Source organism: Adhaeribacter sp. (assembly GCF_057359045.1).
This window is the reverse complement of record NZ_JBMQUD010000153.1, coordinates 1-57,671: the sequence shown is the minus strand read 5'-3', so window position 1 is coordinate 57,671 and position 57,671 is coordinate 1. Positions and strand designations below refer to the sequence as shown.

Below are 57,671 nucleotides of genomic sequence, written 5' to 3'. Positions count from 1 at the left end.
CTTTGCAAAAGACTGCGAGGGCTGGGCTTCGCCTTTCCGGAGTTTCATAATTTCTTCCAGTTCTTGGCGGCGGTAGTCGGTGCTGATTAATAACCTTTCGATTTCGGTTACGCTATGCGGCTTAAAGCTGGCCTCCTGTTGCGTAATACTCCGGTTTTTTACACTCACATCGGTGTAAATGCCGTAAACCATTTGCTTGTAAATACCATCCAGGTAATAATCTACGAGCTGGTTAATTTTTTCTTTAGAGAAAGCATATTGGGTGTTGGCCACGTAATAAGACCAGTCGCCGAATTCATTCGCGTATTTGCCGTAACCGTACGAGGTGGTGTTATTTACCCGGTCTTCGCGGTGATGAAAACTGTAGTCGCTTTGCATGCCCCGCTTACCGGTATTAAATTTTATTTCGCCTTCAATTATTTTAATTACTTCGTCGAACCCGGCTTTATCGCCCACAAAAAGCATGTTTTTCGCTAGTATGCCGGCAATCACAATGCGGTCGCCGCTGGGGCGGGCGCCCGAGGCATTCATGTTGGCCCGGCGAATAATGGGATGGGCTTTAGCCACTAAATCTTTGGGTAACTCATCTCCGATAACCAGCATCAAATCACCCAGGTGGGTAGGTGTTGTAATCTGGCTATCGTGCCAGTTGTCGCCCACAAAATCATTAGCTACCCAATATTTTAGAGAAGTGGTAATTCGTTCTTTTAAGCTGTTGCTTTTATAATATTCCGATGTTTTGTTTTTATAAGCCTGGGCCAGGTACAGGAGGTCGGCAGTATGAAATCGATGCGGAAAACCGGCGGTTCGGCTCAGGTCGGCGTAATTGATGTTTTTAAAACTGCCATCCGGCTGCATGCGGTTTAGTATTGCGGCAACCCTACTGGCATCTATTGGGGTTTCCATGAGTTCTGCCACCACTCTTCCTTTTATAATCTCAAAATCAGTAGGGCGGGCCTGGGCCGCCAAAGTTAAAAAAGTAGTAATAAAAATGGTGATTACTAGTTTGGTGGTGGAAAACATAGGTTTGTAGATTATGGCGGAAAGAGAAAAGTAGCAGGTTTAAAAGCGAATTTTAGCCCTGAAACGTAGTAAGGTACAGAAAATATTAATTAAATATACACCAGAATTGCAGACAAATTTTCGCTTTTAGGGCGATAGATTTTTGTTTAGTTCGATGTTGGGTTAAGCCAATTCGCTTCCGGATATTTATTCCCGGAGCAGCAGAGCAACTTTACCGGAATATTAGTAATTTGCCTAAGCTGGGTAATAGTGCCTAATTTACGGTTGACCAATGCTAACTTATTCTAACATGCACATGCGCTTTAAAAAAAACCTCTTACTATTTCTGCTTTTGAGTAGCTTTTCGGTTGTAGCCCAGGACTGGAATAAAAAACAATGTGCGGTGGTTCTGACATACGACGATGCCCTGAATGTGCACCTGGACAAGGTTGTTCCGGCTTTGGACGCAGTAGGTTTAAAAGGAACCTTTTATTTAACGGCAGCTTCGGCGGCTTTTACCAAGCGCTTAAACGAATGGAAAAAAGTAGCCGCGAATAAACACGAATTAGCCAACCACACCATGTTTCATCCCTGCGATGGCACCAAGCCCGGCCGTGGTTTTGTTACCGCCGATTACAACCTGGCTACCTACTCTATGCGCCGCTTAACCGACGAAATTAAAATGACGAATACAATACTGCAGACCTTAGATGGCAAGAAAGAGCGCACTTTTGCTTACCCCTGCGGCGACACCCAAATTGGCGGTACATCTTATGTAGATGCTATCAGAAACGATTTTGTAGCGGCCCGGGGAACAAAAACCGAAATGCTGCCGAACAAAGCGACCGACGTGTTTACTATTGGCTGCTACGGCATTAATGGCCAGACCGGCGACGAATTGATTGCTCTCGTGAAAAAGGCCATGCAAACCAACAGCTTACTGGTATTTCTTTTTCATGGGGTAGGCGGCGAGCATGCTTTAAACGTATCGCTGGAGGCGCATAACCAGTTGCTGCAATATTTAAAAGATAATCAAAAGCAAATCTGGGTGCCTACTTTTATTGAAGCCGCTAATTACCTGAAAACCGCCCATCCTGCCAAAAAAGCTAATTAGCCCGGTACTTTGGCTTGGCTTTAGGCTATGATTATTTTCTAAAATATTCTTAAAGTGGAATGGTCTACGGAATTAAATATTGCTGAAAAATTAACGCCTGCTGTTCTTTACCCAGATAATTTAATGGGTAAAGAACAGCAGGCGTTTTAAATTATACCGTAAAATTATTCCGGCTGAACCAATCATTCCGATTTCTGCGCTTTTAAACGATAGGCTGCACCCATCGCTGATGTATTCCGCCCCTTCGGGGCTGGTACAATTAATCTACCCGCTGTCGTTTAATAAATTCCTGGCCGGCCGAATCTTCTTTGCGCACAAAGGCCCGGATAATCAGGCGCGTGCCCCGCTCGTAGGTAAAGAAATGGTAAACCCAGTTACTCAGGGTTACTATCTTGTTTCGGAAGCCAATTAAATAATAAATATGCACAAAGAGCCAGGCCACCCAGGCCAGAAAGCCGCTCAGTCGCATATTGCCGGGTAAATCGGCTACAGCGCGGTTGCGGCCAATAATGGCCAAAGAACCTTTATCGAAATATTTAAACGGCAAATAAGGCTCGCCTTTTAGTAAGCGGCGCAGGTTTTTGGCTAAATGCTGCCCTTGTTGTATCGCGGGTTGCGCCACGCCGGGGTGTCCGTTCGGGAATAAATCAGAAGTCATTTTGGCAATATCGCCAATGGCAAAAATATCGGTGTAGCCTTTTACCAGGTTAAACTCGTTTACTACGTATTTGCCCCGCTCTACTATTTCGGGGGGTAAACCTTCTATAATAGCGCCGGTTACACCGGCCGCCCATACTACGGTTTGCGTCTTTATTTGCTCGCCGCCTTTAAACGTTACTATTTCGCCATCGTACGATTCTACCAAGGTTTTAAGCCGGAGAATAATACCCATCTTTTCTAAATATTTCTGCGTTTTCGCGCTCGATTCCGGCGACATGGGCGGTAATACGCGGTCCAAGCCTTCTACCAGGTAAATATTCATTTTGGTAAAATCCATGCCGGGGTAATCGCCGGGCAGCACGTGCTTGCGCATTTCGGCCAGGGAGCCGGCCAACTCTACGCCGGTGGGGCCGCCCCCCACAATTACAATATTAAGCAAGCTTTGCCGAACTTCGGGGTCGCGGGTCATGTTGGCGAGCTCAAACGATTGCAGCAACTGGCTGCGCAGGTTTAAGGCATCGGGCACTTGTTTTAACGGGAAAGAGTATTTCTTAATTTGGTCGTTGCCAAAGTAGTTAGATTTGGTGCCGGTGGCAATTACCAGGTAATCGTAGTGCAAATCGCCGATAAGCGTAGAAATGGTTTTTACCTCGGGGTTGATGCGGGTAACCCGGATGGGCCGGAAATGAAAATCTTCGTAATCTTCGTCGAACATTTTACGCAGCGGCTCGGCAATAGAATCGGGCTCGAGGCCGGCGGTGGCTACTTGGTAGAGTAGCGGCCAGAAACCGTGGTAGTTTTGTTTGTTAAACATAACCACCTGGAAATCTTTGCCGGGCAGTTTGCGGGCCAGGTTAATGCCGCCAAATCCGCCGCCAATTATTACTACCCGGGGTTTTATAGTATCGGGTATATTCAGGGTAAGTTCATCCAATCTGACCATAAGTATTGCAATATGGGTTAGGAAATGTGCTTTGTTTGTATGCCGTTAAAGTTGGTTTTATTAATGCCGGTTGGTTAAAGCGGGTAATATTTTTTAGGTTACTACCAGCCGGTGTTTACCGGTAAAACCTTTATATTTTTATATATAAATGCTGGCTACCTCAGATTACCCCGGAAAAAAAATAAAGTTTCAAGAAATAACCCGCCTAAGGCTGCTTGCCCAAACTATTTTAAACCGATAAAATATTTAAGGAGCTAAATCTTTTGGTTGTACGGCCAGCTTAAATAAAACGCCCCGGTTTAAGGTTAAATATTTGATTGATTTTTGGCGGTAGCAGGCAGTACAACGAATAATTTACGGAACCAGCCGGAAACAATTAAATAGTTTGCAACTGCCACCAAATAATTACCAAAGTTTAAGCCGTGAGCGGTACTTTAAAAATATTAAACTCTAAACCTGAAATATCGCCTTCGGCTTCGTGGATGCGCGAAGTGGTAAAATAAAGATTATCCTGCTGGTCGATGGCAAAGGTATCGGGCCATTTAATTTCAGGGGCCTGCACCAAGGTATTAAGTTCGCCGTCGGGCGTATGACACATAATGGCATTTTGCTCCAGGTCGCCTAAATACAAGTTGCCAAACCGGTCGAAGATCATGCCATCGGGTGCGGTTGTTTGGCCTAAATTTTCTACCTGCTCAGCCAGATCTGTTTCATTTAAAGTTTCGTCTTCTAAGGCGGTCGTAGCAATGCGGTAAAGGGTATAGCCGGTAAGGGCGTGGTAGTACAGGTACTGATTGTCGTTGGCCAGGGCAATGCCGTCGGCGTGCATCTGGGGCTTTTTGCCGTTTTTTACCCATCTTTCGCCTTCTACGGTCAGCCACACATCTTCAGACTGGGTAGAGGGGTGCTGGTGCAGTAGCCGGCGGGGTTTACCGGTGGTTAAATCCAATACAATTAAAGCGCCCGTACCCGACTCTGTTATGTAAATTTTATTTGTGGTCTCGTTTACCCGCAGGTCGTTCAGGTAAGATTTTTCCGGCGCAATGGTTTTATCAAAAGTCCATTTCTGTTTTAATTCATCCGTATCCAGGTCAAACTCGTAAAGGGCCGCTTGGCCTACTACACCGGCCATCATAGGGCTGGCGGGGTCTAACACAAATAAAGAGTTGCCGTGTGCTACCCCCGACTACACACAGGTAAACGTGTTTTCGCGGGGCTTGCCGTGCCAGGTATTCCAATCGGGGTTGGGGTAAGGCTGGTACTTGCCGTTAAGCGAAACTTCTACCACCGAAAAAGGCAGGTTTTCGTGCCAGCGCGGAAAATTAGCAAACAAGCGGCCGCTGGCGCTAATGGTTACGCCGGTTACTTGTACGCCTTTAAAGGTAGTTACTTTGGTTATGGGGAGCTGGGGCATAGGTTTAAATAGTTGTAGTTATGCCTACTGTTTTACCATTGCTAACCAGATTAAGTTGCCGCGGTTAGGAAGGGTTAAGTTGCAGTAATGATTTTAGCTAATTGTTTATCAGTAAAATATTGATGGAGGTCTGCTTAACTGGCTTTCTTTTTTAAACCTTTCACCCAATCTTTCATTTTTTCCATCCATTGGGGTTCGTCTACGTCATTTTCGAGTAAAAAAGCAAACGGGTTCAGGGCCGGAATATGGTCGCAAATAATCCGCGCCACGGCAAATAACGGAATAAATAAGACCATGCCGGCAATGCCCCAGGTAAGCTCGCCCAGTACAATAGCAATAATGGTAAAAATGGGGCTCAGGTTAAGGGTATTGCCTTCTACCAGTGGCTCTATAATATTATTGTCGATTATCTGGGCCAGTACAATTATAATAACAACCGGTATAAATACGCCGGTAGAGCCGGTAATTAAAGCCATTATCAACGGAAAGAAAGCTCCCACAAACGACCCGATGTAGGGCACAATGGTAGGAATAACCGCTACCAGCGCAATCAGAATACCATTTTTAAGCCCAATTATTGAAAACCCGATGCCGTAAAAAACCGCTAAAAATACCATCGATAATAACCGGGCAATTAAATACTGCGAGGCAACATTGGTTATTTGGTGCAGTTCCTTTTTTACTTCGGTTTCGTTTTCGGGTGCCGTGAGTTGCAGAAAAAAATCTTTGTACTTTTCGCGTTTCCACATCAGGAAAAAGAAGTACAACAGGGTAAGCGCAAACCCGCTGAGCAAACCCAAACCGCCCGAAACTATACCGGTGGCAAACTTATTAAACGATTGCGACACCTTGGAAATCTGTGATTTCAAAAACTGAATTTGCTCTTGCGGCGCTACGCCAAACTGCTGCTGCACCCATTGCTGCCCCATATCTATAAATTGTTGTAGCTTTTTCTGGATTTGGGGTAAATCGTTCGACATGCTGGCCGCCTGTGCCCCCACTATAAACAGTAAACCGGCAATAAAGAGCAAAATTAAAAGTATGCTTACGAGTATAGCGGGTATGCGGCCCAGGCCCCAGCTTTCCAGTTTGCGGCATACCGGCAGCATGAGCATGGCAAATAATACGGCAAATAAAAATGGAATCAGGAAAGTGCGGCCATAGTACAAAATAACAAAGGTTAGTATGCCAAATAATTGCACGGCCACCAGCCGGTAAATAGATATACTTTTCATAAGTTGTTTCTCGGCATTATTACTAAAGCTATATATAGAACCTTTTTATATTAATTAAAGGTTATACTCTAATTTTAAAGAATGGTGCTGGTTATTGGCGTACTATTTTTATGAAGCCATACCGGCAGATTAAGTCTTACCAGATAAACTAAGCTGGACCTGTATTTTACTGCAACTACGCCCGCCAGGTAATATAATGATATTTAAGGCTTTCGTGAAAGCCGCCCTGGCTATGGTGTTTTCACCAGTCGGTTTTCTGCGTAATTCCGGCAAAGGCCAAAATGAAATAAGTAGTAATCCGTTGTGCGCAAGGGCTGGGATAGATAATTACTACATAAATTTATAGGCCTGCGGTTTAATATTTACTCTAATTATATGGCTTAAATATTTAGGGTGTTTCGGCTTAATTATAACTGAATTTGAAATTAATACCTTATGGTTGCAGGTGAAATAAATTAAAAGGTATAATAATCTACGTTAATAACTTAAATTTACGAGCGGGTATTCTATTTTCTTCAGTGAATGTTTTAGGAAAGAGAATATTTAGGTTTGGTATCGGGTTTTATTCCAGTTATGTTTTAGAATAAAGAATGCGGCATTTTATTACCATATCAATCCTGGGTAAGTTATTTTATTTTTATGCGTAATCTGCCTGATTCTCATATTAGCCAAAAAATTACCCGTCTGTATTTGCTAGCCCTTACTGCCGTGGCTTTGCTCTTGTTAGCGGGGCAATGGTTGGTGCAACAATCCTTGGCTCGCCAGGCCAACGATTCCCGGGTGGTAAATATTGCGGGCCGGCAGCGCATGCTGAGCCAGAAAATCTCTAAAACGGTGTTGTTACTTTGTCATCCGGCGCTACCGGTAAATACGCAAGTGTACCTATCCGATTTAAAAGACGCTTTGGCGATATGGCAAAAATCGCATAATAACTTAAAAAATGGGTACCGCGCGAATAACCAAACACCGGTAAAGAACAGCCAGGCGGTGCAGGCCATGTTTATTCAAATTGAACCTGTTTTCCGGGCCATTTACCAGAATGCAGCGGCTATTCAACGTAATTATTCAGTCGGGATAGCGGCGCTGCAACCAAACGTAAAAATCATTCTGGAAAACGAACGCGCTTTTCTGCAGGGCATGGATAAGATTGTATTTCAGTACGATGTCGAAGCTGCCCAACGGGTAAATGCATCCCGGCGCACCGAGCGAATATTGCTGGGTTGTGCGTTGCTGGTATTGCTGCTGGAAGGTTTGTTTATTTTCCGGCCGGCAGTAAAGCAAATTAAGCACACCATTGGCTTACTGGTAAACTCCGAAAAACAAACCCAGCGCATTAATGCCGATTTGTTGCAGGCCAACAAATCTTTAGCAGAAACCCGCGAGGCCTTGCTGCTGGCCACAAAGCAAAAACATCGGCAGGAACTGAATGAGCAAAAACTCCGGGCAACCTATGTAATAGAAGGACAGGAAGAAGAACGCAAACGCGTGGCCCGTGAGCTGCATGATGGGCTAGGCCAGATGCTTACAGCGCTAAAATTTGGCCTCGAAAAATGCAACGATGTGGTAACCGGCAACGAACCGGCGCAACACCATTTAACCCAGCTCCGCGAGCTGGTTAGCCAAACCATTACCGAAACCCGCACCATTTCTTACAATTTAATGCCGGCCGTACTGCACGATTTTGGTATTTCTTCGGCCCTGAAACTCCTGGTAAGCCAGGTAACTACCAGTGCCGGTATACAGATTAGTTATACCAGCAATTACAACGGCAATCGTTTGCCCCAAAATCTGGAAATTGGTTTGTACCGCGTAGCGCAGGAGGGTTTGCACAATGCCGTAAAATACGCCCGTGCCCAGGAAATAAAGATTGAACTTACCCAAAAAAAGAAATATATTCACCTCATTATTGCCGATAATGGCCGCGGTTTTACTTATACGCCGGCCGGTGAGCCTGGTTTGGCGCAAGGCCTGAGTAACATGCAAGCCCGGGTGTTTATGTTAGATGGTAATATAAATATTATTTCGAGCCCCGGACAAGGTACCCGGATTAGTGTAAAAATACCCCTGGGCACCACAAAAGCAGAATATGCAAAAAATTAGAGTATTATTAGCCGACGACCACACCTTGGTCCGCAATGGTATCCGGTCATTGCTGGAAGGTTTACCCGATTTAGAAATAGTGGGAGAGGCCCGAGATGGCGCTGACGCCCTGAACCAGGTAAAAGAATTAGCGCCCGAAGTAGTAATGATTGATATTGCCATGCCCATTATGAATGGCATAGAGGCCACCGCTCAGATTACCAGGCTAACCAAAAATACCAAATGCCTCATGCTCTCGATGCACCACAACGAAGATTATATTCTGAAGGCAGTTGAAGCGGGCGCTTACGGCTATTTATTAAAAGATACCACCCGCGACGAAATGCTCCGGGCCTTACGTACGGTAGCTTCCGGCGAGAAATATTTTAGTCCGCCGGTAGCTAATATTATTGTAAACTCATACCTGCAAAAAGTAAAAGAAACTCCTGCCGAAGTTGTTCCCAAGCCCAAACTATCAAAACAGGAAAAGGTAATTCTGAAATTTATTGTAGAAGGCTCTAACAGCCGCGAAATTGCCGAAATCATGAATTTGAGTGTGCGCACCATCGATAACCACCGGGCCAGCATGATGAAGCGTTTAGGCGTAAAGAATGCCGTAGAACTGGTAAGAAAAGCCCTCGACGAAAACTTGTTGTAATTATCGGGCAATTGGCAACCCAAGCCGCCTTAGATTATAGGTAAAAGAATATTTTAGCTATTCTTAACCAAAAGTATTTTAAATATAAGAAGCTTTCTCCCAAAATTGCCTTAGCTGTTTAGGGTATTAATAACGAAAGATCCCGGTTGCAACCAATATTATTTTAAATTAACTGAATTTTAATATTTCTAAACAAATGCATTTTTTTTGATATTTAAAGATGTATTTTAACGATTTTAAGAATTAATTTTTAAGATATGTAAATATTGATTATAATATTTGCAATGTTAATTTTATGTTATTATTTTAAAGCATGGAATTAACAGACAACATAGCTCTAACCGATTACAAGTATTTTATTGTACAGGATAATTGCCCTACAGCGGTAGGTATTCTTTCGGACAACGACGACCAGGTTTATTTCTGTAACCTTACTTTACAACCTACCACGAATAACTTAGGGCAAACCGAACTTCGCTTAAAAGTTAAGCCCGAAACCACTGTACGGGCTTGTGCCAACCCAGCGTATAAAGATAACGTGCAGCAAGGTTTGTTCCGGTCAATGATTGATTTGATCAAAGATCCGCAGGAAGTAGAGCGTCATCTATTGGCTTTTCAATATCGGAATTTAACTATGGCCCAGTAAAGAGGGTTGTACCGTTTTAAAAATAGGCCAAGCGCGGAACGATAAAATTCAACGGCAGTACAGCCTGCTTCAGGAGTTCGCATTGAAATCTATTTATTAGTAGCTATCGGTGTATGCTTAAAGCAGTTCTAAAGGCTTGCGGTACTTTGTTTGGTAAAACTCATATTATATGGTCGGGTATAATTTTGCCGGATAGTTTAAGTAATGCTTCGGCTATTAGGAGCGCAAGTAAGAATTTAGGTAGATATTTTTTAAAATTACTGCAGCAAAATTTGATTTTAAGTTATAATAGTTTAAATTTATCACAAATAATAACCAAGCGTTGTTATTGAATCTCCCCCCGGATTACCTGAGATAATCATTCAGATATAGATTTTAAGAATAAGCGTACCCAAAAAAATATTTTTTTACTCAATTTCGGGCACGTGCCCGTTAATTAGGTTAAAAATTTAAATTACCTGCCTGCATTTTGTAGGAAGTAATTATTGCTTTAAAATTTATTCAAGATCAAAACTAAATATTCAGTATTGTTTTAAGCTTATTATAAGATATAGTTTTTATCTGTATTAACGGGTACGTGCCCGTTAAATATTATTCTAAATTAGATTTTACTTTATAGTACCAGTAAGGCAAAGCAATATTTTTATAAGTCTGCAAAAACAGGCTTAGCCATTTAAGTTTTTTACTTAACCACCTGAATACTGATGAAAAAAAACTACCACAATTGGGCCAATTTGTTGCCTTTAGGGTGGGTAATAAACCTTCCTGTAATGCGGCATAAGCTATTCGTCGGGCAAATGGTTTGCCTAAGTATCTTGTCTTTAAGTTTATTCCTACCCATCAGAGCCGGAGCGCAACAGGCGGGCTTAGCAGTGAGCGGCAAAGTAACCGATGCGGGTACCGGCGAAGCTTTGCCGGGGGTAAGTATTGTGGTACGGGGTACTACCACCGGTACTACTACAGATGCTACTGGTAATTATCAGCTAGACGTAAGCTCTGCGGACGCCGTATTGGTGTTTACCTTTATTGGCTACACCAAAAAAGAAATACCGGTTAAAAACCAATCGGCCCTGAACGTGAGTTTAGCCCCGGATTTGGCGCAGTTAAACGAAGTAGTGGTAATTGGTTACGGTACGGTAAAGAAAAGCTCAGTAACGGCGGCCATCTCCAAAGTAGAAAACAAGAATTTAGACCAGATACCCGCTGGTAGACCGGAGACAGCATTGGTGGGCCGCATGGCGGGGGTAAATATATCAACGGCACGGAGTCGGCCGGGGGAAGCACCGGTTATTCGGATAAGAGGAGCTGGCACAATAAGCGCCAGCAACGACCCCTTGGTGGTGATAGATGGATTTCCGGGCGGGAGTTTAGATAACGTAAACATGAACGATGTCGAGTCGATAGAAGTGCTGAAAGATGCTTCTGCGGCGGCTATTTACGGTTCCCGGGGTTCGGGTGGGGTTATTATTATCACCACTAAAAAAGGAAAATCCGGTAAACCGCAATTAAATTTTAATTCTTATACCGGCGTATCTAAAGCCCGCGGGCACGACGACTGGATTAGCGGGGAAGAATATTATGATTACGTGGTTAAATACCAGAACCGTGAATTTGTTTGGGTGGGCGGCGATCCTTCTATTCCGGTATGGGGCGATGTTCGCCGGCCGGCCGCTTACCAGGTAAACCCAATTATTAAAGAAGGCAACGTAAACTGGCAAGATGCGGTACTGCAAACGGCCCCCATTCAGAACTACAACCTGTCGGTTTCGGGCGGTACCGACAATGCCAAATATTACGTGTCGGGTACTATCCGCGACGAGAAAGGCACGGTTAAAAATACCTCTTACACCAATTACGGTGTGCGGGCCAACCTCGACCTCAAAATTAACCCGGTGGTGAGTGCCGGTTTTATGCTTAACCCCAACTACACCAAGCGCCGGCATTTAGGTTTAGGCATTGAAGCCATGGCCAAATACCCGCCGTTTGTAGCCATCCAGAATCCGGATGGTACTTACCCCAAAGCCCGCGATTATTGGGGCGTAGTGGTTACGGGCGGCCTTAATCCGCTCGGTATTTTAAATGCTACCCAAAATTATTCGTACTTCATGAATAATATTGGCGAGGTTTACCTGGGGCTTAATTTGCTCAAAGGCTTAACTTTCCGGTCGTCGTTCGGGAGCAATATTACCTATACCACCAACGAAAATTACGTAGCCGCTTACGGTACTTCTAACAATGCGGCCAGTGGTTCGGCCTCCGACCTCCGGAACATTAACCTGGTAAACGAAAACGTATTTAGCTACAACAAAACTTTTAACGAAATCCATACTTTAAATGCCATTGCCGGAGCCTCTTACCAAAAAGCTACTTCGCGCCAGGCTTCTATGGGTATTGTTACCGGCAGTTTTGGCAACGAAAACATCCAAACCCTGAACAATGCCGTAATCTCGCCCACCACTACGTTTACCCGCAAATCTAAATGGGGTTTAGTTTCTTATTACAGCCGGGTTAATTATAGCTTTAAAGACAAATATTTGCTTTCGGCCTCCATCCGGACCGATGGCAGCTCGCGTTTTGGACCAGATAACAAATGGGGTTACTTTCCGTCGGCTTCGGCCGCCTGGCGCGTAACCCAGGAAAAATTTATGCCTGCTACGCCTATCCTGAGCGATTTAAAATTACGGGCCAGCTACGGGGTAACTGGTAATTTTAACCTGCCCGATTTTCCATACTTAGGAGTAATTGGCGATGCTTATTATTCACCGAACGGCACGGTTACCAAAGGTAAGGCTCAAACTTCTTTTGCTAACCCCAGCTTACAATGGGAACGCACCAAGAGCTACGATTTGGCCGTTGACCTGAGTTTGTTTAACAGCCGTTTGAACCTGACCTTAGATTATTACGATAAACGCACCACCGATTTATTGTACCAGGAAGCCATGCCGGCGCTTACCGGTTTCCCTAATTTTTATACCAATACCGGCGAAATTAGTAACCGGGGTCTGGAACTGGAAATTAACAGCCGTAACCTGACCGGCGATTTAAAATGGGAAACCTCTTTTAACGTAACCCGCAACCGCAATAAAGTAGTTAGTTTGGGCGAAGGCGCTACCGAAATAATTAATCCGGATGTGTACGGCATGAACTGGATTTTACGGAAAGGAGAGCCTATGTTCTCTTATTACGGCTACAAAGCCATTGGTGTACTGCAAAACGCCGACGAAGTAGCTGCTTCGCCGGTTCTGGCCGGCTCATTGCCCGGCAACACCAAATACCAGGATACCAACAAAGACGGCAATATTACCCCCGCCGATATGGTAGTGCTGGGTAGCTTTCAGCCTAAATTTACTTTGGGCATGATTAATAATTTTAGCTACAAAAACTTTGATTTAAGCGTGGTGATGCAAGCTTCGGTAGGAGCTAAAATGTATAACTTCGAAAACGAATATTACCAGGGTGCTCTGGCCGGTGCCATGCGGCGGTCGTTGGTAGAAACGCAGTGGTGGTCGCCGGAAGCACCCGGCGATGGCCGTATGCCCGGCGCGGCTTTAAGTAAGCTTACCTGGCAGTCTAATAGCGATATTTACCTCGAAGATGCCTCTTTCCTGTCCGTCCGGAACCTGAACCTGGGTTATACCTTGCCGGGCGCTTTTGCCCAGAAACTACGCCTGAATAATTTACGGGTGTATACCTCAATGGGCAATATGTTGGTGTTTATGAAAAAAGAGTTCCACGGCTATAACCCCGAAGGCTATACCCGCGGCGAAATTTCGGGCCTGACTAGTATGCCGGGCTACAATGCCGGCTCCGAACCCATTAACCGCACGGTAACCTTTGGTGTGAATCTAAATTTTTAATTTACAGAAAATGAAAAAGAATATTTCCTTAAAAATATACCTGTTGGTGCTGTTGCTGGGCTTGGGCGCATGTAACGACGAACTGGTAAACATGACACCTGATTCGGACCTGACCAACGCTGATTTTTTTAAAACGGCTCAGGATATGGATTTAGCCGTAATTGGGGTTTACAGTAGTTTGCAAAACCGCAAACCAAACGATTATTTACTTCTGGAACTCCCCGCCGATAACTTGTACCGGTCTACGTATACTTCGGCGGCTGGTGCCAACGAAGTAGATAATATGTCGATAACGCCCGAGAACCCGCTTTTTGCCACTTTCTGGGAAAGCACGTATTATGGCATTGTCCGGGCCAACACCGTTCTGGCCAACATAGCGGTACCCACCGATTATAAAGCCAAACAAAAAGAACAATTAACCGGCGAAGCTAAATTTATGCGGGCGCTCTTTTATTTTGATTTAGTACGCATGTTTGGCGGCGTGCCCCTGGTAACTACCCCCATGAGCGTAGCCGAAGCCAAAAACGCCGAACGCGTTTCGGAAGACGAAATATATACTTTAATTATCTCGGATTTAAAAGATGCTGTTGAAAACTTACCGCCTAAAGCCGAGATAGCCAAAGGCCGGGCTACTAAAGGAGCTGCCGTGGCTTTACTGAGCAAAGTTTACGTGTACCGTAAAGATTGGAACAACGCCAAAACTAATTTCGACCTGCTGGCTACCCTGGGGTACCAGTTATTGCCCGATTTTGCCTCGCTTTGGAAGCTGGAAAACGAAGACAACAATGAGATTGTATTTGCCATGAAATATACCGATGGCACCAACGGACACAAACTCACCAGCGATTTTCTGCCGTTTGGCGGCAAAACCGGTATTTCGTCGGCTGGTTTAGAAGGCGTTTTTCCGTCGTGGGATTTGCATAAATTATACGAGCCCGGCGATACCCGGAAAGCCGCCACCATAAACGAATATTACAAAGCGCCTACGCCGGCCAACGCGCCCACTATTTGGTTTCCGCACGTAGCTAAATATGAAGTTAAACAAACCGCCCAGGCCTCCGGCATCGATTTACCGGTAATCCGCTACGCCGATATGGTTTTACTCCGGGCCGAAACGTATTATGGCCTGAACCAACCCGACCAGGCGCTAATAGAACTAAATAAAATTCGATCCCGGGCTTTTGGCAACACTTCTAAAAATTACACCTTAGCCGATATTGCCACCCCCGAAGCTTTTACCGATAAATTATTGCTGGAGCGCCGCTTAGAATTAGCTTTTGAAAACGAGCGCTGGTTTGATTTGGTAAGAACTGGCCGGATAGTAACCGAATTGTCGCAGGAAGAAAGAGGGTATAATTATGATACCCAAACCCCGTTGCGGGTTACCTTACAACCCAAAGCGCATTACAAATATTTTCCGATCCCGCTGCGCCAGATTCAAAGAGCAACAGTAGGGGCTTTAAGCCAGAACGAGGGCTATAATTAATACCTTTATTATAATTTAAATAGTATAAAAGCGAAATAACGTATCGGAAATCAATTTAAAAACAACCACTCCTGGCCCCTCCTAAACTTAGGCGGGGAACTAAGTTGCCTTTTTCAGTAATAGTTAATTCCGATAGGTTGGGTTATCGTCTATATAGAAACCAAATAGCAGTAATAAAAACTACAGTTAAGCTTACTTTTAATCGGGTAAGCATAACTGTATAATTTAAATGCTAAACCAGCATTGTACTCTTTATTTAGAGCGGTGGAACTGCAATCGGGTAGGTTATAAAATTTTAAGATCGCCGTTTTTATAAGGTGCTAAATGGTGGCTATCGGACGGCAGTTCAGTAATTAAATAGCTAATCTGGTTAACCGGGCAAATCCGGATGCGCTGGGCGGTGTTCAGTTTTTCTGCAATGAGCAATAAAGCTACATTTTTAGCCGAACGGATAATGGCTTTCTTTACCTGCACTATTTCCCAATCCAGGTCAGTTAAGCCGTCGGCCATGGAAAAAGCGTTGGCACCTAGTAAACACAAATCTACCTGTAGGTCCGCTAGTTGGTTTATAACACTGGCGCCTACGTGTAGGTTTGCGTTTTTATTCAGCTTACCGCCAATGGTAATTACATTCAGGTTACTGTGCTCCGATAACGTAATAGCTACCTGCGGACTAATGGTGAAAAAAGTAACCCGTAAATTTTCCGGAATTATTTTGGCTAGTTCCAGAATAGTGGTGCCGCCTTCGGTCAGAATAATCATGTCGTTCCGGAAAAGCTTCAGGGTTTTTAAAGCAATTTCCCTTTTGGCCTCTACGGCATATACCTCATTCTGGGCATTAAACGGTGCTACAAAAGATTTACTAACGGCTCCGCCGTGCACTTTTAATATTTTACCTTCTTCTACCAGTTCTTTTAAATCACGCCGCACCGTATCATCCGACACATTTAACAAAGCACTCAAATCGGTCGATAGTACCTTATTATGCAGATTTACTTCCCGCATAATTAATTTAAGTCGCTCTTCCTTCTGCATAATTATTTAAATATTAAAATCCGGTATATATAGTTAGGGTTGTCAAAATTAAAAGAATAAAAATAGTTCTCAAATATTTGCATTTCGTTATTACTGCGTTTATATTTACAGAATAAACGCATTAAAAACGCAAGGTGGTTTCCGGGTGTTTTATTTGCCGAAAGGTAAATATCTGAATTTATTTCTGATTGGTTTGCCATTGTAACTCTTTATCAGCCTAAATAGCTTTCCCCATATTTTTAGGCTTGTTTTCATATACTGATTTCGCCTGGTGCCGAACTATAAAATATTGCGGTTTTCATTTGCCGGAACACGCAGTGTTTTCTGTTTCCTAAAACGCGGTTAAAGCAACCGGGTGGGTATGTAATTTAAAAAAGTAACCTTTTAAATTTAAACAAGCATTCCTATGAACCAAAAATTTACTTCTTACCGAAGGAGAGCCCGCTCGCTGTTAACCGGTTCTTCCTGTTTATTGCTCCTGTTATTATGGGTAGGGGTGGGGTGGCAAGCCAATGCTCAAAGTAAAGCTCAAATTTCCGGAAAGGTAGTTAGCGAAGAAGGGGAGGCCCTGCCGGGCGTATCGGTCGTCGTTAAAAACGAATCGACGGGCACAGTAACCGACCAGGACGGGAAATTTTCTTTGGCGGTGCCCAATAATGCCGCTACCCTAGTGTTTAGTTTTATTGGCTTCGAAACCCAGGAAGTGCCCATTGCTAACCGTACGCAGCTAAATGTAACCCTAAAAGTAAATGCCAAATCGCTGGAAGAAGTGGTGGTGGTGGGCTACGGTACCCAGAAAAAAGTTAACCTTACGGGTTCGGTGGCAGCCATTTCCAGCGAAGATTTAACGGTGGTGCCGGTGGCCAATACCACTACCGCTTTAGCCGGTAAATTACCGGGGCTGATTGCCGTACAACCCAGCGGCGAACCCGGCCGCGACGATGCCAACCTTTCTATCCGGGGGTTTGGTAATGCCTTGGTAGTGGTTGATGGCATTGTGGGCCGCGATTTTGCCCGCTTAAACCCTAACGAAATCGAGAGCATTACCATCTTAAAAGATGCTGCTTCTACCGCGGTTTACGGGGTAAGCGGCGGCAACGGGGTAATTCTGGTTACTACCAAAAAAGGTACCTTAGGCAAACCTGAACTGGGCTATTCGTTTAATTACGGGGTACAAACCGTTACCAAATATCCGCGCTTTGTCAATTCGGCCGAGTACGCCGAATTAAAAAATGAAGCTTCTACGAACCTGGGTGGTCCTTTAGTTTACACGCCCGAAGAAATCGAAAAATTCCGGCAGGGTACCGACCCCAGTTACCCGAACTTTGATTACTACGATTATTTTGTGCGGGATTACGCGCCGCAAATGCAGCAAAATTTAACTGTACGGGGCGGTACCGAAAATATTAATTATTTTTTCCTGCTGGGGCAAACCAAACAAGAATCTATGTGGAAAGGCGGCAACCAGGATTTCAATAATTATAATTTCCGCTCTAACATAGACGCCAAAATAACCAAAAACTTAGATATCTCGGTGGTATTTGGGGCCCGCAAAGAAGACCGCAATAACCTGGTGCAAGACTCTTACCTGATGGCCTCCTGGTTGCAATATTCCTGGCCCATTTTTACGCCCAAAACTCCCGATGGCAAAATAGCCTCTACCAATTATGGTTTAACCGCCTACCTGGATCCCGAATTAACCGGTTATATTCAGGACCGGCGCAATGTTTTCCAGGGAAATTTATCGGTTAACTACAAAATTCCTTTTGTTGAAGGCTTAAGTGCCCGCCTAACGGCCGCCTACGATATGGCTTTCCAGGACGAAAAGCAGTGGCGCAAGAAATACCTGACCTATGCTTATGATGCCGCTACCAAAACTTCCAGCGTAGTGGGGTCGCGCGAAACCAACCGCATCTTGTTAACCAACTGGAAATCTTCGGCGGCGCGTATTCAGGCTTCGCTTAATTACAACCGCAGTTTTCTGGAGCGCCACAATGTAGCGGCCCTTTTATTGTACGAAGAAAACGAAGACCGGGCCACCAACTTCTCGGCCAGCCGCCAGGATTACGTAGTTCCCATCGACCAGCTTTTTGCCGGGCCCGATTTAAACAAAAGCAACAGCGGTGGCGCTTCTGATAACGGCCGGCAAAGTGTGGTGGGACGGGTAAATTACGACTACGAAGGCCGGTATTTATTTGAATACAGCTTCCGGTACGATGGTTCGGCCAAGTTTCCGGTCGATAAACGCTGGGGCTTTTTCTCGGGGGTATCGGCGGGCTGGCGTATTTCCGAAGAAAAATTTCTGCGCAATAAAATTGCCGCTCTGAATGACTTAAAACTACGGGCTTCATGGGGCCAATCGGGCAGCGACAATACCGGTAATTTCCAGTTCCTGACCGGTTATACGTACCCTTCCCGCAATTATATTATGGGTGATAATGTGGTTTCGAACGGCATGATGCCCACCGGGGTGCCCAACCCGGATATTACCTGGGAAAAAACCACCATGTTTAACGTAGGTTTAGACGTGAGTTTGTGGAGCCGGCTGCTGGAGTTAGAGGCCGATGTGTTTTACCGGGAACGTGGCGGGCTGTTAACCCAAAGAAATTTGCAGTTGCCCAGCACGTTTGGCGCGGCGCTGCCTTTCGAGAATTTAAATTCAGATAATACCCGCGGTTTCGAAATTACCTTGCGGCATAACCACCAGATTGGCGATGTTAGATATAGTATTTCGCCAAACGTATCTTTTACCCGCTCTAAGTGGGACCACGTGGAACAAAGATTATTTACCTCGCAATACGATAATTGGCGCAATAACACCGAAGGCCGCTGGAAAAATATTTACTGGGGACTTAAATCAGTGGGCCAGTTTCAGTCGCAGGAAGATATCATGAATTCGCCTATCCAGGACCAGCAAGCCAATTCTACTTTGCGGCCCGGCGATATTAAATACGACGACTATAACCACGACGGCGTTATTAATGCGAACGACCAGCAAGTAATTGGCCGCGGCCAAACCCCCGAACTTTTTTACGGCTTGGGCCTGGATGTAAGCTGGAAAAAGTTCTCGGTAAACATGACCTGGCAAGGTGCCAGCAATTTTAACGTAGAGCAACAGCACTTTTTAATTCAGCCTTTTGCCAACGGCATGAACGCTTATGCCTATTTTATGGACCGCTGGCGTCGTGCCGACATGACCGACCCGAGCTCTGAATGGATTCCGGGTAAGTACCCCAGCACCATTAACGACGGCGCGCCCAACAACAAAATGTTTTCTTCTTTCTGGCTAAAAGACGCCACTTATTTAAGAATGAAATTCCTGGGTATTAGTTACAATCTGGATGTATTGAAGAAGTTTGGCTTGCCCAGTGCCCAAATTACTTTAAGCGGCCAGAACTTACTTACCTTTTCTGATTTAGGGCCCATTGACCCGGAAAGCCCCAGCGGACGCTTGTCTTACTATCCGCAGCAAAAGACTTACAACCTGGGCGTAAATGTTACTTTTTAAGGAAAAACAGCTATGAAAAATAAGTTTCTCACCCTATTAATAGGTATACTGCTATCTAGTTGTATTGAAGACGTACTGGACCGGAAACCCCTGAACCTTATTTCGGATAAAGATGTGTGGCAATCGGAACAGTTAATCGATATTTACCTGGTTTCGTTGTACGATGCCATTCCGATGGGATTTACCAGCCGCTTGTCGCAGTCGGCGCTTACCGATGAAGCTACTTACCCCGACGGGGCCGTAGTGAATAATTTTGGCAATGTATCGCATACGCTAAACACCGGCATGTATGCTTTTATCCGGAACGCCAACTACTTTCTGGAGCAAGTTCAAACCAGCCCTGTATCGGCCGAGCGGAAAGCGGCTTTAGTGGCCGAGTGCCGCTTTATCCGGGCTTTTTATTATTTCGATTTGGTTAAAAAATACGGGGGCATGCCCATTATTGAGGAAGTACAAAACTTTAATAATAATTTGCCCGACTTACAGGTAAAAAGAAATACCGAAGCAGAAGTTTATGACTTTATTCTGAAAGAGCTGGACGAAGCCGCCAAAGATTTACCCGAAACCCAAACAACCGCCAACAGCAACCGAGCTACTAAATATACGGCTCTGGCTTTAAAATCGCGGGCCATGTTGTACGCCGGTTCTATAGCTAAATACGGTAATGTGCAGCTAAACGGGTTGGTTGGTATTCCGGCCGATAAAGCCACCCGGTATTTTACTGAGTCTTTTAACGCGGCCAAAGCCGTTATCGAGAGTGGTAAATATAGCCTCTATACCAAGTTATACAACCCCGAAGCCAAATCGGGCGATCCGGCGGCCAATTACCAGAATATTTTCCGCGACGAAAGCAACCAGGAAATTATTTTCCAGAAGGCCTACCGCACCCCCGATAAAGCCCACAGTTACGATAACTGGTTTATACCAGAAGGCTATACCACCAACAACGGCAGCGGCATTGCCCCCACGCTGGAAATGGTAGAATCTTACGAATATATTGATGGCACACCCGGTAAATTAGAGATTGCTAATAAAGTTTATAATTCCGCCGATGATGTATTTAAAAACAAAGATCCACGGTTCGAAGGCAGTATTTTGCGATCCGGCAGTCCTTTTGCTGGTAGGCCGGTGCAAATTTACCGTGGCATTTACGGCAGCAACGGTACTTTGTACGAGAGTTTAGCACCTTTTCCCGAGGATCCGGCTATGCGGCAAGTTGGTCGCGATGGTCCTTTTCCCGAAGGGAATTTTAGCAAAACCGGTTTCTACATCAAAAAATACATGAATACCGCCAACGCGGTGGTAGAGCCAAACTTCTCTGACCAGAACTACATCGAAATCCGGTACGCTGAAGTTTTATTAAATTATGCCGAAGCCGCTTTGGAGTTAAACGATATACCGTCGGCGCTCATTGGCATTAACCAGGTGCGGCAGCGCGCCGGCATTAAAACCTTAACGGCCGGCGAATTAACCATGGAGCGTCTGCGCAACGAAAGAAAAGTAGAACTGGCTTTTGAAGACAAACGGCTCTGGGATATCCGCCGCTGGCGCATAGGTACCGATTTATTCCGAAACACTTACGTGCGTGGCTTGTGGCCCTATTTAAAGTACGAAAACGGCCAGTATAAATATCTCTACACCTCGGTGAGCGGCTACCCCATCGACGATGGTTTGCCCCGGGTTTTTAACGAACGCGATTATTACAGCAATCTGTCGGGCTACATCAGCACCAACGAACAAATCGTGAATAATCCTGGCTGGTAAGGTTTAACTTAAAAAGATAAAAAAATGAAAGCAATAAGCTCTTGGTTAGGCATACTCTTGTTTCTGGTTAGTTGCGAGGTAGATAATTACGACGCACCGCAGGTTACCTTAACCGGAAAAATAATCGACTCCAGTACAAATAACTTAGTAGAATCGGGCGGCATTAATGCGGGTACGGTGGTGCGGCTGTACGAAGGCAGTTCCCGCCAACCCTTAATTTTTAATACCTTGCCCAACGGCACTTTTGTAAACAGCAAAGTATTTGCTGGTAATTATTCTTATACCGCCGAAGGCCCCTTTAAACTGGTAGCCACCGACCCCCAACAAACCCAGGTTGCCGACAACACCGAAATTGAGATAAAAGTAATACCCAATGTAAGGTTAGAGGCTACCGTGGAAGAAGTAAGCGGTACTACTGCTAAAATTAAAGTAAAATACAACAAGGTAGCCACTGATCAGAAACTGGTGCATTTGGCCGTGGTCTGGAGTAAATTCCCGAACCCGAATAATTTTACTTTTAGCGGCGGCGCGATAAATCAGGAAAATGTAGAAACCTTAAACCTGACCTCCGGCGAAAAAATATTTACCATCAATAATTTAACGCCGCGCACCAAATATTATCTCAGAGGTAGTGCCCGTACGGCAAATCCCGGCAATTATTACAACTACAGTACGCAACTGGAGTTGCAGGTGCAATAGCCGGTAGCAAATATTTAAAATCGTTTAAAAAATCAACTGAAATTAGCATGGAAAACAAACTGGATCGCCGGGATTTTATTAGTGCCTTATCATTGGCGGGAGTTGGCCTGGCTATGGGTATGCCCCACCTGGCTACCGCCACTACGGCCAATACCAAACCGGCTTTACTGGGCGGCCCCAAAGCCCATCCGGGTACCTTCCCGGGTTGGCCCCTGTTCGACCAAACCGAAGAAAAGGCTATACTGGATGTACTTAAAAGTAAAGTCTGGGGACGGCTGGGCGGCAAGGTAGTGGCTTCATTCGAGCAGGAATACCAACAATTATTAGGAGCCAAACACTGTTTGGGCGTATCGAGTGGTACCAGTGCCTTGTACACAATTTTGGGTGCCCTGGAAATTGGCCCCGGCGACGAAGTAATTATACCGCCTTATACATTTATTGCCACTTACAACGTGGTGGTGTTAAATTATGCGTTGCCGGTTTTTGTAGATACCGATATTGAGAGTTTCCAGATAGATGCAAACAAAATTGAAAACGCCATTACAAAACAAACTAAAGTAATTATGCCGGTGCACGTGGGCGGCTCGCCGGCCAATCTGGATAAAATATTAGAAGTATCGCGCCGGCGTAATATTCCGTTGGTAGAAGATGCTTGTCAGGCCCATCTGGCCGAATGGAAAGGCCGAAAAGTAGGTACGTATGGTTTAGCCGGTGCTTTTAGTTTTCAGGCTTCTAAAAATTTAAATTCGGCCGAAGGCGGAGCCATTACCACCAACGACGAAAAGTTTGCCCGCACCTGCTACAGTTTTCATAACCAGGGGCAAGGAGGCAACACCACCGCATACAATCCGGGCAGTGGCACCCGTGCCACCAACCTGCGCCTTACCGAGTTTCAGGGGGCCTTGTTGCTGGCACAGATGACCCGTGTAGCCGAACAAACCAAGCGCCGCAACGAAAACGCGACGTATCTGACTAAATTATTAAACGAAATACCCGGCATAAAACCAGCCAAGCTTTATGATGGCGTAACCAGCAGTGCTTACCACCTGTATATGTTCCGGTTCGATAAAAAACAGTTTGGGGGCTTAGATCGCGCTCAGTTTCTAAAAGCCCTGAATGCCGAAGGTGTACCTTGCTCGTCGGGTTATGGCCAAATGAACAAAGATGCTTACGTAACCAGCCTGGCCCAGAACAAACATTATTTGCGTATTTACGGCGAAAAAACCATGCAGCAGTGGCTGGAGCGCAATCAGTGCCCGCAAAACGATATTCTGAGCGGCGAACAAGGCGTTTGGCTCACGCAAACCATGCTGTTGGGTTCCAAAACCGATATGGAACAAATTGCCGACGCCATTCGCAAAATACACAAGTACAGCCGGGAATTAGCTAAAGTATAAAGGCTACTGGCTGAGGTTGCGCAAATATTACCCAATTTATACCCCCTGGTATTTAGTTGCTGCCATAGTAAAGCGTTAAAACTAATTAGTAGAAGTATAAAATCGGCAGTCTTTTAAGGCCTGCCGGTTTTAGCTAGGGCAGAGTTATTATACTATTGGGTATTATTAATATTAACCGGCTTGCGTGGTAATACCGGCGGTGGTAAGCATTTACAATGCATAATTTACTTACCGTTGCGTAAAGCAGCCGAAAGGAAAAGAATATTGAAGAAATAAAATTTATAGTATGATTAAAATAACCGAAACCCCATCGCCCCACCGCGATTTAGAAAAAAAATCGATTGCCGAAATAACCACGCTCATTAACCAGGAAGATAAAACCGTACCGCTGGCTATTGAAAAAGCGTTGCCCCAAATCCAGGCTTTAATTGAAGCCATTGTAAGCAAGCTGAAAGCCGGAGGGCGCCTGTTTTACGTAGGTGCCGGCAGCGGTGGGCGTTTATCGGTGCTGGATGTGATTGAATTACCTACCACCTACGGCGTAGAGAAAGGCATTGTAAATGCTATTCTGGCTGGCGGGATAGAGCACCTGGCCGATGCCCTGGAAGAAATGGAAGACGACGAGGAAGAAGGCTGGAATGCCCTGGTGCAACAGAATATTTCTTCCCAGGATATGGTAGTAGGTATTTCGGCCAGCGGCACTACGCCTTTTGTGCTCGGTGCTTTGGCCCGCTGCCAGGAAAATAATATTTTAACGGGTTGTATTGTTAGTAACCCCGATTCGCCGATTGCCCAGGTAGCCGATTACCCGGTAGAAGTAATTACCGGCCCGGAATTTATTACCGGCAGCACCCGCATGAAATGCGGCACGGCCCAGAAAATTATTTTCGACATGATTAGTACTACGGTTATGATTCAGTTGGGCCGGGTAGAAGATAATAAAATGGTGCACGTAAAACTGATTAACAACAAGATAATCGACCGGAGTGTGCGCATGCTGATGGAGTTCTCGGGTTTGCAGGATTACGATTACGCCAAGGAATTGCTGTTCGATTATGGCAGCGTAAAAAAGGCGCTTACCTATTTAAGAGAAAAAGCCCTATAATGCACCTGTACATTTTGTGACTGGGGTTTATCAGGTTATAATTTATTCCTTTCCTTAAACGCACTTGGTTTGGCTCGGCTGCGAGTCAGGCTAAGTGAGTTTTGTATTCATCCAATTTAAAAACTATTCTCTTACTGTATTTACATGCATCTGAACCGATTTAAACTGCTGATTGCCATTTGGCTAATTTCTTTCCAAACGTTTGCGCAACAGAATTTTTTAGCGGGGGTAGCCCGGCAAAGCTTGCAGCCTGGCCAGGAATCTTTCTCATTGGCGCTGGCGGGTTATGGTGTGCCGCGCGATGGCCGGTTTACCATAGACTGGGAAAAAAAAGAAACACTAGCGCCCGATTTGGTATTAACCGGCACCGATGCCAATTTAGTGGCTATTAACAGCAAAGGACAATTACAACAAGCCCCGGCCAATCGGTTTCCGCTGCAATGGGCCAGCCAGGGTAAGGCCCGCGTAGCTAAAAGCCTGACCGGCAATAAAGATAATTTATACTTGCTCAATGCGGCCGGAAATAAAATTTACCGCAAAAGCAGCAGCGGCAAAAAATGGCAGCATGCGGGTACCGCTCCCAATTTAAGAGAGATTGTGCTGGCCGGAGATATTTTGTACGGTTTGGGCAACGATGGTACCTTTAAAAAAGCAACGCTGGGCGAGAAAAAACTAAACTGGCAAACGGTGGCCAGGTTGCCGCGGGCAATCAGTTTTGTGGTGCACCGGCAATCTATTTACGCGGCCACCGGCACCGACACCATGTACCGGTTTAATTTAAATTATGCGCCGGCCGGTTGGATTAAAGCCGCTTATTACAACGAGGTAATCCAAAAAGTGCAACTCCAGAAATTATTGGTGGCCAACGATAAACTGTACAGCGTCGATGAAAAAGGTGTATTGTACGAAGCTACCAAAACTTACGGTACTAAACCCGATGAACTTTTTGCCACGGCTCTGGCCATAAAGCAAAATAATAAAACGGTTGTAATGCTGGGCGTAGATTTATGCGGTTTCGACGACAGCATGATTAAAGAAATTAAACGCGAACTTACCCGTAAAAGAGGTTTGCCGGCCGAAGCGGTTCTGGTAAATGCCTCGCATACCCATTTTGCGCCTGTTACCCAACTATGGGCTACCTGGGGGCCGCAAAACCAGGTGCCCGATAGTAGTTATTTAAACCAGGTAGTAAAACCAGGCATATTAAAAGCCGCCGAAAACGCCCTGGATAACCTGGCACCCGCCGATATTTATTTTGGCCGGGGCAAAACCACCATTGGCCGTAACCGCAGCAACAAAGGTCAGGAAACCCCTTACGACGATGCGGTAGATGTATTAAAAGTAGAAAGCAAAGATGGCAAAAGTAAGTACGTGCTGGTGCTGGCTGGTTGTCATCCGGTATTTATAAAACCCGGGCGGCAAAATTATACCATTAGCAGCAACTACCCCGGTTATATGCGTGATAAGCTGGAGCAAAATCAGCCTAATACCACCGCCTTGTTTATACAAGGCTGCGGCGGCGATATTAACCCCCGCGATAGCCAACCCGATGTAACCGGTCATAAATTAGCCCAAGATGCTTTACAGGTTTTAAACCAGCCCATGACCCCACTCCAGGGAGATATTACGTATTTTATGGATACACTCAAAGCGCCGGCCACGCCCTGGAGCCGGGAAAATATAGTAGCGTTCCGGCAAACTAACCTGAAAGAACCGGGCAATATAGATATGGAAAAAAATGTGCGCTGGGCCGATTTAATGCTGCAAAAGCTAGATAAAGGCACCATGCCCGATCACATGCCGGTGTACATCCAAACCATCAATATTGGCAACTGGAAACTTGTAGGCTTATCGCGCGAAGTGGTAACCGAATATAGTTTGGGTATAAAAGCTATCTGGCCCGATAAACTGGTATCGGTGGCGGGTTATTGCAACGATGTAGCCAGTTATTTACCCACCGAAAGGCATATCCGCACGGGCGTTTACGAAGGCATTAATTCTTATTTTTGGTACGGTCAGCCCTCGGCCTTTCCCGATAATATTTTGGATTTGGTCGTGAATAAAGTTAAAACCAGTAATTATTAATCAAAATAACGCCTTATTGTTTAGGTAAGGGGTAAAGCGTATTTTTTATGCCTGCGCATACTATTTAAGTTTTATTTAACTCAACCGGCTAAAAAAAAATACTCTATAAGCAGAAATAGCGTAAATTTTTTTAGCTTTTTTTCTGCCGGTATATTTTAAGTTAAAAATTTTTAATGTAGCTTCGGGTGCGTACCCGGAGAAGAAATTTTATAAAATATTGTAGCTGCTGGAATCCTGGAAGCAATGACACAGGGCAATCTGGTAGCCGGTTTTAACCTGGGCTGTTTCAGGCAATATTCACGAAAATATAAGGAAAGTAGCTTATCGCCTATAATTAAAATATTGCCCGACTAAAATTAGTTTACAGCGCTTGTTTAGTTAAAGTACATTAAATCCACAATAATATGTCAATTATTAATCGCCGGAAGTTTTTGGCCAGCAGTGCTTTTTCGGCGGCCGGCATGGTGCTGGGCAATTCGCTGGCCGGTTGCGCCAACCCCGGCGTTAACACCAGCGGCGAACCAGATACTTCGGGCCCCGGCACTGCGCGCACCTATGATATTATGAGCGAGGTAATGAAGTATCGTAAAATAGATGCCCATGCCCATATTTGGGACCCCGATAACGGCGCGCCGGAGTCGCAGGTAGAGTTGGCCGATAAGCTGAAGATTGAGAAGTTGTTTATTTCGGCGCCGGTTACGCGCGGACCGGCCACACCCGATGAGTTCCGGAAAGCCAATGATGTTATTTTAAAATCGGTGAATAAATTCCCGGACCGCTTTGTGGGGCAAATGACACTTAACCCGGCCTTTCAGAAAGAATCGCTCGAAGAAATAAACCGGTGCATTGGGCAGGGCATGGTGGGGCTAAAGGTGTATACCCAGGTAAAAATTAACTCGCCTTTATTTTACCCGATCATCGAAAAATTTATCGACCTGAAAATGATTATTCTGATGCACGTGGGCATTGGTAAATCGCGCGTAAAATTTGATAAACGCGAACCGGAAAATGTGTCGATACCGGAATATTTTGTGGATATAGCCAAACGCTACCCCGAAGCTATGTTTCAGTTTGCGCACATTGGCGGGGGCATAGATTGGGAAGACGGTATTAAAGCCATTAAAGACTCGCCGAACGTGTATGTAGATACCTCGGGCAGCAACAACGAAGCCAATATGATAGATTTTGCCCTGAAATATTTAGGCGAAGACCGGGTGCTTTTTGGCTGCGACAATAGTTTTTACCAAGCCACGGGACACGTGCTGGCTTCTAACCTGACCGAAGCCCAAAAGCACAAGCTTTTCTTTCAGAATTATAACAACATACTCAAAAAATCGGGCCACCATGTTAATTGACAGTAATGCTTCGGTTGGGCACTGGCCTTTTAAACAGCTTCAATACAATACCTGCGAAACCCTGCTGGGACGCATGAACCAATTTGGCGTAGACACATCGGTAGTAAGTAATTTAAACGGCATATTTTACAAAAATACCCAACCGGCCAACGAAGAACTATACGCCGAAATAAAGTCCAAAAGTGCATTTAACAACCGGTTTATTCCTTTTGCGGTTATAAACCCCATATACGGGGGCTGGCGAAACGATTTTGATGTGAGTACCACCAAACTAGGTATGAAAGGTATCCGGTTATACCCGCTTTACCACGGCTACGATATTGACAATCCGGCTTGTATTGAACTGGTAAAAATGGCCCGCGATAAAGGCGTGCCCGTAGCTTTTACGCTCCGCATGGTCGATAGCCGGGTGAGTTCCTGGTTAGATATTGAAAAAGAATGGTCTTTGAAAGATATTATACCCATTATAAAAGCGGTGCCAGATGCCAAATATTTAGTTCTGAATGTGGCCAACAGCATACAGTTAAGTGAAGCAGAAACCCAGTTGTTTAAAAAAGCAAACGTGATTATCGATACGTCGGGCCGGAATATTGCCACGTTGCCGCAGCTTATAAAAACCTACGGCCCCGAAAAATTTGCCTTCGGTACGCACTCGCCCATTCTGGATTATTTAAGCGGCTTGTTACGGATAGAATCGATGACCAAAACCGAGGCCGATGATAAAACCAAAGATTTGCTCCGGGCCGGCAATATTAAAAAAATGATTGGGGTCTAAAGCCTTTTTACCGGGTACATCTTTTAAAGCCAAACCACCAGCACCATGACCGTAATTACAAAGGATACCAATATTGCTAACCCGGCTAAAACAAGCCTGAATCCTTTAATAATTATTGGGGTTTTGTTTTTTATTTTTGGTTTTGTTACCTGGCTGAGTTCGGTATTAATTCCTTATTTACAAATAGCCTGCGAACTGAACAATTTTCAGTCGTACCTGGTGGCGTTTGCCTTTTATATTTCTTATTTTATAATGGGCGTACCTTCGGGTTGGCTGCTCAAAGCTACCGGTTTTAAAAAAGGGCTTTCAGCTGGTTTGGTATTAGTGGCGGTTGGTTCGCTTTTATTTATTCCGGCCGCCATAAACCGCTTGTACCCCATATTTTTACTCGGGTTGTTTGTGCAGGGTGCCGGCCTAACGGTATTACAAACCGCATCTAATCCGTACGTTACCATTCTGGGCCCAAAAGAAAGCGCCGCCCGGCGCATTAGCTTTATGGGCATTTGCAATGGCATTGCCGGGGCTATTGCTCCCGTAATTCTGGGGGCCGTTATTTTAAACGATGCCGATGCTTTGCAGCAAAAATTAAGTAAGTTAAACCCCGCTCAGAAAATTGCCGAATTAGACTTGCTGGCCAATAAAGTTATTTTACCCTACCTCATTATTACGGGTATTCTGGTTGTGCTGGCGGTAGCAGTTTACTTCTCAGGTTTGCCCGAAATTAACGAAGAAGAAGCCGAAGCCCAGGAAACGACAACCGTGCAAACCACCAGAACTTCTATTTGGCAGTTTCCGCATTTATTGCTGGGCGTAATTATTTTGTTTTTGTACACGGGCGTAGAAGTTATTGCCGGCAACAGCATTATTGGCTATGGCGCCTACCAGGGTATACCGCTGGCCAGCGCCAAATTTTTCACCTCGTTTACCCTGGTTTGCATGCTGGTGGGCTACCTCATTGGTATTGTTGCCATTCCCAAATATTTCAGCCAGGAAACCGCTTTAAAAAGTTCGGCGCTGTTGGGGGTAATATTTGCGCTGTTCGCTATTTTTACTAACGGCCTAACGTCGGTAATATGCGTGGCCTTACTGGGCTTAGCCAACGCTTTAATGTGGCCTTCTATCTGGCCGCTGGCCATTGCGGGTTTAGGTAAATTTACCAAAATAGGATCTTCGCTTTTGGTTATGGCTATTTCGGGAGCGGCTTTATTACCTCTTTTATACGGTTACCTAACCGACCAAACCAACGCCCAACAAGCATACTGGCTGGTGGTGCCTTGCTACCTGGCTATTGGGTATTATGCAATGGCGGGGCATAAAATAGGTAAAAAGTAAGACCAGTTTATTACGCAAAGCCAGAACAGCGAAAACAAATAATCAAATGCTGGCACAGATATAAAAATTAGGACTTTTGCAAAAGCCACTCTGGCTATGTGTTTTCACCGGTCGGTTTTTTAAATGGTTCCTCGGCAACAGCTATACTGTAATATTATTTACGCCTAATGCAAAAGCCCGCATTTATATCAAATACATTTAATGCTTTAGTTATGAAAAAATCACTTATTCTTTCTTTATTGTTTGCCGCTTTGCTTTCCATAGGCTGGATAAAACAAACCGATACTTCGGATTTGCTTTTCTACCGCGATGCCAAAGGTCAGCAAAAACCGGTAAAATCACCAGCCGACTGGCAGTTAAAACGGCAACAAATAATTAGTGGCCTGGAACAAGTGATGGGTAAGCTGCCCAGCCGCGCTAAATTGCCGGCTTTAGATGTTAAATTCAGAGATAGTTTAAAAGCCGATAATTATACCCGCTATACCATTTCTTTTACGATAGCCGCAAACGAAACGCAACCTGCCTATTTGTATGTGCCGCATCAGAAAGGCAAAAAGAAAAAACTGGCCGCCATGATGGTTTTACACGGTACCGGCGATTTAGGGAAAGAACTCGTTGATGGCCGGAGCCCCAAAACTAACCGGGCGCAGGCCAAAGAACTGGCCCAAAGAGGTTATGTGGTAATAGCCCCCGATTATCCGAGTTTTGGCGAATTAAAAGATTACGACTTTGCCAAAGATCGCTATGAATCGGGTACCATGCGCGCCATCTTTAGCCACATGCGTTGCGTAGATTTACTACAGGCTCGCCCCGACGTAGATCCGGAGCGCATTGGGGTAGTGGGGCATTCGCTGGGCGGCCATAACGCTATGTTTGTGGGCGCTTTTGATAAACGCCTGAAAGTAATTGTATCGAGCAGTGGCTGGACCCCGTTGGCTTATTATAATATTGGCGAAGAAGGTTCAAAAAGGTACGGCGGTCGCTTAGGGCCTTGGGCACAAGATCGTTATATGCCTTATGTTCGGGATAAATTTAGTTTAGATGATAAAAAGCTTCCTTTTGATTTTCCCGATATAATTGCGGCCTTGGCTCCCCGGGCCTTTTTTTCGAACTCGCCGATAAACGATACCAATTTTGATGTAAAGGGTGTTAAAGCCGGTATGGCTGAAGCAGCCCAGGTTTACAATTTTTTAAAAGCGCCGCAAAACCTGCAGGTACGTTACCCCGAAGCCGGCCATGATTTTCCTACCCAGGTCCGGACTGAGGCTTACGAATTTATCGACAAGATTCTGGCCCATACCCCTAATCCGCAAAAACTAGAATAATATTCGGGTTAATACCTTTATTAGAAAAACACCTTAGAGTTACTAACCAAGGTGTTTTTTTATTGTAAATAACTTAATAAAACAACTAAGTTGTTGAATAAAATTAAAATATATGCGAGTTACCTTTGATTTTATGGGTCATATATCTATTTTTAGACACAAAAATTAAATACCGGGTTTAGTTTTAAGCCCAGAATAATAAATCAATTACTATTTGTTTATTGGAGCTAGTATTATTAGCTCTTTTAAATATTTGTTTTATTTATTTTTTATTTATAATTTTTTTTGGTAATATCGGGTACGTTACCGTAAATTATTTAATCAGATATTGAAGCAGAATATGCCAGATTATCAGAAGGCGCTTATTAAGGTAGAGGCAAGCAGTTTAACCATATCCTAATCAAAGGAGCCTGTTTTTTACTGTTTTTCGGGTACGTACCCGCTTAGAGGGTATGTTTTAAGCAAAAGAGATTGCTGAACCCAGTTAATAGGAGCGGAAAAATTAAATAACAATTCCTGCTTTAAGGCTCAAAGCTTTTGAGCTTTAAACACTAATAAAGCAGGTTAAAGGACTGAAGATACAGTTTTAGGGCTTCGGCCATATTTTGCCAGGTTTAAAATTGGCAAAACAGATTTATGCAAAAACCAAACTTATAACTGGGTAAAAACATGAAAATATTTAAAAGTAATTTCTCCCGACGAGAGTTTATCAAACTAAATACCATGGCCGGCATTGGCACCGTGCTAACTGCTGGTATTCCAGCCCCTTTAATGGCCCGTGGGGCAAAAGATGCCGCTACCCCGGCCATATTGGGTGGCCAGCCCGCCTGGGATAAAATTAAGTGGCCTACCTGGCCTGTTTGGAATCCTGAAACCGACGAAAAACGCGTGCTGGAAGTACTCCGGAGTGGCGTTTGGTCGCGGGCGGCTGTAGTGGCTGAGTTTGAAAAAGAGTGGGCCAATGCTCTGGGGCTTAAGCGGAGCTTAACAGTATCTAACGGCACCAATGCTTTAATTGTAGCGCTTAACCAGTTAAATATCAGGGGTGGCGATGAAGTGCTGGTGCCACCTTATACCTTTATTGCTACTGTACAGGCGGTTCTGGCCAATGGCGCTATGCCGGTATTTGTGGATGTAGATCCGGAAACTTTCCAGATGGATCCCGCCAAAATTGAAGCCAAAATTACGCCCCGGACTAAGGCTATTTTGCCGGTGCATATTTTGGGCTTACCCGCCGATATGGACAAGATTATGGCCATTGCCAAAAAGCATAACCTGGTGGTAATAGAAGATGCTTGTCAGGCGCACTTAGCCGAAATAAGTGGTAAAAAAGTGGGTACGATTGGGCACGCGGGTTGTTTCAGTTTCCAGAACTCCAAAAATTTACCTATCGGCGAAGCCGGTTCTATTGTTAGCAACGACGATGCCTTTCTGGATCGCTGTTTTTCTTACCAAAACCTGGGTTTGCCTTACGGCAGCGTAGTAGGTGCAATTGGTACGGGCAGTATTATGCAGGGGACCAAAGTACGTTTAACCGAGTACCAGGCCGCCATTGGGTTAGCGCAGTTAAAACGGTTGGATAGCCAAACCACTACCCGTAACGATAATGCCGCTTACTTAAAATCCCAGATAAAGGATATTCCGGGTATAATGCCTTATAAGCTCTACGATAATGTTACCCGGGCTGCTTTTCACTTATTTGCTTTCCGGTACAACAAAGATAAATTCAAAGGTTTATCGCGCGAGGAGTTCCTCAAATCGTTAAGAGCCGAAGGTATTCCGTGTTCCAGCGGTTATACTACCCTTAACAACCAACCTTTCTTAAAAGAGGCGTTCCAATCGAAGAATTACCAGAAAATGTACTCTAAAGAATCTCTCGATTACAACAAATACATGGAACGGAACCAGTGCCCGGTAAACGACAAGTTATGCAACGAAGAAGCTGTGTGGTTTACCCAAAATTTATTATTAGGTACCAAATCCGACATGACAGCTATTGCCTCGGCTATTGAAAAAGTACATAAAAATGCCGATAAAATAGTCAAATCAGCTAAAAAATAACCTGGCTTTCCTTTAGCCAGCAGAATCACCACTGAATAAAAATAACCTGATAAAAAGCACCAATTTAATGGCAACCGATAACCAGTCCGAAACCAGGAGTTTGCCTGAAACCCCTGCGTTTAATAACCCGGAGGCAACAGCTATACTTAACTCAGATGCAGAATGGCAGGGTTCTGTAACCGAACAGCCCGATGCAGAATCTGCTACCCGATCCTTTTCGCGTCGCGATTTTTTACTCGGAACCAGTTTGCTGGTGGTAGGCTCTGCTTTAAAGTTAAACGCGGCTTCGTGGCCGGCGGCCAAGCCAGAGCCGGTTATTGATATTCACCAGCATACCGATTATAGCGGCCGTACCCAGGAACAAATGATGGCGCACCAACGCACCATGGGTATTACCACCACTATTTTATTGCCGGCTGGCCGCCCGGTCATTACAGCATCTACGCACCAGGGAGTATCCAACGGTTTGCAGGTAAAGGCCGGTGGCAACGAAACTTGTTACCAGTTTGCCAAAAAATACCCGAAAGAATTTGTATTTGGTGCCAACGAGGTGCCCGATGTGCCGGGCGCTACCCAGGAAATCGAAAAATATTTAAAGCTAGGCGCTAAAGTTATTGGGGAGTTAAAGTTTGGTGTAGAATGCGACTCGCCGGAAATGCAGAAAATATACGAACTGGCGCAGGCATACCAGGTGCCGGTATTAATGCACTGGCAATTTAAAATGTACTCTTATGGCTTTGAGCGGTTTTACAAAATGCTGGAAAAATACCCCAAGGTAAACTTTATCGGGCACGCCCAAACTTGGTGGGCCAATATCGATAAAAACCATACCGACCAAAGCGTATTATACCCCAAAACCAAAGTAACGCCCGGCGGCATAACCGACCAGTTACTGCGCGATTACCCCAATATGTACGCCGATTTTTCGGCCGGTTCGGGGTTGGTGGCCATTACCCGCGACGAAGAACATGCCCGGAGTTTTCTGGAACGCCACCAGAATAAGCTTATTTACGGCAGCGACTGTAACGATTCTGTAGGGCAAGGTCAGGCCTGCACGGGTGCACAAGCTTTAGAAGCTATCCGGAAACTGGCACCAAGCAAAAAAATAGAACGCAAAATACTGTACGATAACGCTAAAAAGCTATTTCGCCTGTAAAACAAAGCGGTACAATATTTATAAAACGGCAGCCTTGCCATTTTAACATAGCTTTAGGTGCATAAGCTGTTGTTCCCGATTTTGATAGACAACCCGATTACTAAAATATTATCCGCCTATGATAGGTTAAACAAGGTTGCTTAGCCACTTAAACTAGTATGGCAGCCACTGTAGTTAAGCCAGGAATAAATTAGAACCAAATAATAATGAATAAATCCGATTATACCCTCGATACCATCGAAGCTTCCTTAAAACCCACACTGGAAGCCAAAAAATATTACTCTGGCTTTGCACGCGCCCACGATACCTACAATGCCATTTCCTGCGCCAGTGACGGCAAAATTTATTATGTATTGTCGTCGGAATCTATTGAGCAAGGCGGGCAAATGTACGTGTACGATCCGGCTACCGATAGCACCGAGTTTCTGGCCGATTTAACTGATATTTGCGGCGAAAAAGACGCTAAAGCCATACCACAAGGTAAAAGCCACGTCAGGTTTTACGAAAAAGATGGTAAATTATACTTTGCTACCCACGTTGGGTACTACCAGCTAATAGATGGCATGGATCGCTTGCCGGAAACGGCACCGGATGGTTATGGTTTGTACCCTGGCGGGCATTTTCTGTCTTACGATTTAGCTACCCGTAAATTTGAAGATTTGGCTTTAGTGCCCGCCGGCGAAGGCATGGTTTCCATGACCATGGACTGCGAACGGGGGCACCTCTACGGCATTACCTGGCCCTACGGCAATTTTATTCATTATGATATTGCCAAAAATCAGTTAAATAATTTAGGGCCGGTTTCGGCTAAAGGTGAGGCCGGTACACCCGGTACCGATTTCCGGTCGTTGTGCCGGTCTTTATTTGTTGACCCGCAATCCGGGGCGGTATATTTTTCTACCTCCGAAGGAAATATTCTGACTTATAAACCCGGCGATGCTGCTTTTGAGAAATTAACCGCCGTAGACCTGCGCCTCGATTATTTTGGGCAATACGACTTTACCCGGCCGGGCAGTATGGGTTATAACTGGCGTAAAATATTCTGGCACCCCACCGAAGAGGTAGCGTACGGGGTACACGGCAATTCTGGTTATTTATTCCGGTTCGATCCGCGCCAGCAAAAAATAGAAATTGTACAGCGGATTACCTCCGCACCTTCGCAAAAAAGCGGTATGTTCGACCAGTTTAGCTACGGCTACCTGGGCTTTCAGTTAGGGCCGGACGGGCAAACCATTTATTATTTAACGGGTGGCCCTATTTATATAAATGGCAAGCGCCTGAAAGGTAAAGCCCAAATAGCCAAAGGTGCCGCCAAAGGCTTAGAAAACCTGCACCTGGTAACTTATAATATTCCAAATCAGGAATACATAGACCACGGCCCAATATTTTACGAAGATGGCAACCGCCCTACTTATGTAAATTCTATTGCTGTTGGCCCGGATGGCCATGTGTATACCCTGGCCCGGTTTGAGCACAACGGCAAAGAAATCCAGGATTTAATAAAGTTTCCGGACCCCTTGGCTTAAGAATAAAAGCAGTTAATAGATTCGTAGATTTTGAGTAGAAGGGGCGGATGTATTTTGCTGTTTAGTAGCAGGTTAGTTAAAGCCTAAAGCGGTTAATAGCCTGCTGCTAATATTTTAAATCGAAATAATTAAACTTAAATAAAACTTATATGGAAAAAACTCTACTAGATTGCCCCTTAGCCCTGTGGTTAGGCACTTATAGGGCATTAAACAAGATTAAAGAAAACTCCGGCAAAATTATTTTTCCAGAATGCCCTCCTAAACCGGGACAACCCGCTTATTTATAAGCATTCCGCTCGCGTATTTACTCCCCCGCAACTTAACATTTTCCGGCCTGCTGCAAACGGGCACCGGTACTTACAATGCATTTTACGAACTATATTCTACACTGATCAAACACTTAAACTAAACACTATGTTACACATTAAAAGGCAGATCCTCGCCATAGTGGGGATATTGATGCTAACTGCTACCGGGTATTTGAGTCCTGGTAAAGTTTTGGCGCAAAGTTTACAAGCAATCAAGGGAACGGTAAGAAGTGGAAGTGATAAAGGCGCTTTACCGGGTGTTACCATAACTGTAAAGGGTACCAGCCGGGGTACTGTAACCGACGGTGAAGGCAAATTTGCCATCCAGGCCCAACCTACCGATGTTTTAACTTTTTCTTTTATTGGTTTTAAAAACCAGGAAGTAACGGTTGGTAACAGAACTACGGTAGATGTTTCTTTAGCTGAAGATGCCTCGGAACTGAGCGAGGTAGTAGTAATTGGCTACGGTAGCGTACAAAAAATGGATTTAACAGGCGCAGTAAGTCAGCCTAAAATGGAAGAGCTAACCAAAGCACCGGTAGCCTCCTTTGCCGAAGCGCTGGCCGGCCGGGTAGCCGGGGTGCAGGTATCGGCGCCCGACGGGCAGCCGGGGGCCGGTATGAATATTGTAATCCGGGGCGCGGGTTCTTTAACCCAAAGTACCGCGCCGTTATATGTAATTGATGGTTTTCCGGTAGAAGATATAGATCCGGCTACCTTAAACCCAGAAGATATTGAGTCGATGTCTATCTTGAAAGATGCTTCTTCTACGGCCATTTACGGCTCACGGGCATCTAACGGGGTAGTGCTTATTCAGACTAAAAGAGGTAAAGTAGGCAAGCCGGTAATAAATTATGGTACTTCTTACGGTTTCCAGGATATACGCAAAACCATACCGTTAATGAGCCCCTATGAGTTTGTGAAATATAACCTGGAGTTGGCTCCTACCACGGCTAGTATTGCCAGCTACGTGGCCGGCGATAAAACTTTGGAATCTTACAAAGATATACCCGGTATTAACTGGCAGGATCAGGTTTTCAGAACCGGTCAGGTACAAATGCATAACCTAGCTATCCGGGGTGGTACCGAACAAACCCGGTACGCTATTTCGGGCTCGTTTTTTGACCAGAAAGGGGTGGTAATTAATACAGACTATAACCGGTATACCGGCCGGGTTACCATCGACCAAACCATTAGTCCTAAACTTAAATTTGGTTTAACGGGTAATTACAGTGGTGTTACGGCAAATGGCCAAACTATTCGGGAAGGTGCTACCAGCTCCGTATCCAGTACCGCCTTATTCAGAACCTGGGCTTACCGCCCGATTACGCCAGCTATGGATACCGAACAATTATTAGAAGAAGTAGCCGACCTGGATGCGGTTACGCCTTCTGATATCCGGATTAACCCTTTTATTGATTTGGGTAACCAGTACCAGAAAGATTTTACCAACCTGTTAGAAGGTAATGCCTACATAACCTACGAACTGGCTAAAGGCCTTACTTTTAAGATAACGGGTGGGATAAGACGTAATGCCATTCGGTATGAACGTTTCTTTAATACCAAAACTTCGCAGGGTAGTCCCTCTAATCCGGGTAACGTAAACGGAGTAAATGGTTCTATTCGGTATTTTAACCAGAATTCCTGGTCTAATGAATACATCCTTAACTTTAAGCGGAGCTACAACAAAGCCCACACCATCACCGGTTTGGCCCTGGCCAGCTTAAATCAATATACCGCTTTAAATAATGGCTATTCCGGTCGGTTATTGCCTAACGAATCTTTAGGCATAGATGGTCTGGATGAAGGCGTTTCGTTTAATCCTGTTTCTTCATCTAGTGTAGCCACTTTGGCCTCTTATGCTACCCGCTGGGACTACAACTATAAATCTAAATACATTATTACGGCCAACTTCCGGGCCGATGGTTCTTCTAAGTTTTCTAAAAACAAATGGGGCTATTTCCCGGGTGCAGCGTTTGCCTGGAACATGACCCGCGAAGAATTCTTTAACGACAAATTACCGTTTTTATCTAACTCTAAAATTAAATTTAGTATTGGTAGCAACGGTAACAATCGGGTAGGCGATTTTAGCTCCCGCCCCAGCTTACAGCAATCCCTCGACGGTTATTCTTTTAACAATGCTACTCCCACCTGGGCCGTATTTGTAAATAACGTGGGCAACCCGGATTTACAGTGGGAAACCACCGTGCAGAAAGACTTAGGTTACGAAGTTGGTTTCCTGAAAAACCGCGTGGAGTTAACCGTAGATTTATACCGCAAAACCACCAAAGACTTACTTTTATCGGCTTTATTGCCACCCAGCACCGGTTTCTCCAGCGCCTTTAAAAATATTGGCAGTTTAAAGAACGAAGGGATTGAACTGACCCTGAATACCGTAAACGTAGATAATGGTATCTTTAACTGGAACAGTAACTTTAATATTTCCTTTAACCGGAACGAAGTATTGGCTTTAACCAGAGGCCAACAGAGTTTAGCTACCGTTGCGGCTTTTGATGTTAGCTTTGGTTCGCCGTTGTACTTAGCCGAAATTGGTAAACCAGCCGGTATGATGTACGGCTTTATTTGGGAAGGTAACTACCAGTACGAAGATTTTGATAACCCGGCCCCTGGCATTTATATTTTAAAGCCTTCGGTGCCCGCCAGCGGCCAGGCCAGAAGCATTATTCAGCCCGGCGATATTAAATACCGCGATATTAACGGCGACGGCGATGTAACCGACCTGGATAAAACCATTATTGGCCGGGGCCAGCCCATTCATACTGGTGGTTTCTCTAACAATTTTGGTTATAGAGGCTTTAGCCTGAACGTATTTTTCCAGTGGTCTTACGGCAACGATGTGTATAATGCCAACCGCCTTTCTATGGAAGGAAACAGTAACCGCCGCGTAAATATTAACCAGTTTGCCAGCTACGTAGACCGTTGGACCCCCGAGAACCCCACTAACAGAAACTACCGCACCGGTGGCCACGGGGTTATTGGCCGGCACTCTTCGCGCGTGGTAGAAGATGGTTCTTACCTGCGCCTAAAAACAGTTTCTTTGGATTACAGTATTCCTAAAAAATACCTTTCTAAATATATCAGCAATTTAAGCGTAAACGTGTCTTCGCAAAATTTACTCACCTGGACCAATTACTCCGGTATAGACCCTGAAGCTTCTACCCGCAACCCAATTCTGGCTCCTGGTTTTGATTTCTCAGCTTATCCGCAGGCAAGAACCCTGGTGCTGGGCGTAAAAGCAGCATTTTAATTTATAAATTTAAGAAAATGAAAAAGATATATTATTTGCTCACGTTTGTGTTTTGCATGAGCGCCACATCTTGTGAGAAGTTCCTGGAAACGGAACCCACCGATTTTCTGGCACCAAATACCTATTTCCAGACCGAAGCCCAGATTGGTTATGCCCGGGCCGGCGTTTACAACCATATTGGGGCCAGTGGTTTGTGGGGTTCTATTGCTAATTATTTACTTGGTTTTACCGCCGACGAAGGGTATATGAACCGGGCCAACTTACCTATTGGTCCCTGGAATAATAACCACACGCCTTCCGACCAATATATTCTGTCGTTTTGGACTAACCTCTACAATGGTATAAACCGGGCTAACGTATTACTAGATAACCTGGATAATAACACTACCATTAAACAAGAGTTCCGCGATCAGGTACGGGGCGAAATGCTTTTTCTGCGGGGCTACTATTATTTTATGCTGGTGCAGAATTTTGGCGGTGTACCGTTAAAAATTAAAGCCACTTCTTCGGTAGTAGATGTAGACCAGCCGCGGGCTACTGCCCGGGAAGTTTACGACCAGATTCTGAAAGATATGGAAGCCGCTGAGCCTTTGGTGCCTGGTATTAAGCAAATTGGCTTTGGTGGCCAAGTTACCAAGTCGGCCGTACGGGGATTATTGGCCCGGGTAAACTTGCACATGGCCGGTCATCCGCTAAAAGATGCCAGCCGGTACCCAGAAGCACGTAAATGGGCCAAAATGGTAATGGACGATGGCGAAGCCGGACATGAATTAAACCCAAGCTATCCGCAGGTTTTTATTAACTATGCCGCCGATAAATACGATTATAAAGAAAGCATCTGGGAAGCAGAGTTTCAGGGTAACCGCTTAGACCAATACGTAGAAACTACCAATAATGGCTGGATAAACGGGCCGTCTATTCCCCAGGCAGCTGCTACCGGCCGTGCCGATGCGTATATGTTTTCTGTAGCCCCTTTACTGGATGTGTATGAGCCCGGCGATATGCGTAAATACTGGAACAACGCTTACATTGCCTATACCAATACTACTACCGTGGGTAGCAAGTCGCTATTAAATGAACCAACTGCGGCCCAAAAGTATGCTGGCCGGTATTCCGGTAAATTCAGAAGAGAGTACGAAACCCTTTTTCCAAAATCTCTGACTACCACGCCTATTAACATGCCGTTGCTGCGGTATGCCGATATTTTATTAATGTTTGCCGAAGCCGAAAATGAAATTAGCGGCCCAACTGCCGAAGCCATTGAAGCGGTAAATAAAGTAAGAAGAAGAGGCTGGGGGATTGGTGGTATTAAATCTATTACCGTTACCAACGGCGGCGCTGATTATACAGCGATACCTACCGTAACATTTAGTGGCGGGGGCCAAACCGTGCCGGCCGTAGCTACCGCGGTAAGAGGTACTTCCGGTACCAACTTAAATAAAATAACCAGCATTGGCTTAGCCCGCGATCCCAATGGCATTACCCTGAACCAAATAGGTAAATACACTTCGGCACCAACGGTTACTATTACCGGCGGGGGCGGCACCGGTGCTACCGCTACAGCTACCATTTACACCGAAGCCGATGCTGATGCGCCCGCCAACCAAATTAATTCTCAGGCCAATTTCCGGAAACTGATTCAGGACGAGCGCATGCGGGAGTTAAACTTTGAATATTTAAGAAAAGGCGACTTAATCCGGTGGGGTATTTACGTAGAAAACATGCAAAATGTGGGTAACTCCTACAGGGCTGCTTCAACCGATGCCCGGGTACAAGCTTTCACCAATACCGAACCGAAACACTTGTTATTCCCGATTCCGAGCAACGAGATTAATACCAACATCGCAATTATTCAAAACCCAGGCTGGTAATCCTTCCTAAAAACACTAAATTGTATATGAAACTCAAATTATATAGCATGTTACTGGGCGCTTTTTTATTAGCGTCCTGCGACAAAATAGAAGATATTGAAACACCGGAATTTGATGTCTCCGTGGCGCAGCCTACCTACAAAGTGGGGCAGGAGGTCCAGTTTAATTTTACTGGTGGCGCCAATATGATCGCCTTTTATTCCGGGCTGCCTTCGAACGACTACGATTATCGGGACGGCCGCGAAGTAGATATCAAAGATCAGGGTATTGATTTAGAATTTCAAACGGCAGTTTCGGGTGGTACCCAGGCGAACCAGCTATCAGTTTTAGTCTCTACCGATTTTAATGGCAATTACGACGACCTGAACGAAGTAAAAAAAGCAACCTGGAAAGACATAACCAGCCGGTTTGCGTACGGAACCAATGCTACTTTTTTGGTTTCCGGCACCAAAGAAATAACCGATTTGGTTGAGCCCGGCAAGCCGGTTTATATTGCCTTTAAATATGTAACCCGACCACAGGTAGCCAATGGCCTGGTGCGCCAGTGGCAAATTCAAAGTTTTCAGGTAAAAAGTAAGGCCACTTTTAATGGTGCCCCTTTAAGCATTGTAAACCAAGGCAGCGCCGGTTTTAGAATTGTAGATGAAAACAAAGTTAATGCTCCCGCCCGATCCAGCATAACTTCAACCCGGGTTACGCTTTGGGGTAATATTTACAACAACCCCGACGATCCGCGGTTTAACCCCGAGAATCCTATTTACGACAAGCTGAGCCCCAGCTACGACCCGGAAGCTAAATATGTGCCTTACGACCCCAATAACCCGTACAACGATTATCCGAGTGAGAACTGGGCGATCAGCAAAGCAATTGACTTAAGCAAAGTTGATTTAGGTCCGGATTGGTCAATTGCGGTGAAAGGCATGGAAACGCAGCCTAAATTATTTAACTATGCGTATTCAAGGCCGGGTACTTACAAAGCTTATTTTATTGCGACCAACTCTTCCATTGAAGGTGCTAAGCGCGTAATTAAAACGGTAGATGTTACCATTGAGCCTTAATATGCAGCCGTACCAAAACCAAAAGGCGGGATTTATTCCCGCCTTTTTTATTAACCCGAATTTATAGTAGGGCTCTTATGAGTTGGTTTATAAGCTTAAATTATTGCGATTCTGGTGCGTTTAGTGTAACACCTACTCGTTACATTTTAAGTTCTTAATGGAGTCTTTGGCAGGCGCAGAATTGTAATATTATTTGTAAGGCGCTTTACTCTTTTGTAGCAGTTCTCCCTGAGTTTTGCGGCACAACCTTAAATGCGTATTTACTTTAGTTCTTTTGCACTTATTTTACGCTCTTGCTATGCTTGGTAGTTTAATGCAAGTAATAATAGAAGAATATAAGTAATTTTTTATCCGCAGCTTGCTTCTTTAAACTGGGTTTATTAGTTTTAGCTTATACAAATACCCCACGCGTAATAGCTTTAAGTTTCTGCCATATTTTAAGTTCATTCAGGGCAAAGCCCGGGCAGGTTCACAAATACTTTTTACCCGGTAAATTTTAAGTGCCGGATTTAATTTTTAGTCTGTTTTTCTCCTTTTTCGGGTACGTACCCGGATTTGTTTTTAAAGTACTGGTAAGTGGCTTTCCCATAAACCAGATGGTATTTTAAAATATTTAAACCAGAACTAATACTTTAGTAAGCGCTGGCTTATTACCGGGTCGGCACCTAAAAAAGCAATATTTCAGAACCAATCTTTAAACTTTAAGGCCATGACCAACTTTTATCCTACTCCTCAAGATTACACACCTTTTTACCGGCAGCAATATTATTGGCTGTATGCTGGTAAACCGCGTTGGCTGGTACTATACGGGCTGCTGTTGCTGCTAATATTACCGGCTACCGGTAAAGCCCTGGATAACAAGGGCAGCGTACATAAAATAAACCAGGTAATTACCGGCCGCATTACCGATGCCACCAGCAACGAACCTTTGCCAGGCGTAAATATTATGATAAAAGGTACTTCTACCGGTACTACTACTGATGCTGGTGGTAGTTATTCGTTGGAAGTTGGCGGAACCGACGCCGTATTGGTGGTAAGTTTTATTGGTTATCTTAAAAAAGAAGTTCCGGTTAAAAATCAAACAGTTGTTAATATAAGCCTGTCGCCGGATATGGCTCAGCTCAGCGAGGTAGTGGTAATTGGTTATGGCACGCAAAAGAAAAGCGATTTAACCGGTTCGGTTGAACGGATAGATGCCGAAACGTTTAAAAACCAACCCATGACCCAACTAACCGATATGCTTACTGGCACGGTAGCTGGTCTCACGGCCAACCAGGGCGCTTCTGCAGCTGGCGGGAGTTCTCTCGAAATTAGAGGTAGAACCTCTTTAAGTGCTAATTCGGCGCCCATGGTTGTGCTGGATGGTGTAATTTACAACGGTAGCCTGGCCGATATTAACCCCAATGATATTCAGACGATTGATATTTTAAAAGATGCCAGTTCTTCGGCGGTATATGGAGCCCGGGCCGCATCCGGAGTAATAATTGTTACAACCAAGCGCGGCAAAACCGGTAAGCCCACCATTAATTTTTCTACTCAAATAGGCGTATCGCAGCCCACCAAAGATCGTAAGCCGCTTTCGGCCGAAGAGTTTCTTACTTTCCGGGGCGATTATTTTGCCGAAGGGGCCATTAACAATGCTTCAATTCCCAAGCATTTTTATACCAACCCCAATAAATTGCCCGCCGACATTAGTGTGCAGGATTGGTTAAAATACAACAGTAATCCCAACGCCGACGTGTATACCGAATATTTACAACGCTTAAACTTATACCCCACCGAGCAAACCAATGCGTTGGCCGGTAAAACCGAAGACTGGTATTCGCGGGTAATGGAAAAAGGCATCCGGCAGACCTACGATTTAAGCATTGGCGGCGGCACCGAAGATATTAAATATTTCTGGTCGGTGGGTTACGTAAACAATGAAGGTATTATTCGGGGCGATAAATACGCCGCTATCCGGTCGCGGTTAAACGTCGATTTTAAAGTAACAGACTGGCTTTCGGTGGGCGCCAATACCCAGTTTAGCGAACGCGACGAAAGTTCGGTTCCGGCCAATTTAACCCTGATGTATATTGCCAGCCCTTTTGGCAATATGTACAACCAAGATGGTACGCTTAATCTAAGGCCCCACGACGACCCCAGCGCTTACAACCCCCTCATGGATTATTACGGCCAGGATCGGGAAAGAAAAATTAATACATTGTTTTCGAGCCTGTACGCCAATGTTGGTTTGCCTTTAGGTATCAAATACAAATTATCGTTTCAGCCCCGGTATTCTTTTGCCACCGAGCGTAATTTCTGGGGCGAGCAAACCATTACCGGGTCGCAAACTTACCCGGGCGGTAGGGGTACCCGGCAAAACGACAAAACCAGTGAATGGATGGTCGATAATTTACTTAGCTGGAACAAGCAATTTAAAAATCACCAGATAGATTTAACTTTTCTGTACAACATCGAAAAGTTCCAGGGCTGGTCGGAGCAACAAGCCAACCAAAATTTTTCGCCCAATCCCAACCTGGGTTACCACGGCCTGCAGTTTGGCAATAATCCCTCTTTAACCAATAACGACACCAAAGAAACCGGCGATGCCTTAATGGGCCGCATTAATTATACCTTACTGGATAAATATTTATTTACCGCCTCTTTACGGCGCGATGGCTACTCGGCTTTTGGGCAGGAACAACCCTGGGCTTATTTTCCGGCGGCGGCCTTTGCCTGGAAAGTATCCGACGAAGATTTCTTTAACGAAAACTGGCTCGTTAACCGCCTGAAATTTCGGTTATCTTGGGGCGTAAATGGCAACCGGGCCATTGGGGCTTATTCGGCGCTGGCCCAGCTAGGCTCGGTTATCGATTACAGCGGCAGCAATATTGATGTAGGCGTAGAAAATACCCGCCTCTCTAACCCGGGTCTGGTGTGGGAGAAAACCAAATCTTTAAACTTTGGGGTAGATTTTGGCTTATTTAAAAACCGCATTGATGTAAGTGCCAATTACTACGTGGGTACTACCACCGACATGCTCATGAACCGGGTGTTGCCCACCATTACGGGCTTCCAGAATATTACCACCAACCTGGGCGAAATGGAAAACAAAGGTTTTGAGCTGAGCTTGGGTACAGTAAACGTTAATAATAAAAGCTTTAACTGGAACTCTGAATTTGTTTTCTCTTTTAACCGCAACAAGATAACCTCGCTTTTCGGCGATAAAGGCCAATACACGTTGCTGGGCGAGACCCGCAGCGGCGAACTACCCGATTTTACAAACAAGTGGTTTCCGGGCCAGGCCGTAGATGTGGTCTGGAATTATAACGTAACGGGCGTGTGGCAAATAGAAGAAAAAGAGGCCGCCGCAGTTTACAATATGTCGCCGGGCGATTTTAAGGCCGAAGATGTAAACAACGACGGTAAATACACTGATTTAATTGATAAACAGTTTGTTGGGTATACTACGCCCCGCTACAATGTAGGCTTCCGGAATAATTTTTCTTATAAGAACTTTACCGCATCGGTATTTATCCGGGGCGATTTGGGCCATATTTTACCGTTTAACCAAGCCCTGCAAGGTTCTTTATCGCACGACCGCCGCAACTACGAAGGCGGCCCTATGCCGTATTGGACTCCTGAAAACCGCAACAACGAGTATGCGCGTCTGCGACCCATCCACTCGGCTTACGGCGGCGGTTTAAATATTTATAAATCAGCTTCTTTTGTTAGAATTCAGGATGTGAATTTGTCTTACGCTTTGCCCACCGCAGTAACCGATCGGCTTAAAATGAATTCTCTCAGCGTTTTTGGTTCCGTTCGTAATCTGTACAGCTTCGATAAATGGCCTGGCTGGGATCCCGAATCGAGCATGACGCCCATGCCGCAAACGTTTACACTAGGCCTTAATTTATCTTTATAATCTTCAGGTAAAATATTAATCCGAAAATATATGAGCAACAGCATAATAAATAAAACCCGGCTTGGCTTACTGGTATTACTGGTGTGCCTGCAGGTTTCTTGCAAAAAAGATTGGCTGGAACCAGAACCGCTTTCGTTTTTTGCCCCTGGTAATGTGTACGTAAATGAAGAAGGTTTCGAAGCTCTGCTGGTAACCATGCGCAAAAGCTTAAAAGCCGAATTTTATGGTCAGTTTAATTACAATACCGCCGAATTTGCGCCCAGTGATTTGGCCATAACCGGTTACGTACCGGATTTTTCCATTAATACCCCTACTTCTTCGGATCGGGTACCTTACGGCCTCATGTTCGACCCAATTTACCGGTACATTAAAAATGCCAACGTGTTAATTTCCAGGATTGATGACATTAAATGGAAAGACGAGAAAGTTAGAAACAAAATACTGGCCGAAGCTTATTGGCACCGGGCGTATTGGTACTACCGGCTGGTGCATTCCTACGGCGATGTGCCGTTTATTGGCAAAGAATTAACCGGGGCCAAGCTCGATTTTTATACCCATTCGCGGTGGGCAATTCTGCAAAAAATTCAGACCGATATGGAGTGGGCTGTGGAGTGGCTACCGGTAACCGCCGGCCCCAGGATACCCACGCAGGGTACCGGCAATCATCTTTTAACCAAGATTTACCTGGCCAATACCGAGTTTGATAAAGCCATAGTGGCGGCAACCAAGGTTATTCAAGGTCCTTACTCCTTAATGACAGCACGGTTTGGTAAATGGGCCACCGACTCCAAACGAAATATTATTTGGGATCTGCATCGCCACGAAAATATTAATATCCCACAAAACACCGAAACCATTTTGGGTTTGGTAGATAGGTGGGAGGCACCCAACGGGGCCCGGCAAAACCAAAACCTGGCCGCTAACTTTATGCCGCATTACTGGGATGTGCCCGATCGTTCCGGTTCACGGGGCATCGTCTACCCCTCGGCCCTCATGGACACTTTAATGCGGGGACAGGGAATTATTACAGCTTCGCGCTTTTATCAGTTTAAATTGTGGGGCGATGCCAATTATACCTGGAAAAATACCCCCGATTTAAGAAGGGCCGATATTAACTGGATAGAAATGTCGGAAATAAAGTACAACCGGCCAGGCTCGCCTAACCTGGGCGAACGCATTCAGCAACTGTGGCCCAACAAAAGCGATACCACCATCCGGTGGTTTTCCTGGCCGCATTACCTCACGTATAACCCCTCTAACCAGGCCGAAAGTACCTGGAGCGGCGGCAACGGCGATTCTTACGTATTCCGGCTGGCCGAAACTTATTTGTTAAGAGCCGAAGCTTATTACTGGAAAAATCAGATGAGTCTGGCTGCCGATGACATAAATAAAGTACGGGCGCGGTCCAAAGCCCCTTTAATTTCCGCTGCCGATGTTACCATCGATTATATCTTCGACGAAAGGGCCCGGGAATTATATGCCGAGGAACCCAGGCATTCCGAAATGGTGCGGGTATCTAATATTATGGCTAAATTAAGTCTTAACGGCTATACCCTAAACAACATAAGCCAGAAAAGCTGGTGGTACGACCGGGTAATGCTATATAATGATTTGTATAAGAAACCGGCCGGTACCTGGTGGCGCAGCCAAACAGTTAGTATTAAGCCGTATAATATTTATTGGGCTATTCCGCAAAACGTAATTACGGCCAATACCATGGGCAAAATAAACCAGAATATTGGTTACCAAGGCACCGAAAACAATGTGCCACCCTTGCAAACCATAGAAGAATAACCAGATAGTTACCGCTAATAAATGACTAAGTTTTTATGCACCTGAGTAATATTCTGCTCACCGGCGTTAGACCCAAATAATGCGGCTGTCCAATATTAATGTAAAATTGGCTTAATACTTGTTCTTAACCAGAAGAATCTGACCTGCTTTTACGGGGGTTAGATTCTTCTGTATTTTAAGGAATTTAAACTGGGCTTTTAGGAATTATGTTTTGCCCAGTACAAAACCAATTGTTACAAAAAAAATGGATGCCGATATGAATAAAACGATTAAACTGTTGGATTTATAAAAATAGATTTTTACTTTCGGGTACGTAACCGTTACTTCGGGTACGTAACCGGAGAGTAAGAACTGTTGGTAAAAAAAGTAGTCTGTTCTAAATTTTTATACTTTACATCTTGGTTTAATCCGGCGCAACGGCGGTTTGGCCATGAGGCTTCGCGTAAGCCGTAAACAAATATTAAAAATCATTTAACGCAATAAATAATAATGCATTCTCAACACGACCCGATTCAGGTAGGTTTGGCTGCTTATGGTATGTCGGGCGCGGTTTTTCATGCTCCGCTCATTGCGGCTCATCCGGGTTTGCAGTTAAAAAAAATCTGGTCGCGTAGCGGTAACCAAAAAGCCCGCGAAAAATATCCGGTTGAGATTGTCCAGGATTTTGAAGAAATATTAAAAGATGGCGCCATTGAGTTGGTGGTTATTAATACGCCCGAGCACACGCATTACGAACTGGGCCGGCAAGCGCTATTGGCCGGTAAAAATGTTGTTATCGAAAAAGCTTTTACGGCCACCGTGCAGGAGGCCAAAACGTTGATTGAACTGGCCAAAGACCAAGGCAAAGTACTAAGCGTGTTTCAGAACAGCCGCTGGCACGGCGATTTTATGACCATTCAGGAAATTATCCGGGAAAAGTTATTGGGGCAGTTGGTGCAATTCGAAGCTCATTTCGACCGCTACCGTAACTTTGTTCAGGTTAATCGCTGGAAAGAAGAACCCCGGCCCGGCAGCGGTTCGGTTTATAACCTAGGTTCTCACTTAATTGATCAGGCTTTAATGCTGTTTGGTTTACCCCAGGCGCTGTTTGCCGATATCCGGCAAGAACGTCCGGGTAGTAAAGTAGATGATAGCTTTGAAATATTGCTGTTTTACCCAAACTTAAAAGTAATTCTTAAATCGTCTTATTTGGTGCGGGAGCCTGGTCCCCGGTATACTTTACACGGTACGCACGGTTCTTATGTAAAATACGGCACCGATCCGCAGGAAGCTTTTTTAAGTGCGGGATATTCGCCGCACCACGAAAATTATGGCCAGGAAGCGCCGGAGAACTGGGGTAAATTAAATACCGAAGTACAAGGCTTGCATTTTGAAGGCACGATCGAAACCAAAAAAGGATCTTACCTGGATTACTACGAAAATATTTACCAGGCTATCCGGCACCAGCAGGAATTGATGGTAAAACCAGAGCAAGCTTTAAACACCATTGCCATTATCCAGGCGGCATACCAAAGTAATTCCGAGAAAAAGGTAGTTGCGCTGGCCCCCAGCCTGGGATTTAACCTGAATACTGTAAATTTTTAAAGTATAATCCGGTGGCCGTTTTACTGTGGCCAGCTAATATTTCACCCAAGAAGTTACCCGTTCGCGCAAGATTAATCGCCATAACATTAAACAAAAAAAGATGAATCCTTTTATTACCCGCGGGAAAGCCTGCCTGTTAATGTTGTTTTTAACCATGGGTTCTGCCAGTATGGCCCAGCGTTATCCCGGACCGCTTACCCCGGAAGAAGCCCTGAAAAAATTTAAACTGGCCGATGGTTTTAAGATAGAGGTATATGCTGCTGAGCCTCATGTGTTTGACCCGGTAGCCCTGGAGTTTGATGAGCAGGGAAATGCCTACGTGGTAGAAATGCCCGATTACCCCTACGAAGTGGAAGCGGGCAAAGGCAAAGGCCGCATCCGGATATTAAAAGATACCAACGGTGACGGCCGGATAGATAAAGCATTGGTATTTGCCGAGAATGTAACCGAAGCTACGAGTATTTTGCCTTATAAAGGTGGCCTGATTGTAACGGCGGCACCGCATATTCTGTACCTGAAAGACACTAACAACGACGGTAAAGCCGACACGCGCGAAATATTATTCTCGGGTTTTTTCGAAAACAACTCCGAAGCCCAGATTACCAGCCTGCGGTACGGCATTGATAACTGGATTTACGCCAACAACCGGGGCCAGAATGGCACGGTAACTTTTAGCCGCAAGCCCGGCGCGCCGCCTATTTCGGTTAGAGGTGCCGATTTCCGGTTCCGGCTCGACCGGAACGAATTTGAACTGGAAACCGGGCCCGGTCAGTTTGGCCAGACGATTAACGACTGGGGTCACCGCTTTTTTACCGAAAACTCTATTCACCTGCAGCAAGCCGTAGTGCCCTGGCGGTATACCCACCGGCATCCGTACCTGGGCGTAACCAAAGCAGCCGTAAGCATTACCGACCACGAAGAAATTATGCACCAGGACACGCCACCGCCTTACTGGCGTGCCGAACGCACCCGGCAACGGAATAAAATGTACAAGGAAGCCAACATGAACCGCACCGAGTACGCCGAGGACCGGTTTACCGGCGCCTCGGGTGGTACGGTTTATGCCGCCGACGGCTTCCCGAAAGAATTTTACGGTAATATTTTTACCAGCGATGTATCGGGTAACCTAGTGCACCGCGATATGCTGGTGCCCCACGCAAACAGTCCTTTTTACGTAGCTAAGCGCGGCGATAAAGAAAAAGACCAAGAGTTTCTGGCTTCAACCGATTCCTGGTTCCGGCCTACCAATTTTACGGTTGGCCCTGATGGGTACCTGTACGTACTAGATTACTACCGTCAGCACATAGAAACGCCCGTTTCTATTCCGGATGAGTTAAAAGCCGACATGGATTTTATGGCCGGCAGCGACAAAGGCCGGATATACCGGATTTCTCCGACCGGTGCGGCCGCCAAGAAAATTACGGTTAACTTTAAAAATATGCCGGCCGCCAAATTGGTAGGCGAACTGGCCAACCCCAACTTGTGGTGGCGCTTACAGGCCCAGCGGTTGTTGGTAGAACGCCAGGATAAATCGGTGGTGCCGGCGGTTAAAGCATTGGTAACCAAAAGTCAGGATGCCCGCACCCGCGTACATGCTTTGTACGTGCTGGAAGGTTTAAATGCCCTGGATGCCCAGGTGGTAAAAGCGGGTTTAAGAGATACCGCTCCGGGCGTACGCGAAAATGCCTTAATCTTAGCCGAACGCTTTCCGGAATTATTCCCGCAGGTAGCCGAAAAAATTAATGATCCTTCACCCCGTGTGGCTTTTCAGGCTAGTTTAAGTGTAGGCGAATTTAAAAACAAAGAAGCTGTTACTACTTTGGCCAAAGTAGTAGAAAAATACGGACAGGAGCCCTGGTTCAGAACTGCTGTTTTGAGTTCCGATGCCGGTTCGTCGGCAGATATGGTGAAAGCCCTGGGGCAGCAAAATACTTTTTTCCAGAAAACCGAGCCCTGGAAAAGCACCTTTATGGAAGATCTTTCGGCGGTAATTGGTGCCCGTAACCAGAAAGCCCAGGTAAGTGCCTTTTTAGATTTACTCGTACAGCCCGCTCTGGATAAAGACGAAGCCTGGAAAAAAGCCGCTATTGCGGGTTTAACCAAAGGTCTAGCTAAGGCCGAAGGTGCCAATGCGCAGTTAGAAGCCGCTTTGAAAAATGTAAAAACCACTTCGGTTACCGAGGTAAATGCAGCTATCAAAGATTTAAAAAAGTTTTATTAATACCCTTTAAATAATTGCCTTTATATGAATAATCCTTCTTCGCGCCGAAAGTTTCTGCAAAAGTTTATATACACCGGTACCGCCTTTTTTAGCGGTGCGGCCATTTTAAGTTGCGGTGCGGCCAAAGCGGTAGCCCAGGATCAAACCCCGGCGGCAGCCGCCAATACACCCGAAACGGTAGCGCAAAATACGCCCCAGCAAAATAAACCGGCGGCTCAAAAGCCTGCCCAAACCGGCAAAGAACAAACTACGGCGGCTGACCCGTGCGACGATTTAACGGGGGTACCCGCCAGCGATATAGATAAACGCAAGAAATTGGCTTATGTAAACAAATCGCCGATACCGGATAGTAAATGCGGTAATTGCAGCCTGTATCTGCCTCCCGGCAAAGATAAACCTTGCGGTGGCTGCATGTTGTTTAAAGGTCCGGTGCGGGCCGGCGGCTATTGTACTTACTGGGCCCCCATAAGCTAAGCAGCTATATTATGGTTAGCCAGTAAGCTGTTAGTGCGCGGCAACAATAGAAATGCTGACTGGTTTTTGCCAGGAACAAGCCCAAGACAGGCATAGCGACAACCTCGATTTTAAAGCAAAAAATTTAACCTGATGAAAATATCTGTTTTAAATTTATTCCTGGTGAGTTCCCTGGCGGCGGGATTGTGGACCATTGCGGAACCTTTAGTTTTTAGCTCCGGGTTATTGCAACCAACCGAAAAAAAATCTTTCATTCCTTGGCAAACCCCTGTAATAAAAGAAATTGATCCCTCGGGTAATACGGGCAGTTCCCGGGCGGTAGTGGTAGAGCAGGTGCCCCTGGCCCATACTACCCAAATATTCCCGTTAAATCAAAAAGGAGAATTGGTAGGCAATGGCGATGTGGTAAAGCAAATAAACCAGATTTTTACCAATCTGGCACTGATGCTAAAAGAAGCCAATGCTTCCGCAAATAATTTGGTTAAGCTAAATATTTACCTGGCCCAAACCGATTTATTACCCCAGGTGCAGGCCCAATTAGCGCGTAAGTTTAAATCCGGTCCTAAACCGGCGGTTAGTTTTGTCGTCGGCGATTTGGCCCAACCCGGAGCGCTGGTTGCCCTGGATGCCATTGCGCCAATAGCTAAAATTACCGATAACAAAGCGGTTAAATATTCCCGTTCAACTTCCTTAAACCACCCATCTGCGGCTGCCCACGTGGCTGTTTTACCCGCCGGTGGGGTCGTGTACGTATCGGGGCAAGCCGATAAAGGCGCGTTGGCCGAAGCTACGCGGGGTACTTTGCAGCAATTAGCAGCTACACTGGCACACTTAGGTTTACGTCCGGAAGATGTAGTACAGTTAAAAGCATTTACCCAGCCGGTAACAGAAGCCGGTGTGGTAGAAAACGAATTTAAACAGTTTTTTAAAGGCAAAACTTTACCCCCCATTGTGTATGTAGACTGGGAAAGCAAAAGCCCGGTAGTAGAAATAGAATTAATTGCGGCAGCACCCATTACGTCGGCCCAGGCAACCCAGCAGATTGAATTTATTACACCGCCGTTTATGACCGCCTCGCCGGTATACAGTAAAGTAACTCGGATTAACCGCGGTAAAAAAGTCTATGTATCGGGGCTTTACGGTAAAACCGTGGCAGATGCCCAGGCCGAGGTAAGCGAAATATTTAGTAGCCTAAAGGATATTTTGCAGAAAGCCGGCAGCAATTTTAATTATTTGGCCAAAGCTACTTATTACGTATCCGACGATAAAAGTAGCACTCAACTAAACGAACAGCGGCCTAAATATTACGATCCCAAACGGCCGCCGGCCGCTTCTAAAGCCCAGGTAAAAGGCGTGGGCTTTACCGGTAAAGGCGTTACGGTAGATATGATTGGGGTAGTAGCCGAATAGAATGATTGGTAAAAAATAATTTAGCGGGCGTGTATTCCCGCCGCATTCCTGCTTTTTTATAATTTGCTTCCGAAATCTACATTCAGGGCAAACCGAGGTAATTAATTACAAACAGGTTTTGCCGGGATTTAGCTCTAAGCAGCAGCACTGCATAAAGCGGTTATTTCCCGGAAGAAAATTCTAAAAGCAGCAAAAGCCTGTTTACCAATTTTACAGTAAAATCAGAATATACCTGATGAGAAAATTATACTTTAATAGGTTAATGCGGTTGCGAATAATAGCTGCAGTTTGGGTATGTTTATTCGGCTTAACCGGTGCTACCGTTAAGAAAAATGCTGCCCAACCGCCCAATGTTATCTTGTTCTTCCTTGATGATATGGGGTACGGCGATTTATCGGTAACCGGTGCTTTGGGCTACAAAACGCCCAATATCGACCGGCTGGCTACTGAAGGTACCCGTTTTACTAATTTCCTGGCCACCCAGGCGGTTTGTAGTGCCTCCCGGGCCGCCTTACTTACGGGTTGCTATCCCAACCGGATTGGGTTAAGTGGAGCGCTAGGTCCGGGTTCGGCCATTGGTTTAAATCCCCAGGAAGAAACCATTGCCGATTTATTAAAAGAAAAAGGGTATGCTACGGCTATTTTTGGCAAATGGCACCTCGGCGATAACCAGGCATTTTTACCATTGCAACAAGGCTTCGATGAGTTTGTGGGCGTACCATATTCGCACGATATGTGGCCGCTGCACCCCAACCAGGCCAAGGCAAAATACCCAATTTTAAACCTGATAGAGGGCAACCAGGCTACTAAGCCCATTAATACCTTAGCCGATGCTGGTCAGCTTACCTCTACTATTACCGAACGGGCAGTAAGTTTTATTCAGAAAAATAAAAAAAAGCCCTTTTTTATGTACGTGCCGCACCCTTTGCCGCACGTGCCCTTGGCTACATCGGGCCGGTTTAAAGGCCAGAGTGAGCGGGGTATCTACGGCGATGTCATGATGGAGCTGGACTGGTCGGTGGGGCAAATAATGGCCGAACTGAAAAAGCAGAACCTGGACCAGAATACCTTAATAATTTTTACCAGCGACAACGGCCCCTGGTTAAATTATGGCGATCACGCCGGTTCGTCGGGTGGTTTCCGCGAGGGCAAAGGCAATTCTTTTGAAGGCGGCCAGCGGGTGCCTTTGCTGGTACGCTGGCCGGGCGTAGTTCCGGCTGGCCGGGTCAGCAATAAATTACTGGCTACCATTGATATTTTGCCCATGGTCGCAAAAGTATGCGGTGCCCGTTTGCCCACCAAAAAAATAGATGGTGTAGATTGGACGCCTTTACTCAAAGGCGATGACAGCCAAACCCCGCGCAATACTTTCCTTTATTATTACCGCCGCAATAACCTGGAAGCTGTCCGGAAAGGCAATTGGAAACTGGTGTTTACCCATCCGGGCCGCTCTTACGAAGGTTTTTTACCGGGCCAGAATGGTCAGCCCGGCGAAATTAACGAAGAAAGGGAGTTCCCGGCGGCTTTATACAACTTAGAACGCGACCCCGGCGAGCGCTACGATGTTAAAGCACAATTTCCGGATATGGTAGCAACCCTGGAAAAAATAGCCGAAGCGGCCCGTACCGATTTAGGCGATGATTTACAAAAAAGAACCGGACAGAATGTGCGTCCGCCCGGCAAAGTAGCTAAAGATTAGTAGACCTCAATAATATTAAAAATTTACTGGTAGGAGCAAAGTAGAACTCCAGAAAGTATCTAAAAACAAATTCATGATAAAAGGCGCCAAAGGGTACGTTTTTTTTATTTTGCTGCTGGTGCTTATGGTGCCGGGAGTAAAAGCCGTACCTCCTGGGCCGCCGGTAAAAAGAATAGCTACAACAAAAAATATAGTCCCTAACCCAAATAAAATATCCAGCCAACGCGCCGATGAATTATACGCCAAATTACCTACTACCGACCCTTGGGAAAAAACGCCGGACGCCAGTACCCTGGCCTGGGGCGAATCGGGCGTTTTGCGGGCTTTGGTAGATTTATACGAAGCCACCGGCGATGCTAAATATTTAGCAGAAGTAGCCCGACGTGGTGACCGCTTGCTAACCCACCGCGACGATAAGCGCGGCGTAGTAGATGGTTCGGGTAAAAGCCGGCCGGCCTGGAGTATGGCTTCTAAATACGTGGTAGCCACCGGTAATTTACTAAATGCTCACCAGCAACCCGTTATCCAATTAAAATCTACGCCCTCGGCCTACAATAATTTTACCACCGTAGAAGTTTTGCCGGCTACCACCGGCAAGGTTAACCGGTTTAACCTCCGGGTAAGTAACAGCCATTTTAAGCGGGAAGAACTTTTTTCGGATGTAAGCCTGAATCCGGAAGATGAAAGGTTTGTAGAGAAAATCGTAAACGACCCGCTGGCACCGTATTCGACCAAAGCGGGTAATTACACCGATAAATCAAATTTAATTCAGGTTAAAGTTACCACCAAAGTAGCAAAAGTGCCAATTAGCCAGACGGTTACGCTTAAACCTGTTCCGGTGGCTTTTATGGGTTACCTGGGCATTATATACGACCCCATGCTGCGCTTTGCCGAAATGGTAAAAGCAAACAAAGAACTAACCGCACTGGTGCCAGCTGCCAATCGTTTTATTCAGGCGGCCGAAGAATCGTATGCCGATGCCACCAAACGGTTGTGGCGCCAAGGCACCAAAGCCGATGGGGGCTATTATTTAACCTGCGAAAAAGGTGAGTCTTTCCCAGCCGATAATGTGGGCGCCCCTTTTAATTTTCAGGCCCGGCACGTTTGTGCCCAACTGGCGCTTTACCGGCTTACCGGAAAAAAAGAATATTTGCAACGTTCGGAAAGTATGCTCCGGCATTTTAAAAACCGGCTGCAGTACGATGCCGCTAAAGACTTATACGTTTGGTATTATTGGTTCGAGCCCATGACCACTACCGGCTGGACCACAAAAGATAACCTTTCGGCCAATGTTAAATATTTTCCCGCCGCACCTAATATCGAAGATGCCTCGCACGGGGTATTGGATATTGCTATGATTCAGGCGGCTTACAAAGCCGGCCTGGTTTTTACCGCTACCGATATGCAACGATTTGCGAATACATTCCTGCAAAACGTTTTACTACCCGACCGCTCGGGCGTGCGGCGCAAAGTAGACGGCAAAGGCGATGTATACGAACCTTATTTCCGGGCCATGCACGGTTGGCTGGAATTAGCTTCGGTAAATCCAGCGGTATACCACGGAATTCGGGCGGCCTACGAGAAATGGGAGGGCAACGACCTGGGCTTTTGTGCCGCTTTGCTTAAATGGGAAAAACAGGTGCAAGCCAAAGCAAGTGCTAAATAAAGTTATAGGTAGTAAATATTCCGGTTAAGCTTAAATATTATCTGCAGTAAAAGGGCAGGCGGTGTTACATGCAGGAATTCTGTAAGAAGATTAGGATTTAGGGAAAAGCCGCCCTGGTGGTGTTTTCACCTGCCAGTTTCCGGAATAATTCCGCGCAACGGTTAATAGAAGTAATTACTTGTGGTGCGAAAGTC

The 57,671-nt window shown here is 45.4% G+C and carries 36 protein-coding genes (1 of these 36 running past the window's edge); 30 read left to right on the top strand and 6 right to left on the bottom strand.

The window, feature by feature from the left end; genetic code table 11:
• A protein-coding gene (locus tag ACO1R6_RS23970; protein WP_486268160.1) for a polysaccharide lyase family 8 super-sandwich domain-containing protein crosses the window boundary here: on the bottom strand, window positions 1-1,023 show its beginning. The gene continues 1,149 nt to the left of window position 1, outside the view; only the first 1,023 of its 2,172 coding nucleotides appear in the window; its start codon is at window positions 1,021-1,023; the stop codon falls past the left edge of the window.
• A gap of 295 nt (window positions 1,024-1,318) precedes the next feature.
• Between ACO1R6_RS23970 and ACO1R6_RS23965 the strand changes: the two genes are divergently transcribed.
• Complete coding sequence (locus ACO1R6_RS23965; RefSeq protein WP_486268158.1) at window positions 1,319-2,116, top strand: polysaccharide deacetylase family protein; 798 nt, start codon at window positions 1,319-1,321, stop codon at window positions 2,114-2,116.
• 259 nt (window positions 2,117-2,375) lie between these two features.
• On the opposite strand, the gene ACO1R6_RS23960 is transcribed toward ACO1R6_RS23965, so the two are convergent.
• From ACO1R6_RS23960 to ACO1R6_RS23945, 4 genes are all read right to left on the bottom strand, one after another.
• The gene (locus tag ACO1R6_RS23960) at window positions 2,376-3,719 is read right to left on the bottom strand and encodes an NAD(P)/FAD-dependent oxidoreductase (protein ID WP_486268156.1); all 1,344 of its coding nucleotides are present in this window, start codon (window positions 3,717-3,719) and stop codon (window positions 2,376-2,378) included.
• Window positions 3,720-4,134: 415 nt separating this feature from the next.
• Window positions 4,135-4,875, bottom strand: a complete 741-nt coding sequence (locus ACO1R6_RS23955) for an SMP-30/gluconolactonase/LRE family protein (protein ID WP_486268154.1) — start codon at window positions 4,873-4,875, stop codon at window positions 4,135-4,137.
• A 30-nt stretch (window positions 4,876-4,905) separates the two neighbouring features.
• Complete coding sequence (locus tag ACO1R6_RS23950) at window positions 4,906-5,133, bottom strand: hypothetical protein (protein ID WP_486268153.1); 228 nt, start codon at window positions 5,131-5,133, stop codon at window positions 4,906-4,908.
• Window positions 5,134-5,267: 134 nt separating this feature from the next.
• Complete coding sequence (locus tag ACO1R6_RS23945; protein ID WP_486268150.1) at window positions 5,268-6,368, bottom strand: AI-2E family transporter; 1,101 nt, start codon at window positions 6,366-6,368, stop codon at window positions 5,268-5,270.
• Window positions 6,369-7,007: 639 nt separating this feature from the next.
• Between ACO1R6_RS23945 and ACO1R6_RS23940 the strand changes: the two genes are divergently transcribed.
• From ACO1R6_RS23940 to ACO1R6_RS23920, 5 genes are all read left to right on the top strand, one after another.
• Entirely contained in the window at window positions 7,008-8,468 is a 1,461-nt protein-coding gene (locus ACO1R6_RS23940) for an ATP-binding protein (RefSeq protein ID WP_486268148.1), read from the top strand.
• Entirely contained in the window at window positions 8,455-9,105 is a 651-nt protein-coding gene (locus ACO1R6_RS23935) for a response regulator (RefSeq protein ID WP_486268146.1), read from the top strand. The genes ACO1R6_RS23940 and ACO1R6_RS23935 overlap by 14 nt, the downstream gene beginning before the upstream one ends.
• Before the next feature lie 313 nt (window positions 9,106-9,418).
• Window positions 9,419-9,751, top strand: a complete 333-nt coding sequence (locus ACO1R6_RS23930; protein ID WP_486268144.1) for a hypothetical protein — start codon at window positions 9,419-9,421, stop codon at window positions 9,749-9,751.
• A gap of 704 nt (window positions 9,752-10,455) precedes the next feature.
• Entirely contained in the window at window positions 10,456-13,608 is a 3,153-nt protein-coding gene (locus tag ACO1R6_RS23925) for a SusC/RagA family TonB-linked outer membrane protein (protein ID WP_486268142.1), read from the top strand.
• A 10-nt stretch (window positions 13,609-13,618) separates the two neighbouring features.
• Window positions 13,619-15,094 (top strand): RagB/SusD family nutrient uptake outer membrane protein, encoded by a 1,476-nt coding sequence (locus tag ACO1R6_RS23920; protein WP_486268140.1) that lies wholly within the window; start codon window positions 13,619-13,621, stop codon window positions 15,092-15,094.
• Window positions 15,095-15,379: 285 nt separating this feature from the next.
• Here the strand turns inward: ACO1R6_RS23920 and ACO1R6_RS23915 are convergent, their stop codons facing one another.
• The gene (locus ACO1R6_RS23915) at window positions 15,380-16,129 is read right to left on the bottom strand and encodes a DeoR/GlpR family DNA-binding transcription regulator (RefSeq protein ID WP_486268138.1); all 750 of its coding nucleotides are present in this window, start codon (window positions 16,127-16,129) and stop codon (window positions 15,380-15,382) included.
• 406 nt (window positions 16,130-16,535) lie between these two features.
• On the opposite strand from ACO1R6_RS23915, the gene ACO1R6_RS23910 reads away from it, so the two are divergent.
• The 24 genes from ACO1R6_RS23910 (at window position 16,536) to ACO1R6_RS23795 (ending at window position 57,477) form a co-directional block, all read left to right on the top strand.
• The gene (locus ACO1R6_RS23910) at window positions 16,536-19,637 is read left to right on the top strand and encodes a SusC/RagA family TonB-linked outer membrane protein (RefSeq protein WP_486268136.1); all 3,102 of its coding nucleotides are present in this window, start codon (window positions 16,536-16,538) and stop codon (window positions 19,635-19,637) included.
• A 12-nt stretch (window positions 19,638-19,649) separates the two neighbouring features.
• Window positions 19,650-21,401, top strand: coding sequence for a RagB/SusD family nutrient uptake outer membrane protein (locus tag ACO1R6_RS23905; RefSeq protein WP_486268135.1), 1,752 nt, complete (start codon window positions 19,650-19,652; stop codon window positions 21,399-21,401).
• 24 nt (window positions 21,402-21,425) lie between these two features.
• A complete protein-coding gene (locus ACO1R6_RS23900; RefSeq protein ID WP_486268133.1) occupies window positions 21,426-22,100 on the top strand; it encodes a hypothetical protein in 675 nt (224 codons plus the stop codon).
• A 47-nt stretch (window positions 22,101-22,147) separates the two neighbouring features.
• Window positions 22,148-23,497, top strand: coding sequence for a DegT/DnrJ/EryC1/StrS family aminotransferase (locus ACO1R6_RS23895; protein WP_486268131.1), 1,350 nt, complete (start codon window positions 22,148-22,150; stop codon window positions 23,495-23,497).
• Window positions 23,498-23,783: 286 nt separating this feature from the next.
• A complete protein-coding gene (locus ACO1R6_RS23890) occupies window positions 23,784-24,602 on the top strand; it encodes an N-acetylmuramic acid 6-phosphate etherase (RefSeq protein ID WP_486268129.1) in 819 nt (272 codons plus the stop codon).
• A gap of 144 nt (window positions 24,603-24,746) precedes the next feature.
• Window positions 24,747-26,687, top strand: a complete 1,941-nt coding sequence (locus ACO1R6_RS23885) for a hypothetical protein (RefSeq protein WP_486268127.1) — start codon at window positions 24,747-24,749, stop codon at window positions 26,685-26,687.
• A 404-nt stretch (window positions 26,688-27,091) separates the two neighbouring features.
• The gene (locus tag ACO1R6_RS23880; protein WP_486268125.1) at window positions 27,092-28,042 is read left to right on the top strand and encodes an amidohydrolase family protein; all 951 of its coding nucleotides are present in this window, start codon (window positions 27,092-27,094) and stop codon (window positions 28,040-28,042) included.
• Window positions 28,032-28,817 carry an amidohydrolase family protein gene (locus ACO1R6_RS23875; protein ID WP_486268123.1) on the top strand — a complete coding sequence of 262 codons (786 nt, stop codon included), beginning with the start codon at window positions 28,032-28,034 and terminating at the stop codon, window positions 28,815-28,817. The genes ACO1R6_RS23880 and ACO1R6_RS23875 overlap by 11 nt, the downstream gene beginning before the upstream one ends.
• Window positions 28,818-28,862: 45 nt before the next feature.
• Entirely contained in the window at window positions 28,863-30,149 is a 1,287-nt protein-coding gene (locus ACO1R6_RS23870; RefSeq protein ID WP_486268121.1) for a sugar MFS transporter, read from the top strand.
• A 212-nt stretch (window positions 30,150-30,361) separates the two neighbouring features.
• A complete protein-coding gene (locus ACO1R6_RS23865; RefSeq protein ID WP_486268119.1) occupies window positions 30,362-31,474 on the top strand; it encodes an alpha/beta hydrolase family protein in 1,113 nt (370 codons plus the stop codon).
• 669 nt (window positions 31,475-32,143) lie between these two features.
• On the top strand, window positions 32,144-33,535 hold the full coding sequence (locus ACO1R6_RS23860) for a DegT/DnrJ/EryC1/StrS family aminotransferase (RefSeq protein ID WP_486268117.1): 1,392 nt from the start codon (window positions 32,144-32,146) through the stop codon (window positions 33,533-33,535).
• 67 nt (window positions 33,536-33,602) lie between these two features.
• A complete protein-coding gene (locus ACO1R6_RS23855) occupies window positions 33,603-34,691 on the top strand; it encodes an amidohydrolase family protein (RefSeq protein ID WP_486268115.1) in 1,089 nt (362 codons plus the stop codon).
• Window positions 34,692-34,897: 206 nt separating this feature from the next.
• On the top strand, window positions 34,898-36,217 hold the full coding sequence (locus tag ACO1R6_RS23850) for a hypothetical protein (protein ID WP_486268113.1): 1,320 nt from the start codon (window positions 34,898-34,900) through the stop codon (window positions 36,215-36,217).
• 414 nt (window positions 36,218-36,631) lie between these two features.
• On the top strand, window positions 36,632-39,793 hold the full coding sequence (locus ACO1R6_RS23845; RefSeq protein ID WP_486268111.1) for a SusC/RagA family TonB-linked outer membrane protein: 3,162 nt from the start codon (window positions 36,632-36,634) through the stop codon (window positions 39,791-39,793).
• 17 nt (window positions 39,794-39,810) lie between these two features.
• Window positions 39,811-41,664 carry a RagB/SusD family nutrient uptake outer membrane protein gene (locus ACO1R6_RS23840; RefSeq protein WP_486268109.1) on the top strand — a complete coding sequence of 618 codons (1,854 nt, stop codon included), beginning with the start codon at window positions 39,811-39,813 and terminating at the stop codon, window positions 41,662-41,664.
• A 26-nt stretch (window positions 41,665-41,690) separates the two neighbouring features.
• Entirely contained in the window at window positions 41,691-42,722 is a 1,032-nt protein-coding gene (locus ACO1R6_RS23835) for a DUF5017 domain-containing protein (protein WP_486268107.1), read from the top strand.
• A gap of 709 nt (window positions 42,723-43,431) precedes the next feature.
• Window positions 43,432-46,629 (top strand): SusC/RagA family TonB-linked outer membrane protein, encoded by a 3,198-nt coding sequence (locus ACO1R6_RS23830; protein ID WP_486268105.1) that lies wholly within the window; start codon window positions 43,432-43,434, stop codon window positions 46,627-46,629.
• Between the two features lie 30 nt (window positions 46,630-46,659).
• Complete coding sequence (locus tag ACO1R6_RS23825) at window positions 46,660-48,423, top strand: RagB/SusD family nutrient uptake outer membrane protein (RefSeq protein ID WP_486268103.1); 1,764 nt, start codon at window positions 46,660-46,662, stop codon at window positions 48,421-48,423.
• A gap of 489 nt (window positions 48,424-48,912) precedes the next feature.
• Entirely contained in the window at window positions 48,913-50,007 is a 1,095-nt protein-coding gene (locus tag ACO1R6_RS23820) for a Gfo/Idh/MocA family oxidoreductase (protein ID WP_486268101.1), read from the top strand.
• A gap of 100 nt (window positions 50,008-50,107) precedes the next feature.
• Window positions 50,108-52,228, top strand: a complete 2,121-nt coding sequence (locus ACO1R6_RS23815) for a PVC-type heme-binding CxxCH protein (RefSeq protein ID WP_486268099.1) — start codon at window positions 50,108-50,110, stop codon at window positions 52,226-52,228.
• A 24-nt stretch (window positions 52,229-52,252) separates the two neighbouring features.
• The gene (locus ACO1R6_RS23810) at window positions 52,253-52,702 is read left to right on the top strand and encodes a high-potential iron-sulfur protein (protein ID WP_486268097.1); all 450 of its coding nucleotides are present in this window, start codon (window positions 52,253-52,255) and stop codon (window positions 52,700-52,702) included.
• Window positions 52,703-52,834: 132 nt separating this feature from the next.
• Window positions 52,835-54,112, top strand: coding sequence for a RidA family protein (locus ACO1R6_RS23805; protein WP_486268095.1), 1,278 nt, complete (start codon window positions 52,835-52,837; stop codon window positions 54,110-54,112).
• A 262-nt stretch (window positions 54,113-54,374) separates the two neighbouring features.
• Complete coding sequence (locus ACO1R6_RS23800) at window positions 54,375-55,811, top strand: sulfatase family protein (RefSeq protein WP_486268093.1); 1,437 nt, start codon at window positions 54,375-54,377, stop codon at window positions 55,809-55,811.
• A gap of 73 nt (window positions 55,812-55,884) precedes the next feature.
• Window positions 55,885-57,477 (top strand): hypothetical protein, encoded by a 1,593-nt coding sequence (locus ACO1R6_RS23795; protein ID WP_486268091.1) that lies wholly within the window; start codon window positions 55,885-55,887, stop codon window positions 57,475-57,477.
• Window positions 57,478-57,671 lie beyond the last annotated feature (194 nt).

Bases quoted from the DNA above. Each gene is read 5' to 3' on its own strand.
- ACO1R6_RS23965 (WP_486268158.1), top strand. From the start codon at position 1,319: ATGCGCTTTAAAAAAAACCTCTTACTATTTCTGCTTTTGAGTAGCTTT.
- ACO1R6_RS23960 (WP_486268156.1), bottom strand. From the start codon at position 3,719: ATGGTCAGATTGGATGAACTTACCCTGAATATACCCGATACTATAAAA.
- ACO1R6_RS23950 (WP_486268153.1), bottom strand. From the start codon at position 5,133: ATGCCCCAGCTCCCCATAACCAAAGTAACTACCTTTAAAGGCGTACAA.
- ACO1R6_RS23945 (WP_486268150.1), bottom strand. From the start codon at position 6,368: ATGAAAAGTATATCTATTTACCGGCTGGTGGCCGTGCAATTATTTGGC.
- ACO1R6_RS23940 (WP_486268148.1), top strand. From the start codon at position 7,008: ATGCGTAATCTGCCTGATTCTCATATTAGCCAAAAAATTACCCGTCTG.
- ACO1R6_RS23935 (WP_486268146.1), top strand. From the start codon at position 8,455: ATGCAAAAAATTAGAGTATTATTAGCCGACGACCACACCTTGGTCCGC.
- ACO1R6_RS23930 (WP_486268144.1), top strand. From the start codon at position 9,419: ATGGAATTAACAGACAACATAGCTCTAACCGATTACAAGTATTTTATT.
- ACO1R6_RS23925 (WP_486268142.1), top strand. From the start codon at position 10,456: ATGAAAAAAAACTACCACAATTGGGCCAATTTGTTGCCTTTAGGGTGG.
- ACO1R6_RS23920 (WP_486268140.1), top strand. From the start codon at position 13,619: ATGAAAAAGAATATTTCCTTAAAAATATACCTGTTGGTGCTGTTGCTG.
- ACO1R6_RS23915 (WP_486268138.1), bottom strand. From the start codon at position 16,129: ATGCAGAAGGAAGAGCGACTTAAATTAATTATGCGGGAAGTAAATCTG.
- ACO1R6_RS23910 (WP_486268136.1), top strand. From the start codon at position 16,536: ATGAACCAAAAATTTACTTCTTACCGAAGGAGAGCCCGCTCGCTGTTA.
- ACO1R6_RS23905 (WP_486268135.1), top strand. From the start codon at position 19,650: ATGAAAAATAAGTTTCTCACCCTATTAATAGGTATACTGCTATCTAGT.
- ACO1R6_RS23900 (WP_486268133.1), top strand. From the start codon at position 21,426: ATGAAAGCAATAAGCTCTTGGTTAGGCATACTCTTGTTTCTGGTTAGT.
- ACO1R6_RS23895 (WP_486268131.1), top strand. From the start codon at position 22,148: ATGGAAAACAAACTGGATCGCCGGGATTTTATTAGTGCCTTATCATTG.
- ACO1R6_RS23890 (WP_486268129.1), top strand. From the start codon at position 23,784: ATGATTAAAATAACCGAAACCCCATCGCCCCACCGCGATTTAGAAAAA.
- ACO1R6_RS23885 (WP_486268127.1), top strand. From the start codon at position 24,747: ATGCATCTGAACCGATTTAAACTGCTGATTGCCATTTGGCTAATTTCT.
- ACO1R6_RS23880 (WP_486268125.1), top strand. From the start codon at position 27,092: ATGTCAATTATTAATCGCCGGAAGTTTTTGGCCAGCAGTGCTTTTTCG.
- ACO1R6_RS23875 (WP_486268123.1), top strand. From the start codon at position 28,032: ATGTTAATTGACAGTAATGCTTCGGTTGGGCACTGGCCTTTTAAACAG.
- ACO1R6_RS23870 (WP_486268121.1), top strand. From the start codon at position 28,863: ATGACCGTAATTACAAAGGATACCAATATTGCTAACCCGGCTAAAACA.
- ACO1R6_RS23865 (WP_486268119.1), top strand. From the start codon at position 30,362: ATGAAAAAATCACTTATTCTTTCTTTATTGTTTGCCGCTTTGCTTTCC.
- ACO1R6_RS23860 (WP_486268117.1), top strand. From the start codon at position 32,144: ATGAAAATATTTAAAAGTAATTTCTCCCGACGAGAGTTTATCAAACTA.
- ACO1R6_RS23855 (WP_486268115.1), top strand. From the start codon at position 33,603: ATGGCAACCGATAACCAGTCCGAAACCAGGAGTTTGCCTGAAACCCCT.
- ACO1R6_RS23850 (WP_486268113.1), top strand. From the start codon at position 34,898: ATGAATAAATCCGATTATACCCTCGATACCATCGAAGCTTCCTTAAAA.
- ACO1R6_RS23845 (WP_486268111.1), top strand. From the start codon at position 36,632: ATGTTACACATTAAAAGGCAGATCCTCGCCATAGTGGGGATATTGATG.
- ACO1R6_RS23840 (WP_486268109.1), top strand. From the start codon at position 39,811: ATGAAAAAGATATATTATTTGCTCACGTTTGTGTTTTGCATGAGCGCC.
- ACO1R6_RS23835 (WP_486268107.1), top strand. From the start codon at position 41,691: ATGAAACTCAAATTATATAGCATGTTACTGGGCGCTTTTTTATTAGCG.
- ACO1R6_RS23830 (WP_486268105.1), top strand. From the start codon at position 43,432: ATGACCAACTTTTATCCTACTCCTCAAGATTACACACCTTTTTACCGG.
- ACO1R6_RS23825 (WP_486268103.1), top strand. From the start codon at position 46,660: ATGAGCAACAGCATAATAAATAAAACCCGGCTTGGCTTACTGGTATTA.
- ACO1R6_RS23820 (WP_486268101.1), top strand. From the start codon at position 48,913: ATGCATTCTCAACACGACCCGATTCAGGTAGGTTTGGCTGCTTATGGT.
- ACO1R6_RS23815 (WP_486268099.1), top strand. From the start codon at position 50,108: ATGAATCCTTTTATTACCCGCGGGAAAGCCTGCCTGTTAATGTTGTTT.
- ACO1R6_RS23810 (WP_486268097.1), top strand. From the start codon at position 52,253: ATGAATAATCCTTCTTCGCGCCGAAAGTTTCTGCAAAAGTTTATATAC.
- ACO1R6_RS23805 (WP_486268095.1), top strand. From the start codon at position 52,835: ATGAAAATATCTGTTTTAAATTTATTCCTGGTGAGTTCCCTGGCGGCG.
- ACO1R6_RS23800 (WP_486268093.1), top strand. From the start codon at position 54,375: ATGCGGTTGCGAATAATAGCTGCAGTTTGGGTATGTTTATTCGGCTTA.
- ACO1R6_RS23795 (WP_486268091.1), top strand. From the start codon at position 55,885: ATGATAAAAGGCGCCAAAGGGTACGTTTTTTTTATTTTGCTGCTGGTG.